General features: G+C 70.1%; 61 protein-coding genes and 1 tRNA gene (1 of these 62 cut by a window edge). 26 read left to right on the top strand and 36 right to left on the bottom strand.

Annotated features, from left to right (window positions below; all coding sequences use genetic code 11):
* Positions 1-49 precede the first annotated feature (49 nt).
* Complete coding sequence (locus ACQPZK_RS08985) at positions 50-472, top strand: winged helix-turn-helix transcriptional regulator (protein WP_433537831.1); 423 nt, start codon at positions 50-52, stop codon at positions 470-472.
* A gap of 38 nt (positions 473-510) precedes the next feature.
* Here ACQPZK_RS08985 and ACQPZK_RS08980 read toward each other — a convergent pair whose 3' ends face one another.
* The 7 genes from ACQPZK_RS08980 to ACQPZK_RS08950 form a co-directional block, all read right to left on the bottom strand.
* Positions 511-1,182 (bottom strand): hypothetical protein, encoded by a 672-nt coding sequence (locus ACQPZK_RS08980; protein ID WP_433537830.1) that lies wholly within the window; start codon positions 1,180-1,182, stop codon positions 511-513.
* A gap of 5 nt (positions 1,183-1,187) precedes the next feature.
* Complete coding sequence (locus ACQPZK_RS08975) at positions 1,188-1,409, bottom strand: hypothetical protein (RefSeq protein WP_433537829.1); 222 nt, start codon at positions 1,407-1,409, stop codon at positions 1,188-1,190.
* Between the two features lie 159 nt (positions 1,410-1,568).
* On the bottom strand, positions 1,569-2,420 hold the full coding sequence (locus tag ACQPZK_RS08970) for an ATP-grasp domain-containing protein (protein WP_433537828.1): 852 nt from the start codon (positions 2,418-2,420) through the stop codon (positions 1,569-1,571).
* Positions 2,421-2,531: 111 nt separating this feature from the next.
* A complete protein-coding gene (locus ACQPZK_RS08965; RefSeq protein WP_433537827.1) occupies positions 2,532-3,260 on the bottom strand; it encodes an anti-sigma factor in 729 nt (242 codons plus the stop codon).
* Complete coding sequence (locus ACQPZK_RS08960; RefSeq protein WP_433537826.1) at positions 3,257-3,883, bottom strand: sigma-70 family RNA polymerase sigma factor; 627 nt, start codon at positions 3,881-3,883, stop codon at positions 3,257-3,259. The genes ACQPZK_RS08965 and ACQPZK_RS08960 overlap by 4 nt, the downstream gene beginning before the upstream one ends.
* A gap of 255 nt (positions 3,884-4,138) precedes the next feature.
* Positions 4,139-5,719, bottom strand: a complete 1,581-nt coding sequence (locus tag ACQPZK_RS08955; RefSeq protein ID WP_433537825.1) for a molybdopterin-dependent oxidoreductase — start codon at positions 5,717-5,719, stop codon at positions 4,139-4,141.
* The gene (locus tag ACQPZK_RS08950) at positions 5,719-6,348 is read right to left on the bottom strand and encodes a fasciclin domain-containing protein (protein ID WP_433537824.1); all 630 of its coding nucleotides are present in this window, start codon (positions 6,346-6,348) and stop codon (positions 5,719-5,721) included. The genes ACQPZK_RS08955 and ACQPZK_RS08950 overlap by 1 nt, the downstream gene beginning before the upstream one ends.
* 174 nt (positions 6,349-6,522) lie before the next feature.
* Here ACQPZK_RS08950 and ACQPZK_RS08945 point away from each other — a divergent pair, with 174 nt between their 5' ends.
* The 4 genes from ACQPZK_RS08945 to ACQPZK_RS08930 all read left to right on the top strand — a co-directional run bounded on the left by ACQPZK_RS08945 (position 6,523) and on the right by ACQPZK_RS08930 (position 9,719).
* A complete protein-coding gene (locus tag ACQPZK_RS08945) occupies positions 6,523-6,777 on the top strand; it encodes a hypothetical protein (protein ID WP_433537823.1) in 255 nt (84 codons plus the stop codon).
* A gap of 116 nt (positions 6,778-6,893) precedes the next feature.
* A complete protein-coding gene (locus tag ACQPZK_RS08940) occupies positions 6,894-7,883 on the top strand; it encodes a hypothetical protein (RefSeq protein WP_433537822.1) in 990 nt (329 codons plus the stop codon).
* Positions 7,884-8,017: 134 nt separating this feature from the next.
* Positions 8,018-9,121, top strand: coding sequence for an FUSC family protein (locus ACQPZK_RS08935; RefSeq protein WP_433537821.1), 1,104 nt, complete (start codon positions 8,018-8,020; stop codon positions 9,119-9,121).
* A 103-nt stretch (positions 9,122-9,224) separates the two neighbouring features.
* Complete coding sequence (locus ACQPZK_RS08930; protein WP_433537820.1) at positions 9,225-9,719, top strand: SMI1/KNR4 family protein; 495 nt, start codon at positions 9,225-9,227, stop codon at positions 9,717-9,719.
* Between the two features lie 143 nt (positions 9,720-9,862).
* On the opposite strand, the gene ACQPZK_RS08925 is transcribed toward ACQPZK_RS08930, so the two are convergent.
* From ACQPZK_RS08925 to ACQPZK_RS08910, 4 genes are all read right to left on the bottom strand, one after another.
* Positions 9,863-10,363, bottom strand: coding sequence for a hypothetical protein (locus ACQPZK_RS08925; protein ID WP_433537819.1), 501 nt, complete (start codon positions 10,361-10,363; stop codon positions 9,863-9,865).
* Positions 10,364-10,395: 32 nt separating this feature from the next.
* Positions 10,396-10,863: a GNAT family N-acetyltransferase gene (locus ACQPZK_RS08920; protein ID WP_433539155.1), complete on the bottom strand. Its 468-nt coding sequence runs from the start codon at positions 10,861-10,863 to the stop codon at positions 10,396-10,398.
* 230 nt (positions 10,864-11,093) lie between these two features.
* On the bottom strand, positions 11,094-11,525 hold the full coding sequence (locus ACQPZK_RS08915) for a DUF6196 family protein (RefSeq protein WP_433537818.1): 432 nt from the start codon (positions 11,523-11,525) through the stop codon (positions 11,094-11,096).
* Between the two features lie 70 nt (positions 11,526-11,595).
* Positions 11,596-12,063 carry a nuclear transport factor 2 family protein gene (locus ACQPZK_RS08910; RefSeq protein WP_433537817.1) on the bottom strand — a complete coding sequence of 156 codons (468 nt, stop codon included), beginning with the start codon at positions 12,061-12,063 and terminating at the stop codon, positions 11,596-11,598.
* Positions 12,064-12,495: 432 nt separating this feature from the next.
* Here ACQPZK_RS08910 and ACQPZK_RS08905 point away from each other — a divergent pair, with 432 nt between their 5' ends.
* The 6 genes from ACQPZK_RS08905 (at position 12,496) to ACQPZK_RS08880 (ending at position 20,090) form a co-directional block, all read left to right on the top strand.
* A complete protein-coding gene (locus ACQPZK_RS08905) occupies positions 12,496-13,206 on the top strand; it encodes a hypothetical protein (RefSeq protein WP_433537816.1) in 711 nt (236 codons plus the stop codon).
* A gap of 141 nt (positions 13,207-13,347) precedes the next feature.
* Positions 13,348-15,444 (top strand): molybdopterin oxidoreductase family protein, encoded by a 2,097-nt coding sequence (locus tag ACQPZK_RS08900; RefSeq protein ID WP_433539154.1) that lies wholly within the window; start codon positions 13,348-13,350, stop codon positions 15,442-15,444.
* 16 nt (positions 15,445-15,460) lie between these two features.
* Positions 15,461-15,808 carry a molybdopterin oxidoreductase gene (locus tag ACQPZK_RS08895; RefSeq protein WP_433537815.1) on the top strand — a complete coding sequence of 116 codons (348 nt, stop codon included), beginning with the start codon at positions 15,461-15,463 and terminating at the stop codon, positions 15,806-15,808.
* Complete coding sequence (nirB, locus tag ACQPZK_RS08890) at positions 15,808-18,315, top strand: nitrite reductase large subunit NirB (protein ID WP_433537814.1); 2,508 nt, start codon at positions 15,808-15,810, stop codon at positions 18,313-18,315. The genes ACQPZK_RS08895 and nirB overlap by 1 nt, the downstream gene beginning before the upstream one ends.
* Positions 18,315-18,644, top strand: a complete 330-nt coding sequence (locus ACQPZK_RS08885) for a Rieske (2Fe-2S) protein (protein ID WP_433537813.1) — start codon at positions 18,315-18,317, stop codon at positions 18,642-18,644. Before nirB ends, ACQPZK_RS08885 begins: the two co-directional genes overlap by 1 nt.
* Before the next feature lie 54 nt (positions 18,645-18,698).
* Positions 18,699-20,090 (top strand): nitrate/nitrite transporter, encoded by a 1,392-nt coding sequence (locus ACQPZK_RS08880; protein WP_433537812.1) that lies wholly within the window; start codon positions 18,699-18,701, stop codon positions 20,088-20,090.
* A gap of 152 nt (positions 20,091-20,242) precedes the next feature.
* Here the strand turns inward: ACQPZK_RS08880 and ACQPZK_RS08875 are convergent, their stop codons facing one another.
* Complete coding sequence (locus ACQPZK_RS08875) at positions 20,243-21,400, bottom strand: glutathione-independent formaldehyde dehydrogenase (protein WP_433537811.1); 1,158 nt, start codon at positions 21,398-21,400, stop codon at positions 20,243-20,245.
* Positions 21,401-21,660: 260 nt separating this feature from the next.
* Positions 21,661-22,167 (bottom strand): tetratricopeptide repeat protein, encoded by a 507-nt coding sequence (locus ACQPZK_RS08870; RefSeq protein ID WP_433537810.1) that lies wholly within the window; start codon positions 22,165-22,167, stop codon positions 21,661-21,663.
* 111 nt (positions 22,168-22,278) lie between these two features.
* Here ACQPZK_RS08870 and ACQPZK_RS08865 point away from each other — a divergent pair, with 111 nt between their 5' ends.
* Complete coding sequence (locus ACQPZK_RS08865) at positions 22,279-23,247, top strand: DUF5937 family protein (RefSeq protein ID WP_433537809.1); 969 nt, start codon at positions 22,279-22,281, stop codon at positions 23,245-23,247.
* Between the two features lie 104 nt (positions 23,248-23,351).
* On the opposite strand, the gene ACQPZK_RS08860 is transcribed toward ACQPZK_RS08865, so the two are convergent.
* The 6 genes from ACQPZK_RS08860 to ACQPZK_RS08835 all read right to left on the bottom strand — a co-directional run bounded on the left by ACQPZK_RS08860 (position 23,352) and on the right by ACQPZK_RS08835 (position 27,653).
* Positions 23,352-24,137 carry a MerR family transcriptional regulator gene (locus ACQPZK_RS08860; RefSeq protein ID WP_433537808.1) on the bottom strand — a complete coding sequence of 262 codons (786 nt, stop codon included), beginning with the start codon at positions 24,135-24,137 and terminating at the stop codon, positions 23,352-23,354.
* 167 nt (positions 24,138-24,304) lie between these two features.
* Complete coding sequence (locus tag ACQPZK_RS08855) at positions 24,305-25,435, bottom strand: serine hydrolase domain-containing protein (RefSeq protein WP_433537807.1); 1,131 nt, start codon at positions 25,433-25,435, stop codon at positions 24,305-24,307.
* 240 nt (positions 25,436-25,675) lie between these two features.
* Positions 25,676-25,852, bottom strand: a complete 177-nt coding sequence (locus tag ACQPZK_RS08850) for a hypothetical protein (protein WP_433537806.1) — start codon at positions 25,850-25,852, stop codon at positions 25,676-25,678.
* A 120-nt stretch (positions 25,853-25,972) separates the two neighbouring features.
* A complete protein-coding gene (locus tag ACQPZK_RS08845; RefSeq protein WP_433537805.1) occupies positions 25,973-26,305 on the bottom strand; it encodes a DUF7668 domain-containing protein in 333 nt (110 codons plus the stop codon).
* Positions 26,306-26,312: 7 nt separating this feature from the next.
* Positions 26,313-26,705, bottom strand: coding sequence for a nuclear transport factor 2 family protein (locus ACQPZK_RS08840; RefSeq protein WP_433537804.1), 393 nt, complete (start codon positions 26,703-26,705; stop codon positions 26,313-26,315).
* Positions 26,706-26,744: 39 nt separating this feature from the next.
* Entirely contained in the window at positions 26,745-27,653 is a 909-nt protein-coding gene (locus ACQPZK_RS08835; RefSeq protein WP_433537803.1) for a L,D-transpeptidase family protein, read from the bottom strand.
* A gap of 347 nt (positions 27,654-28,000) precedes the next feature.
* Here ACQPZK_RS08835 and ACQPZK_RS08830 point away from each other — a divergent pair, with 347 nt between their 5' ends.
* Positions 28,001-28,453 carry a VOC family protein gene (locus tag ACQPZK_RS08830; protein WP_433537802.1) on the top strand — a complete coding sequence of 151 codons (453 nt, stop codon included), beginning with the start codon at positions 28,001-28,003 and terminating at the stop codon, positions 28,451-28,453.
* A 114-nt stretch (positions 28,454-28,567) separates the two neighbouring features.
* On the opposite strand, the gene ACQPZK_RS08825 is transcribed toward ACQPZK_RS08830, so the two are convergent.
* From ACQPZK_RS08825 to ACQPZK_RS08810, 4 genes are all read right to left on the bottom strand, one after another.
* The gene (locus ACQPZK_RS08825) at positions 28,568-28,786 is read right to left on the bottom strand and encodes a hypothetical protein (RefSeq protein WP_238668483.1); all 219 of its coding nucleotides are present in this window, start codon (positions 28,784-28,786) and stop codon (positions 28,568-28,570) included.
* 82 nt (positions 28,787-28,868) lie between these two features.
* Positions 28,869-29,135: a hypothetical protein gene (locus ACQPZK_RS08820; RefSeq protein WP_433537801.1), complete on the bottom strand. Its 267-nt coding sequence runs from the start codon at positions 29,133-29,135 to the stop codon at positions 28,869-28,871.
* Positions 29,132-29,302: a hypothetical protein gene (locus ACQPZK_RS08815; protein ID WP_433537800.1), complete on the bottom strand. Its 171-nt coding sequence runs from the start codon at positions 29,300-29,302 to the stop codon at positions 29,132-29,134. The genes ACQPZK_RS08820 and ACQPZK_RS08815 overlap by 4 nt, the downstream gene beginning before the upstream one ends.
* Before the next feature lie 147 nt (positions 29,303-29,449).
* Positions 29,450-30,457: a helix-turn-helix domain-containing protein gene (locus ACQPZK_RS08810; protein ID WP_433537799.1), complete on the bottom strand. Its 1,008-nt coding sequence runs from the start codon at positions 30,455-30,457 to the stop codon at positions 29,450-29,452.
* Between the two features lie 156 nt (positions 30,458-30,613).
* Here ACQPZK_RS08810 and ACQPZK_RS08805 point away from each other — a divergent pair, with 156 nt between their 5' ends.
* Positions 30,614-31,024 carry a winged helix-turn-helix domain-containing protein gene (locus ACQPZK_RS08805; protein ID WP_433537798.1) on the top strand — a complete coding sequence of 137 codons (411 nt, stop codon included), beginning with the start codon at positions 30,614-30,616 and terminating at the stop codon, positions 31,022-31,024.
* 58 nt (positions 31,025-31,082) lie between these two features.
* Here ACQPZK_RS08805 and ACQPZK_RS08800 read toward each other — a convergent pair whose 3' ends face one another.
* Entirely contained in the window at positions 31,083-31,730 is a 648-nt protein-coding gene (locus ACQPZK_RS08800; protein WP_433537797.1) for an NUDIX hydrolase, read from the bottom strand.
* A gap of 96 nt (positions 31,731-31,826) precedes the next feature.
* Positions 31,827-32,141 carry a hypothetical protein gene (locus ACQPZK_RS08795; RefSeq protein ID WP_433537796.1) on the bottom strand — a complete coding sequence of 105 codons (315 nt, stop codon included), beginning with the start codon at positions 32,139-32,141 and terminating at the stop codon, positions 31,827-31,829.
* A gap of 1,497 nt (positions 32,142-33,638) precedes the next feature.
* Between ACQPZK_RS08795 and ACQPZK_RS08790 the strand changes: the two genes are divergently transcribed.
* The 3 genes from ACQPZK_RS08790 to ACQPZK_RS08780 all read left to right on the top strand — a co-directional run bounded on the left by ACQPZK_RS08790 (position 33,639) and on the right by ACQPZK_RS08780 (position 36,825).
* A complete protein-coding gene (locus tag ACQPZK_RS08790) occupies positions 33,639-33,917 on the top strand; it encodes a hypothetical protein (RefSeq protein WP_433537795.1) in 279 nt (92 codons plus the stop codon).
* Positions 33,918-34,290: 373 nt separating this feature from the next.
* Positions 34,291-34,821 (top strand): hypothetical protein, encoded by a 531-nt coding sequence (locus ACQPZK_RS08785; RefSeq protein ID WP_433537794.1) that lies wholly within the window; start codon positions 34,291-34,293, stop codon positions 34,819-34,821.
* A gap of 744 nt (positions 34,822-35,565) precedes the next feature.
* Positions 35,566-36,825 (top strand): ricin-type beta-trefoil lectin domain protein, encoded by a 1,260-nt coding sequence (locus ACQPZK_RS08780; RefSeq protein ID WP_433537793.1) that lies wholly within the window; start codon positions 35,566-35,568, stop codon positions 36,823-36,825.
* Between the two features lie 786 nt (positions 36,826-37,611).
* Here ACQPZK_RS08780 and ACQPZK_RS08775 read toward each other — a convergent pair.
* Both ACQPZK_RS08775 and ACQPZK_RS08770 read right to left on the bottom strand, forming a co-directional pair.
* Positions 37,612-37,683: transfer RNA gene (locus tag ACQPZK_RS08775), tRNA-Val, on the bottom strand.
* Between the two features lie 50 nt (positions 37,684-37,733).
* The gene (locus ACQPZK_RS08770; RefSeq protein WP_433537792.1) at positions 37,734-38,291 is read right to left on the bottom strand and encodes a TIGR02611 family protein; all 558 of its coding nucleotides are present in this window, start codon (positions 38,289-38,291) and stop codon (positions 37,734-37,736) included.
* A 294-nt stretch (positions 38,292-38,585) separates the two neighbouring features.
* Between ACQPZK_RS08770 and ACQPZK_RS08765 the strand changes: the two genes are divergently transcribed.
* The gene (locus tag ACQPZK_RS08765) at positions 38,586-39,017 is read left to right on the top strand and encodes an SsgA family sporulation/cell division regulator (protein ID WP_007457244.1); all 432 of its coding nucleotides are present in this window, start codon (positions 38,586-38,588) and stop codon (positions 39,015-39,017) included.
* A 96-nt stretch (positions 39,018-39,113) separates the two neighbouring features.
* Here the strand turns inward: ACQPZK_RS08765 and ACQPZK_RS08760 are convergent, their stop codons facing one another.
* The gene (locus ACQPZK_RS08760) at positions 39,114-39,890 is read right to left on the bottom strand and encodes a glucose 1-dehydrogenase (RefSeq protein ID WP_433537791.1); all 777 of its coding nucleotides are present in this window, start codon (positions 39,888-39,890) and stop codon (positions 39,114-39,116) included.
* Between the two features lie 191 nt (positions 39,891-40,081).
* Between ACQPZK_RS08760 and ACQPZK_RS08755 the strand changes: the two genes are divergently transcribed.
* Both ACQPZK_RS08755 and ACQPZK_RS08750 read left to right on the top strand, forming a co-directional pair.
* Positions 40,082-41,056: a helix-turn-helix transcriptional regulator gene (locus ACQPZK_RS08755; RefSeq protein ID WP_433537790.1), complete on the top strand. Its 975-nt coding sequence runs from the start codon at positions 40,082-40,084 to the stop codon at positions 41,054-41,056.
* 7 nt (positions 41,057-41,063) lie between these two features.
* Positions 41,064-41,519 carry an RrF2 family transcriptional regulator gene (locus ACQPZK_RS08750; protein WP_425731967.1) on the top strand — a complete coding sequence of 152 codons (456 nt, stop codon included), beginning with the start codon at positions 41,064-41,066 and terminating at the stop codon, positions 41,517-41,519.
* Between the two features lie 4 nt (positions 41,520-41,523).
* On the opposite strand, the gene ACQPZK_RS08745 is transcribed toward ACQPZK_RS08750, so the two are convergent.
* Together ACQPZK_RS08745 and ACQPZK_RS08740 are read right to left on the bottom strand one after the other, a co-directional pair.
* Entirely contained in the window at positions 41,524-42,135 is a 612-nt protein-coding gene (locus tag ACQPZK_RS08745; RefSeq protein WP_433537789.1) for a malonic semialdehyde reductase, read from the bottom strand.
* Positions 42,132-42,692, bottom strand: a complete 561-nt coding sequence (locus ACQPZK_RS08740; protein WP_433537788.1) for a flavin reductase family protein — start codon at positions 42,690-42,692, stop codon at positions 42,132-42,134. The genes ACQPZK_RS08745 and ACQPZK_RS08740 overlap by 4 nt, the downstream gene beginning before the upstream one ends.
* 309 nt (positions 42,693-43,001) lie before the next feature.
* On the opposite strand from ACQPZK_RS08740, the gene ACQPZK_RS08735 reads away from it, so the two are divergent.
* On the top strand, positions 43,002-43,181 hold the full coding sequence (locus tag ACQPZK_RS08735) for a DUF4236 domain-containing protein (protein ID WP_433537787.1): 180 nt from the start codon (positions 43,002-43,004) through the stop codon (positions 43,179-43,181).
* A 181-nt stretch (positions 43,182-43,362) separates the two neighbouring features.
* Here ACQPZK_RS08735 and ACQPZK_RS08730 read toward each other — a convergent pair whose 3' ends face one another.
* Both ACQPZK_RS08730 and ACQPZK_RS08725 read right to left on the bottom strand, forming a co-directional pair.
* Positions 43,363-44,277: a hypothetical protein gene (locus ACQPZK_RS08730; protein ID WP_433537786.1), complete on the bottom strand. Its 915-nt coding sequence runs from the start codon at positions 44,275-44,277 to the stop codon at positions 43,363-43,365.
* A 24-nt stretch (positions 44,278-44,301) separates the two neighbouring features.
* Complete coding sequence (locus ACQPZK_RS08725) at positions 44,302-44,823, bottom strand: VOC family protein (protein WP_433537785.1); 522 nt, start codon at positions 44,821-44,823, stop codon at positions 44,302-44,304.
* A 49-nt stretch (positions 44,824-44,872) separates the two neighbouring features.
* Between ACQPZK_RS08725 and ACQPZK_RS08720 the strand changes: the two genes are divergently transcribed.
* Together ACQPZK_RS08720 and ACQPZK_RS08715 are read left to right on the top strand one after the other, a co-directional pair.
* Positions 44,873-45,334 carry a MarR family winged helix-turn-helix transcriptional regulator gene (locus tag ACQPZK_RS08720; protein ID WP_433539153.1) on the top strand — a complete coding sequence of 154 codons (462 nt, stop codon included), beginning with the start codon at positions 44,873-44,875 and terminating at the stop codon, positions 45,332-45,334.
* A gap of 57 nt (positions 45,335-45,391) precedes the next feature.
* Positions 45,392-47,071, top strand: a complete 1,680-nt coding sequence (locus ACQPZK_RS08715; RefSeq protein ID WP_433537784.1) for a tetratricopeptide repeat protein — start codon at positions 45,392-45,394, stop codon at positions 47,069-47,071.
* Between the two features lie 12 nt (positions 47,072-47,083).
* On the opposite strand, the gene ACQPZK_RS08710 is transcribed toward ACQPZK_RS08715, so the two are convergent.
* Together ACQPZK_RS08710 and ACQPZK_RS08705 are read right to left on the bottom strand one after the other, a co-directional pair.
* A complete protein-coding gene (locus ACQPZK_RS08710; protein WP_433539152.1) occupies positions 47,084-48,442 on the bottom strand; it encodes a sensor histidine kinase in 1,359 nt (452 codons plus the stop codon).
* Positions 48,443-48,513: 71 nt separating this feature from the next.
* Complete coding sequence (locus tag ACQPZK_RS08705) at positions 48,514-49,170, bottom strand: response regulator transcription factor (RefSeq protein WP_433537783.1); 657 nt, start codon at positions 49,168-49,170, stop codon at positions 48,514-48,516.
* Between the two features lie 97 nt (positions 49,171-49,267).
* On the opposite strand from ACQPZK_RS08705, the gene ACQPZK_RS08700 reads away from it, so the two are divergent.
* On the top strand, positions 49,268-50,392 hold the full coding sequence (locus ACQPZK_RS08700) for a LolA family protein (RefSeq protein WP_433537782.1): 1,125 nt from the start codon (positions 49,268-49,270) through the stop codon (positions 50,390-50,392).
* Between the two features lie 259 nt (positions 50,393-50,651).
* Positions 50,652-52,871, top strand: a complete 2,220-nt coding sequence (locus ACQPZK_RS08695) for a HelD family protein (RefSeq protein WP_433539151.1) — start codon at positions 50,652-50,654, stop codon at positions 52,869-52,871.
* A 60-nt stretch (positions 52,872-52,931) separates the two neighbouring features.
* Here the strand turns inward: ACQPZK_RS08695 and ACQPZK_RS08690 are convergent, their stop codons facing one another.
* On the bottom strand, positions 52,932-53,357 hold the full coding sequence (locus ACQPZK_RS08690; protein WP_433537781.1) for a hypothetical protein: 426 nt from the start codon (positions 53,355-53,357) through the stop codon (positions 52,932-52,934).
* Positions 53,358-53,734: 377 nt separating this feature from the next.
* Between ACQPZK_RS08690 and ACQPZK_RS08685 the strand changes: the two genes are divergently transcribed.
* Entirely contained in the window at positions 53,735-54,019 is a 285-nt protein-coding gene (locus tag ACQPZK_RS08685) for a hypothetical protein (protein ID WP_425731982.1), read from the top strand.
* 66 nt (positions 54,020-54,085) lie between these two features.
* Here ACQPZK_RS08685 and ACQPZK_RS08680 read toward each other — a convergent pair whose 3' ends face one another.
* Positions 54,086-54,887, bottom strand: partial view of a sporulation protein gene (locus tag ACQPZK_RS08680; RefSeq protein ID WP_433537780.1) — the 3' portion only. It continues 167 nt past the right edge of the window; 802 of the gene's 969 nt are visible here — the last part of the coding sequence; its start codon lies beyond the right edge, outside the window; its stop codon occupies positions 54,086-54,088.

Here is a 54,887-nt window from a genome sequence, read left to right as displayed (position 1 = left end):
TACCGGGGAGCCTGAACCCACGTCCGGCGGCCCACAAGGAGGCAGTCTCGTGTCACCAGCGCACACCGAAGTAACCGTGCAAGCCGCCGACCTCGAACCGTGCGGACAGCCGGACCACCCGGACTGCGGCATCCGAGACGTTCTCGACCGGGTGGGCGACAAGTGGTCGGTCCTCGTGATCGTCGAACTCGCCGCCGGCCCGCGACGCTTCCGCGAACTCCAGCGCGCCATCCACGGGATCTCCCAACGCATGCTCACCCTCACGGTGCGCCGCCTGGAACGGGACGGCCTCGTCCTCCGGACCGTGTATGCGAGCGTGCCCGCCCAGGTCGACTACCGCCTCACCGAAACCGGCACCAGCCTCACCCACCTCGTCAAAGCGCTCGCCGAGTGGTCGCTGGCACACCGCGACGTCATCGCCGAAGCCCGTCAGGCCTACGACAGCGAGCACCCCGACAACGAGATCCGGTGACGCGCGGCCCGCGGTCGTCGTTACGTCCGCGGCGGACGTCACTCGGCCGGCCGGCTGCCGGTCGGCCATATCGCCTCCAGGCCGCGGCCGGTGGCGTAGAGCAGGTACGGCCGCAACTCCGGTGCGCGTTGCAGGTCGCGGCGCAGCGCGTACAGGTGAGCTGACCTCGCCGCCAGAAACGGTTGGGTGGCGAGCAGGCCCCGGAGGTCCCCGAACCGCCAGTCCACACCCAGCAGCTTTCTTGCCCGTACCAGCAGCTCAACCCCGTCGAGCGGGATGTTGCCCACATAGACGTCGGCGGTCGGCGGCAGCTCTGGTTCCGGGCCGGCGGGCAGGGCGAACCCGGAACGCCGCCACACCTCGAAGGCGGGGGCGGCAACGTCGAGGTCGACTTCGCCCAGACCGCCCAGGTCGGCCCCGAACACCGGGCCGCCGTCGCCGTCGCCGTCGCCGTCGCACCGGAGGAAGAGTCCCCGATCGCCTTCCTGGCCAATCATGAGGTAGCCCGCGAGCCACTCCCCGATTCCATAGGTCGTGTTGCGCTCCCGCAGGGATTCCCGGCCGTAGATGAGCACGGGGCCGGCGACGACGTCCCCGGTGACCGACGCCAACCATCGCTGGTAGGCGGCATCCGCCCTTGAGACGAGCTGCTCGACCATCTCCACCGCCGACTCCTCGCTGTGCAGCCGAACCACCCCGTCACCCGGCACCGCAGCTATCCCTCTGGGCGCTGTCCGAGGTTCGACACCAGGGCTCGCTGCAACACCGCAGTGGTGGCCAGCACCGTACCCGCCGGCCCGCCACTGGTGTCCGCCACGAGGTAGCTGCGCTCACCGAGGTATTCGTACGTCTGCTCGTCGAAGATCCATTCATCGCGCCGGCTCCGCCCGGTGCAGCGTCCGCAGTCCCGCCACGACGGCAGCCACCTGGTCGGCATCGCGCATCCGGGCGACCACCTCGTCCGCGAAGTCCGGGACGGTGTCGCGTACGGGCAACCGCCGCAGCGCCTCCCGGTGCCGACCCTGCGCAGTGCCCTGATGAGCCCGGCAGAGAGCGAGCAGGGGGCAGGACGTCGTCCGGCGAACAGTGTTGCCGGTCAGCGCGCCTGGGCGAGCAGGATCTCGATCATCGTTTGCGGTGCGATGGTGGTCGGTCGGTCACTGACCTGTCCGTCGCCGAGTTCGACGACTCGCCATACGCCGTCCTCGCGCAGAGCGAGGTCCACGGTGACGAAGGGCAGGCCGAGTCCCTCGACCGACGATGCGATCGGGGTCAGGTCGACCTCTACCGGCGCCGGATCGTACGGGCTGTCGGGATGCGGTCCTGTCAGAACGCACGCGCCGTCGAGCCACCACGTGCGTACCTCGGTCGAGGCGAACCGCTCGAAACGCCGCAGCACGAGCCCACCCACGAAGTCGTCGTCACGCAGTTCCAGAAACCGCCTCGCCACGCTCCACGCGGCCGCGCCGTCGTCGAGGTCGGGGATGAACGCCGCCTCGTCCCAGTAGTGCTTCATCGACTTGCTGTAGTCACGCAGCACCGCTGGCCCCGCGCCAAGCTCGACCCGCGCGCGGTCGAAATCCGCCCGCTCACAGCCTCTGGTCCACACCGACAGCGGGGTCAGGGAAGCCAGAGCGGCATACCAGCCGGGCAGCTCATGTGCCCGCCGGTACTGCGCACCGTCAGTCCGCAACACCACACCCCGCTCAGCGAGGGCATCCGCGAGGCCGGCGTACTGCTCGCTACGCAGCATCCAGCCGCGATACATAGCCGTATCGCTGCCCGAGACCGAGGCGACCGCGCGGCGCGCATCGCCGCCCCGTACCAACGCGTCATGATCGACCACCGCCACATCCAGCCCGGCAGCACGTGCAGCGTGCGCCTCCGCGGCGAAGTGCTCATCGGGCTGGCGCGGCCGCAGCGGGTTTGCGGGAACCAACAGGATCACGCCGACATCATGCCCAAGCCGACCGTTCGACCTCGACCGGTTATCGCCGGCAGCCAGTTCCGGCACCCGTGGATGTTCCTCATCTGGTCGTGGTGCCGGCACCGCCGGTGCTCAGCTCAACTCGACCGTCCCCACGATTCGGGTGGGGACGACGGAGCCGCCCACGGGTTCGTTGGAGACGCCGAACGTTCCCGCCTCGGCAACCGGGCCGATGACCGTGGTCGACCCCCGGGCGCCCTCGGCCAGTCGTCCCACCTTGCGGGGCTCGCTGCCGCGGATGAGCCAGAGTTCGTAGATCCGCCCGGGCCCGGGCTCGGGCAGGTCACGCAGCAGCACCACCCCGCGGTCACGGCCGCGGGAGACCACCACGGTCGCGGCGCCGCCCGGCTGCAGCGACCGCTCGAACACCTGGGCGTCCGGGGCGTCCAGGACGGCGGCGATCTGCCGCGCCTGCTCGCTGCTGGCCCGCTCGTCGCTGACCCGATCGTTGGTCACGGCCCAGGTGGCCGCGCTCGCTCCGCCGGCCACGAGGACGGCCACCGCGGCGGCCGCGGTGAGGCGTCGCCACCTGCCTGCCTGCCGTGTGGCGCTGTCTCCGGCGGCGGCAGAGCGCAGCTGCGGGGTACGCGCCGCCTGGACGAGGGTGCGCTCCCGCAACCCCTGGGGCATGGCCTCGACGACGGTGTCGTCGGCGAGCCGTGCGACCGTCTCCCGTAGCTCGGTCACCTCCTGCCGGCACGACTCGCAGTCGGCCAGGTGCCGCTCGAACGCCGCCCTGTCGAGGTCGTCGACCGCGTTCAGGGCGTACGCGCCGGCGAGGGTGTGGATGTCGGCGCTCATGCCCGTCCTTCCATGTCAATGCCCAGGCAGTCGCGCATCCGGATCAGTCCGTCGCGCATCCGCGTCTTCACCGTCGGCAGCGGTGTCTTCAGCTTTTCGGCGACCTCCCGGTAGGTGTGGCCGCCGTAGTAGGCCAGGGCCACCGCCTCCCGCTGGACCGGTGTCAGCCGGCCCAGGCAGCGGCGGACCTGTTCGCGCTCCAGCCGGGCGGTGACGTCCTCGACGACCTCGTCGTAGGGGACGTGCGTCTCGGTGGCGGCGACCCGCTGGGTGCGGTCGGTGTGGGCCTGCTCGCTGCGCACGCGATCCACCGCCCGGCGGTGCGCCATCGTCAGGATCCAGGCGGAGGCCGAGCCACGACCGGCCTCGAATCGGCCGGCGGTGCGCCACACCTCGACCATCACCTCCTGCGTCACCTCCTCCGCCTGCGCCGGGTCGCGTACGACGCGGCGGGCCAGCCCGAGGACCCGGCCGGCCATGGTGTCGTACAGCGCCGCGAACGCAACCTCGTCACCCCGTGCCACCTGCGCCAGCAGCTCGTCGGGGCTCGGTGACGTCGCGGTGTCCGGCGGCACCGAACGTAACCGCCGCGCGTGTTCCGGGTCGCCGCTCATCCTCGGCATGTCCTCTCCTGTGCTGGCGGCCGTGGGTCTGCCGCCGCGTACTCGTTGCTGGGCGGAATGCGCGTGAGCGAGGCGCGCGTACACGATGACATTCTCGCGATGGCGCGCTCCACATCTCCGTTTCCGCCTGAATCCGGCGTTGACGCTCGGGTGGGGTCAGGAGGGATTCGTGGCGTGGTGGTCGCTGGACTGGTGCCGGACGACGTTCTTTTCCACGATGTCGCTGACGGTCCCCGCCGCACGGCACGCACCAGGTCAGGTGATCGTGACGGTGGTGCTGTGCCAGCCGGTCGCGCCGTCGGGGAAGGGCGCGGCCCGTTGGTCGGTCTGGGTCGCACCTGTCGCGTCGGTGGCCCGTACGCGCAGGGTGTGGCTGCCCGGGGTGGCGTCCCAGCGGTAGGTCCACTGCCGCCACAGGTCGGGCGATGGCCCATCGGCGAGGCGGGCCTGCCGCCACGGCCCGTCGTCGACCTGGATCTCGACGGCTACGATCCCGCGCCGTTGCGCCCAGGCGACACCAGCGATGATCACGGGCCCGGCGCGACGTTGCGCGAACGGTCTCGGAGTGTCGATGCGCGATGCGGTCTTGACGGGCGCGTCGGCGGCCCACCCGCGCTGCACCCAGTAGGGGTCGAACGCGTCGAAGGTGGTCACCTTCATCGAGGTGAGCCACTTGCAGGCGCCCACGTAGCCGTAGAGGCCGGGGACGAGCATGCGGACGGGGAAGCCGTGCTCCAGGGGCAGGGGTTCACCGTTCATGGCAACGGCCAGGAGCGCGTCGCGCCCGTCGAGGATCGCCGCGAGCGGAGTGCCGATGGTCATGCCCTCCACCGAGCGGCTGACGAGCTGGTTCTGCCCGGTGTGGAGGCCCGCCTCGCGGAGCAGCGGTGCGAGGGGAACGCCGGTCCAGCGGGCGGTGCCGATGTAGGGGCCACCGACCTCGTTCGAGACACAGTTCAGGGTGATGTCACGCTCGACGAGGCCACGCGCGAGAAGATCCTCGAATTTCCAGGTACGGGGACGGTCGACTGCCCCGTCCAGGGTCAACCGCCAGGTCTCCAGGTCGACCTGCGGGACGGTGAGTGCGGTGTCGACGCGGTAGAAGTCCCGGTTGCGGGTGAGGAACGCCGAAACCCCGTCGACACCGACGGAGACACCGCCGGGGAGCGGCGGCGCCGGTCGTACCGGCGGCGGGATGCGAACGGCGGCGCGGGAACGGGCGCCGACCGCGCTGCCGCGACCGACGGCCTGGCCGACGGCGGCCGTGGCACCGGCGATCAGCGCGGTCCCCGCGGTCGTGGCCAGGAACTGACGGCGGTCGAGCAGTCTCGGCCGGCTCGGCGCGGTGACCGTTACCGTTCGACCGGCGCGCGCCAACAGCACCATCGCGACCGATCCGACGCCGGCACCCGTCAGCACCGGCAGAACGCCCAGGGGCGTCGCGCCCGGGCGGGACAGGACGGCGGCGACACCGACAGCGGCGAACACGGCGAGGCCGGCCAGACCGTAGCGTCGTCGTCGAAGCGCCGCCGCGCCGAGCAGGACCGCGGCCAGGGCCAGCAGCGCGTGGACGCCGACGAGGAGCGCGATCTTGTCGTTGGCACCGAAGGTACGGATGGCGAACGCCTTGACGCCCTGCGGTGCCAGGTCGATGGCGACGCCGCCGACTGCCAGCACCGGATTGGAGGCCGGGGCAACCAGTGCCGCGAGGAGATGCGCCACGGCCAAGGTCACTCCGGCGGTCAGCAGGCCGACGACCGAGCCGCGGACGGCGGGCATGAGGGACGGCCCCGGCCGACGGGTCGCCGGCCGGGGCTCGATGTCGGTCGACGCCATCAGCTCTTGGGCATCAGAACGGTGTCGACGATGTACACGGTGGCGTTGGCCGTCGAGACGTTCCCGCAGACCACCATCGAGGTGCCGTTGACGGTGAACGACGAGCCGCTGCCGGTCACCTCGAGGTCGCCGCCCTGCAACGTCTTGTGGGTACCCGCCAGGGTGTCCGGCGACAGCTGGGTCGTCACCACGTGGTAGGTCAGGACCTTCTTCAGCAGGGCGTCGTCGGCCAGGACCTTGTCCAGGTCCGCCTTCGGGATCTTGGCGAACGCGTCGTTGGTCGGCGCGAACACCGTGACGCCCTGCGCGCCGTTGAGCGAGTCCACCAGGTTGGCCTTCTTCACGGCCGTCACCAGCGTCGACAGCAGCGGGTTGCCGGACGCGGCCGTGGCCACCGGCACCTTCGCCATCGCCTCGAAACTGCCGGGGTTGGACGCATCGGTCGGAACGGCAGCGCACCCCGAGCCGAACTGACCCGACATCATCGTCGAGGGCGAAGCCGAGGCCATCGGCGCGCTGGCCGACATGCTCGGCGCGCCGCTGGCACTGTCCCCGCTGTCGGTACCGCCGCAGGCGGACAGGGCCAGCACAGCGATCACGCCAACGGAGGCGAACAGGCGCCGCTTCATACGAACTCCTCAAATGCTTGTACTTCACTGCTGTTGTCAGAGGGCATTCGAGGCCGATCTCGAGACGGATGGGCGCAACAGGGAGCAAATTCGGCACGGCACCCGAATGAGGCCGGCCGGACGGTGTCCAACCGGCCTCTGACCTGCACATACCTAAGCCGTCCCGCTCGAAGCATGAGCGCCCAGGCACCGGGTATCCGCCCGGGCATGGGCAGCCACAAGCGCAACAAGCACGACAGCGGCGGCGAGTCGGCGCGGGGCCGCCGGCACCCGGGCAACGGCGCACGGGGCCGGCAGGGGGCGACGGTCGAGCACTCGCCTGATCAGCGGCACGAGCGCACCGCTACCGGATCAGCGGGCACCGAGCGCGACCATGGCCGGTCGAAGGCGGCCCACGAGGGCCGGGTCAACCGCCAGGGTACGGCCTGACCGAATCACCGCCGGAACATCAGCTACTCCGACAGCCGGGGCGCCATCGCAGACGCCGGCTGGTGCCGGCAATCCGGGGAATCAGGCCCGGTACGCGGGCCATAAGATCCACCGATATGGTCCGCACCACACCTCCGCGTCCTCTCGATATCGCGGCGCTCTTCCCCGAGCTGCGGGAACACTCCACGACGGCCACCCGCCTGCATCCCCGACCCGGCGCTCCGACCGTCAGGGACAGCTCGGTCGGTGGACCGCTGCGGTGGCCGGCCGACGAGGTGTGGCCGGTCTGCGACGACGTCGGGGCGCACGAGCCGTGGAATCTGACGACCCCGGCTGCCCTGCGCCGCCGGCGGGAGATCCTCGCGGCCGCGGAAGCGCGGGAACCGGTGCCGGGTGGGGACTTCCTGACCGCGCAGGAGAGGGCCGAGCTCGACGCCGCCGACGCACTGGACCTGGACGACCTGATCGAGGGTCCCATTCCGTTGGTCCCCGTCGCGCAGCTGTACCGACGAGACATCCCGGACTACGCCGGCCCGGACGGCACCGACCTGCTCCAGGTGCTGTGGTGCCCCGTCGACCACTCGGACCGGCACTACGGCCCTCGCGTCTTTCTCCACTGGCGCGACAGTTCGGCCGTCGGCCCCCTGCTCGAAGCACCTCCCGAGCCGCCGGTGATCAGCGACATGTACCTGCCGGTCCCGTGCCTGGTGCACCCCGAGCAGGTCCACGAGTACCAGTACGCCGATCTGCTCCCCGATGACCTACGCGACCGGCTCGACGAGTGGGATGACGACGAGGACGAGAGCCGTCCCCACTATCAGAGCGACCTGTCGCTGGCGCCGGGGTGGAAGGTCGGCGGGTACGCGAACTGGTCCCTGACCGATCCGTACCCGATGGACTGTGCTGTCTGCGGCACCACGATGACCTTGATCTTCACCGTGGATTCGGGCGACTGGAACGGCATGAACTGCAGCTGGCGCCCGACCGAGGAGGACCCGACCGCGTCCCCGGACATGGTCGGCGTGCAGATCGGGCGCGGCTACTCGCTGTACACCTTCCACTGCCCCGCGTCATTCGACCATCCTCCGGCCACCGCTATGCAGTAACGGTCAACCGACCTCTCGTCCCGAGTGCCGCCCGCCACCCGGCGATTATGCAGGTCACGCGCGGGGTAGTGCCCGTCTCGCAGAAGATCATTCGGCGGCCGCGTCCGGTCCGCCCGGCGAGAGGGGCATCACCGGTGCGGACCTGGGGGCGCGACGCCGTAGCGCGGTTGCGGGGCGACGGGATGACCGTGGTCGAGCTGACCGCCGCCGCGGTGGTCGCCTGGATCGTGGCGGCGGTGGTGATCCGTCACCCGGACCCGTTCTACGCACCGACCGCCGCGCTCGTCGTGCTCGGTGAGTCCCGCGGGCGACGGCTGCGGCAGACCGTCGAGATCCTGCTCGCCGTGGCCGCCGCCGTGCTCGTCGCGGAGCTGCTGGTGTACGCGCTGGGCCCCGGCACCGGCACGGTCCTGCTGGTGCTGTTGCTGACCACCACGACGCTGGTGCTGATCGGAGCCCGCCGAGCCCTGGTCGTGCAGGCCACCGTCTCGGCCATGTACCTGGTGGTGGTCGCCGCGCCGCATGGCACGCTGATGCCGTTCCGCTTCGTCGACGCGCTCATCGGCGGCGCGGTGGCGTTGGCCGCCAGCCAGCTCATGGCCGCTCGCGACCCGCTGGCGCCGCTGGTGGCGCAGGCCCGGCGCAGCTACACCGACCTGGCCGACCTGCTCGACCAGGTGAACGCGGCGTTGCAGGGCTGCGACGAGGACGCCGCCCGCGCCGCGCTGGACCAGGCTCGGCAGGTGGACGACTGCGTCGCCCACCTACAGACCGCCGTGCTCGCCACCGGTGAGACGCTGCGGCTGGGACTGCGCCGCCGGCACCTGGGCAAACTCGCCGACGTGGAGGCGACGCTGCGGCAGCTCGACTACGCCGCCCGCAACATCCGGGTGTTGGCCCGGGCCGGCGTGACCCTGACCCGCCGGCACACCGCCACACCGCCGGAGCTGGCCGCCGCGATCGGCGCGCTGACCGCCGCCGTACGCTCCGCCGGGGAGGCTCTGGCCAGCGACCTCAGCGGCGCGGATGCCGACCGGCACGCGCACCGGGCCGACGCGGCGGCCCTGGAGGCGGTCCGGATCGCCGCGGGCCTGCTGCGGTGTGACCCGCCGCTGCCGGTCACCATGATCGTCGGGCAGATCCGGGCGACCGCCATCGATCTGCTGCGGGGCGTCGGCCACGACGACGTGACGGTGCTGGACCGGGTGGACGAGGCGCTCGGTCTGAGCCGGGCGTGACGCCCGTAAGCCGACGGTTCCGACTTCGGCGGTGACCGCCGCGGCCTGGTCGCCGGCGTACAGCAGGTCCGCGGCCGTGCGGCCGAACGAGTACCGTCAGCGGGTGCTCGATCCAACGATCGTCTTCGACACCTCCGGTCCGCTGGAAAGCCCGCTCACGGACGAGGCTCTGCGTGAGGTGGAAGCGCGGCTCGGACGCAAGCTGCCCGCTGCGTACGTCGACCTGGCCCGGCGACACAACGGCGGAGTGTTGGCCCGTGACGCTCACCCCTCGCCCGGCCGAACCTCCTGGTCGGCAAACTACGTCGCGGTGTACACACTGGCGGCGATCGGCCGGACTGCCTCCTTCAGCCTGTGCGGCGAGCTCGGAAACGCGTTCTGGATAGCGGAATGGGGCTACCCCGACATCGGCATCTACATCGCCGACTGCCCCTCGGCGGGCCACGACATGATCGCCCTCGACTACCGATCCCCCGGCGAGCCGACCGTCGTGCACGTCGACCAGGAATGGAACTACCAGGTCACTGTCCTCGCCCCCGACTTCGAGACGTTCCTGGACGGCCTCGTCGACGAGACCGAGTTCGACGAGGACAGCTGACCGCCCTTCTCGCCGCAGCGCCAGGCGCAGACCCCGCAGAACCGTGGGCTCTCACCAGCGAAGAGATCGCCCAGCCGGCACGGTTCCGGATAGCGAGCACCGCGTTCGACGAAGGTCAGTACATCCAGCGCGACGGCAGAGGACTACGCATCGACGACGCGTTCGTCATCCGTTGAACCGCGGACGACCACGTGAGGGCGTACCGATGACACAGCGGCCTGTGCGCGACCGAAGTCCGACGGAGCTTGAGCTGCCTTCGCCTTGAACGCCCGTCGCACAGTCCCCTCGTCCACAAGGTCGTAGAAGTCGTCGTCGGGCGGCAGAGACTCGGGAGATTCGCCGTTCAGGCGGCGCTCCAGGACGTTCTCCAGGAAGCCGGCAGGCTCAGCCAACCCGAAGTAACGCAGGGCGCTGACCGCGTGTGTGACGCGGACCGGCTCGTTGACTTCCAGAGCGAAGCCCAGGCCGCCACCCATCGCGCAGTTGTAGAACCGCAGCATCGACGCGAGCTGCTCGATGCCCGGTGGGGTTCCGGCAGGAACTTCACCATCGGCCCCGTAGTCAGCGGCCGCATTCCAGACGAGGTCGAGGTCGTCCAACCCACCATCTCCAAGCTTGAGCAGCCGCGACAGCGCGGCGATCATGTCACATGCCTCGGCGGCGTGAATGGCTCGGCTCACGTGGCGGCAGTCGCAGGCGGTGAGTAGCTGTACACGACATAGCCTCTGTAGACCGCGATCTTGTCGTACAAAGAGCGAGCTTCGGCGTCGACCTCGGTGTTCCAGTACAGGCGCGGGGCGCCGTGCTTGTCGGCATCCTGCGCCACCCTTTCGATCATTGCCGTGGCAATACCTCGCCGTCGCACTTCCGGCACGACGAACAATTCAGCCAGATAGCATCTTCCGGCCCCCCAGACGCTGGCGTGGAACAGGTAATGCGCGATGCCCACCATTTTTCCGTCGAGCCGCGCGCAGATACCCCGGATCTGCGTACCGTCGATCAAGCGTTGCCAGGTTCGTTCGTAGCCACCGTCGTCGACCTCGGTGGCGGGCCGGCCCGGCCGGCCCGCCCAGTGCGTGTGGAAACCCCGGGTCAACGCTTCCCACTCGTCGCGGTCGGCTTGCCTCAGCGGGCCGATGCTCATCACGTTGCCATCCTCCTGCCGCTCTGCGCTCCGGGCGACAATGGTCCCGTGGTCACCTACGTCCGTTGGTACTGGTCGGATGACGACCGGTGGAACTACGAGGAGCTGGACGCCGATGGGTGGGCGAGGCCGGCCCAACGGCTTCGGTGATCCCCCGCGATCGACAGTTCATCCGACGGCCCGGCTGAGCACCACGACCTGGGCTCTCAGAAGGCCACGGCCGCGTTGGTCTACCGGCCGGCTCGCAGCTCGGTAAGAACCTGTACAACCTCGGCGCGGACCTGTGTCGGGCAACCCCAGTAGTCGTAGATGCCACCGCGGTCGCCGTTGTGACCACAGATGACGAACACCCCGGTACCGAGCCGGCGCTTCAACTCGGTGGCAAGCCATCCGACGAACCCGCTGTTGTCCAGTTCGGGTGGGAAGTGAAATGAGAACACCGTGAAGCGCTCCCCGTCGGTCGCGCCGCCCGGCGCTAGCCAGGACCACCGATCCTCGTCGCGCACCACGGCCAGCAGGTCAACCGTCAAGGCCGGTGGCTGAGTGAGCGGCGCCTCGAAGAACGACCACTCACCGTCAAGTATGACCAGTTCCGCGGCCGCGATGACTCGTCGCAGCCGCTGCGCGGTCTCGTCACGGGACTCCTGGCTGATGCTGACCACGCGATGATCTTCCCCCATGACGGCAGCCAACGCAGTCGCCCTCGACACACCGCTGCTGGCCGGGCGTGACTCAGGGTCGGGCGGCGCCCTCGACGCTGCTGCTTGTCTGCGGCCGGAGTGCGGTCAACAGGCTGTCGAGCTGACCCCACGCTCGCGCGCTGGCGACGTGGTCAATGTAGTCCCGGGACTCGATGATGAGCCCATCGCGGATGCGCATCACGAAGACGCACGGCACCCTGAATCCCTCACCTGTCTCGACGACCCGCCCCTGATAGGCAAACTCGGCGACGATCACCTCCGGGTCCGCGGTCTCATGAATCCTCACGTCGACCGGCTTACGGTTCAACGTCCGGCCGACCGGAGGTGTCGCGGTGAAGTGCTCGTGCAGTTCACTGCGGCTGTGCAGCGGTGGCGGGCTGAGGGGGTGAAACGGATGCGTGACGTGGGTCTGTTCGCCGTACAGGTCGGCCAGTTCCTCGTACGGACCGTCACAGACACCGTTCACCAGTCGGAGGAAAGTTTCGCGTGGGGTACTCATGCCGAGCTTCCTTCGAATCGGTAGATGTCACGTGTGGGCCATGCCGAGGGCCACATTCGGGGACGACCCGTACCCATCGACGGCACCCTACCGACCCCAACCCCGGTGTGACTGCCCCGAAGCCCGCCCTGCCCGGGAGCCGCCACTGCGGTGCGATGGCCATCAGTCGGGCGAAGCCGTTGCGGCACCCGAGCACCTGCACCTCGTCGAGGGTCTGCCCGTTGAACGCGGCGCCGGTGGCCTCGAGGGAACGGGCGGCCGGCAGGACGGGCTCGTGATCTCCGGCGCCGGATTGGAAAGAGGTGCCACAGATTCGTGTACGAGCTCTGCTGACCCGTCCGCGAATCGCTGATCCGACAATTGACCCCATCGCCGATAGTGGAATTCACGATATTCTGGCGACCACCGTTGAGATGGTATGGGGGATATGGGGTGAACGAGGAGAAGGCTCAGGAAAACACTCCACCTGGCAGCTCGGATGGCGTCTCTGACGAAGACGCGTCGCCCCCGACCATCGAAGGCAGCGAAGCCCCGCAACCCCGCTCTCCGTCACGTCTGTGGGAAGCCGTGGTCGCCGTCTCCACCGCCGCCGGGGTGATCGTGGCGCTCGCCGTCGGCCTGCCGAATCTCCTGTCGGACAGGTCTGCCGAGTCCGATCGCCTCTCGGCGTCCGCGCCCCCGGCGTCGTCCCCGGCGCCGTCGCCCAGCTCCGCACCGCCTGTCGTGATCCTCACGCCGACGTCAACAGATGGCGCAACCGTGAAGTGCGTGAAGGACTCCTGCGCCATCGAGGTGCGCGGCCGGACGCGCGCGGCGACCGGGCTGCATTCGTATGTGTTGATCGCACGGGAATGCTGCCCCGGAGACGCACCGCAGTACTACGTCCAGTGGGATTCCACGAAGGAGGTCCCCGGTGGGGACTGGGCCGCTCTGGCCTACGTCCAGAAGCCGCCGGTCGACGCCACGTTCCAGATCAAGGCGATTCTCACGACCTCTGTCGTGCGGCCGAAGCCCGGAGCCGATGACCTCATCGTCTGGTCCGACGACATGACGAAGTCCGTCGGACTCGTCGCGGAGACGCCGACGGTCACCGTGAAAGTCGCGCGCATCGTCCAGGCGACCGCGTTCTGCGACTGCTCATAGCCCGGTCTGCTGTGACCGGAATGATGCGCCGGATGCCACGCAGAGCGTTACGGCCTCGGCATGGATCGGAAACAGTGCCGGGCAAGCATCGGACGGGTGAGCGCATCGTCTGCGATCGATACGCACTGTCCCTACTGCGCCATGCAGTGTGGGGTATCCCTGACGATCAGCGACGGGCCGCCTCTGCTGGCGCCCACCGAGTTCCCGGTCAACAGGGGCGGTCTGTGCGCCAAGGGATGGACGGCTGCCGACCTTCTCGACCACGGTGACCGGCTGCTGAGTCCCCTCGTTCGCAAGGATCCCGGCGATCGCACCAGCCCGTTGCGACCGGCAGACTGGGACGAGGCCCTCGACCGTGTCGTCGACGCCATCCGTACCAGCCAACGCCGGTACGGCCCCGACAGCGTCGGGGCCTTCGGTGGCGGCGGACTGACCAACGAGAAGGCGTACGCGCTGGGCAAGTTCGTCCGGGTGGCGCTGCGGTCGGCGTCGATCGACTACAACGGCCGGTTCTGCATGTCGTCCGCGGCGACCGCCTCGAACCGCTCCCTCGGCATCGACCGTGGCCTGCCGTTCCCCCTTGCCGACATCGCCCAGGCGCAGGCCGTGCTGCTGGTCGGCGCGAATCCGGCCGATGCGCTGCCGCCGTCCATGCAGTACTTCGACGCCGGACGGGCCGCCGGCGCACGGCACGTCGTCGTCGACCCCCGCCGGACGACCACCGTGGGGGGAGCTCACCTCCACCTGCAGCCGCTGCCGGGCACGGACCTCGCACTGGCCAACGGGCTGCTGCACGTCGCGATTCGCGAGGGCCTGGTCGACGAGACGTACGTGCGCGACCGCACCAGCGGCTTCGACGCCGTCCGGGCCACCGTCGCGGCGTACTGGCCGGACCGGGTGGAGCGGATGACCGGCGTACCGGAACGGGACCTGCGCGAGACGGTACGGCTGCTGGCGGACGCACCGTCGGCGATGGTGCTCACCGCTCGCGGCGCCGAGCAGCACAGCAACGGCACCGACACGGCGCAGGCGTACCTCAATCTGGCCCTCGCCCTGGGCCTGCCCGGGCGGCCCTACTCCGGCTACGGCACGGTCACCGGGCAGGGCAACGGGCAGGGTGGCCGCGAGCATGGGCAGAAAGCCGACCAACTGCCCGGTTACCGGCGCCTGGACGATCCTGCGGCGCGCGCACACGTCGCGGCCGTCTGGGGCGTCGACCCGGATGAGCTGCCCCGGCCGGGCCGGTCGGCCTGGGAGATGCTCGACCGGCTCGGGACCGACGACGGCGTACGCGTGCTGCTCGTGCTCGCCAGCAACATCGCCGTGTCGGCGCCGCACGCCAACCGGGTGCGGGACCGGCTGCACGCGCTGGACCTGCTCGTCGTCTCCGACATCTTCCTCTCCGAGACCGCAGCCATGGCCGACGTGGTGCTGCCCACGGCTCAGTGGGCGGAGGAGGACGGCACGATGACGAATCTGGAGGGACGCGTCATCCGCCGTAAGCGGGCGATGTCACCGCCGCCGCAGGTCCGCACTGACCTGCGGATGCTCGCCGACCTCGCCGGCCGGCTCGGCCGCGGCCGCTACTTCGACGACGATCCGCGCCGGGTCTTCGACGAGTTGCGCCGAGCCAGCGCCGGCGGGCCAGCCGACTACGCCGGGATCACCTACGAACGTATCGAGGCTGAGCAGGGGGTCTTCTGGCCATGCCCGAGCGAGGACCACCCGGGTACGCCCCGGCTGTTCACCGACCGGTTCCCGACGGCCGACGGGCGGGCGAGGTTCTTCCGGGTGGAGCACCGCGATCCGGCGGAAGTGCCCGACGCCGACTACCCGTACGTGCTGACCACCGGCCGCAACATGCAGCAGTACCAGAGCGGCAACCAGACCCGCCGGGTCGCTGCCCTGACGATGGCGCTGCCCGACGCCCGGGCGGAGCTGCACCCGGACCTCGCCCGCCGGCACGGCATCGCCGACAACGACGTGGTGGAACTGCGCAGCCGACGCGGGCGGGCCTTCTTCCGGGCGCGCCTCACCAATGGCATCCGCCGCGACACCATTTTCGCACCGTTCCACTGGGGCGGCAGCTCCGCCGTGAACGCCCTGACCGACCCGGCGCTGGACCGCCATTCGCGGATGCCGGCCTTCAAGGCCTGCGCGGTGTCGATCGCGCGCGCGGGCGGCCCGGACGACACCGAGCTGCTGACCACTAGACCGCCCAACCCAGCGTCTCAATGATCAAGGGGGCATCGCTGTGCACACCACTCCCCGTTTCCTGCAAGGCGTCTACAGCTTCGAGGGCAAGGGCCTCGACCGGCCCGGCCTCGTCGACGGCACGCTCAGCTACGTGGTGCCGGGCGGCGTCGTGGCCCAGCCGGTCTACTTCCGCGGCGGCAATGCCAGTGCTGAGCTGATCTGTGTCCTGCTCATGCGCGACGGCCAGCCGATGCGGTACTTCCCGATCGGCGCCAGGTCCGACGTCCACGTGCCGCTGCGGGTGGTCGAGGACCTCGACGCCGGCACCGGTATCGAGCTGCACGTGGCGGCGCCCGCCGGGGTGTCCGGCACCGTGATCGTCGACCTGGGTCTGGTCGAGGTCTGATGGACGTCGTCGACCAGCGCCGACGCCTCGTCGTGGTGGGCAACGGGATGGCCGGCGCCCGCACGGTCGAGGAGATCCTCGAACGCGGCGGGGGCGAGCAGTTCGCCATCACGATGTTCGGCGAGGAGCCGTACGGCAACTACAACCGCATCATGCTCTCCAACGTGCTCTCCGGGGCCGACGACGAGGCGGGCATCTTCCTCAACGACATGTCCTGGTACGCCGAGAACGGCATCACGCTGCACGCCGGCACCCGAGTCACCCGCATCGACCGCTTCGCCCGACGGATCTACGCGGACGACGGCACCGAGACGCCGTACGACAAGCTGATCATCGCCACCGGCAGCCGGGCCTTCGTCCCGCCGATTCCCGGCATCCACCGCCCTGGACGCGGCTACCACCAGGGCGTGTTCGCGTTCCGCACCATCGACGACACCCGCAACATGGTCCGGTACGCCCGCGAGCACGAGCGCGCGGTGGTGATCGGCGGCGGCCTGCTCGGTCTGGAGGCGGCACGTGGCCTGCAGAATCACCTGCCGCACGTGACCCTGGTGCACGCCGCCGGCCATCTGATGAACGCCCAGTTGGACGCTCAGGCGGGCGCCATCCTGCGGCGCAGCATCGAGCGACTCGGTATCGAGGTCGTCCTCGGCGCGCACACCACCGAGGTGCTCGGCAAGCACGCCGTGACCGGGGTCAAACTCAAGGATGGCCGAACCATCGCCTGCGACGTCGTCGTCGTGGCCGCCGGCATCCGGGCGAACGCCGAGATGGCCGCGACCAGCGGACTGCCCGTGGAGCGGGGCATCGTCGTGGACGACCAGATGCGCGTGCAGGACGAGGTCGACATCTACTCGGTCGGCGAGTGCGCCCAGCACCGCGGCGAGACGTACGGCCTGGTGGCTCCACTGTGGGAGCAGGCTCGGGTGCTCGCCGACCACATCACCGGAACGAACCCGAACGCGGCGTACCACGGCTCCCGGCTGGCCACGAAGCTCAAGGTGGCGGGCGTGGACGTCGCGTCGATGGGCCTGAAGGAGGCGGAGCGCGACGACGACGAGACGGTCGTCTTCGCCGAGCCGCGCAAGGGCGTCTACAAGAGCGTCATCATCCGCGACGACCGGCTGGTCGGCGCGACTCTCCTCGGCGACGTTCGGAAGGTCGCCTTCCTCATGCAGGCCTTCGACCGTGGGCTCCCCCTGCCGAAGGAGCGGGTCGAGATGTTGTTCGACCTCGGCGCGCCGACGGCCGCGGTGAGTGCCGCCGAGCTCGGCGACGACGTGCAGGTGTGCAACTGCAACGGCGTCACCAAGCGGGCGCTGGTCGGCACCGTACAGGGTGGCGTGAAGACGCTCACCGGGGTCATGGACGCCACCCGCGCCGGCAAGGGCTGCGGGTCGTGCAAGGGCCTGGTCGCCCAGATCGTCGAGTGGGCCGCTGACGGCAAGGTCGAGGACGACCCGGCCGCGAGCTGGTACGTCCCCGGTGTGCCGATGCCCAAGTCGGAGCTGATGGCGGTGATCCGCGAACACGGCCTGAAGTCCGTCTCCGCGGTGTTCGCCACGCTCGTGCCGGGCGGCGCGGAGGACGCGAAGAGCAAGATGGGCCTGGCCTCGCTGTTGAAGATGATGTGGGGCGACGAGTACGTCGACGAACGCGACGCCCGCTTCATCAACGACCGGGTGCACGCCAACATCCAGCGCGACGGCACCTTCTCGGTGGTGCCACAGATCAAGGGCGGCGTGACCACACCGGCGCAGCTCAAGCGGATTGCCGAGGTGGCCGAGAAGTACTCCGTACCACTGGTGAAGATCACCGGCGGCCAGCGCCTCGACCTGCTCGGCATCCGCAAGGAGGACCTGCCGGGGGTGTGGGCGGACCTCGACATGCCGTCCGGGTACGCCTACGGCAAGAGCTTCCGTACGGTGAAGACCTGCGTCGGCTCCGACTTCTGCCGCTTCGGCGTCGGTGACTCCACCGCTCTCGGCATCGCGATCGAGGACCGGTTCAAGGGCATCGAGGGCCCCGGCAAGATGAAGCTCGCCGTCACCGGCTGCCCCCGTAACTGCGCCGAGGCGTACGTCAAAGATCTTGGTGTTGTCGCCATCGACGGTGGCAGGTGGGAGATCTACGTCGGCGGGGCGGCCGGCGCCCACGTACGCAAGGGCGACCTGCTCGCCGTCGTCGACTCGCCCGACGAGGTCATCACGCTGACCGGCCGGTTCCTGCAGTACTACCGGGAGAGCGCGAACTGGTTGGAACGCACGTACGCGTGGGTGCCCCGGCTCGGCATCGACCACATCCGGGCGGTGGTCGTCGACGACAGCGACGGCATCGCGGCGCGGCTCGACGCGGCCATGGACGCCTCCGTGGCCGCCTACCGCGACCCGTGGCTGGAACGGCGCGACCCGGCCACTCCAGGGCAGTTCCGCACCTCTCTGCCGTTGGCGGTCCTGCCCCAGGTGCCGGTTGACGGCGCTGGCCCGGCATCCGCGAGGCGGGCGTGATGGCCAAGCTCGTCGCCGTGGAACACCGGCTCGGACCGGTCGACGAGATCCCTCCCGGGGAGGGGCGCGCCTACGCCGTGGGGGCCGACATGATCGCCGTGTTCCGGCTGCGTGACGGCAGCCTGCGCGCGGTGTCGGCCGTCTGCCCGCACGCCGGCGGGCCGCTCGCGGACGGCCTGGTGGACATGACGGTCGTCGTCTGCCCTCTGCACCAGAACACCTTCGAGTTGGCGACCGGCTGTTCGACCACCGGACAGTCCCCGCTCACCGTGTACCCGGTCCGTGCCGACGCCGACGGACGCCTGGTGGTGGGCCTGCCGCCCACCTGAGGAGCGAATCGATCAAGGTTTCGAGCCGACCGACGACTTTCCCTGGGAGGAACCATGACCACGGCCGTGCCCGGCAGCATCGAACAGGACCGGCGCAGCCTCACCCTTCGTGGGCACTGGATCGACGACTGGCGGCCCGAGGACCGCGTCTTCTGGGAACGCCGCGGGTCCCGCATCGCCCGACGCAACCTGATCTTCTCGATCTACTCCGAACACATCGGCTTCTCCATCTGGACGATGTGGTCGGTACTGGTGCTGTTCCTCGGGCCGCGGTACGGCATCGACCCCGCCGGGAAGTTCCTGCTCACCGCCGTGCCCGCACTGGTCGGGTCGGTACTGCGGATCCCGTACACCCTTGCCGTGGCCCGGTTCGGCGGCCGCAACTGGACGATCATCAGCGCGGCGCTGCTGCTGATCCCGAGCCTGCTCGGCGCCTTCCTGATCCAGCCCGGCGTCTCGTACTCGACGCTGCTGCTCATCGCCGCGCTGGCCGGCGTCGGCGGTGGGAACTTCGCCTCCTCGATGGCCAACATCAACGCCTACTACCCGGACCGGCTCAAGGGCTGGGCGCTCGGCATCAACGCCGGCGGCGGCAACCTCGGCGTCGCCGCGGTCCAGCTCGTCGGCCTGTTCGTGCTGGCAGTCCTGGGGGCGGGCCATCCCGGCGTCGTCGCCGGCATCTACGTTCCGGCGATCGTGCTGGCCGCACTCGGATCCGCGCTGTTCATGGACAACCTCAGCCATGCCCGCAACGAGAAACGGGCCATGCGCGACGTCACCCGCGAACCGCACACCTGGATCATGTCTCTGCTCTACATCGGCACGTTCGGGTCGTTCATCGGCTTCGGGTTCGCCTTCGGCCAGGTGCTCCAGGTGCAGTTCGCCGACACCTTCGACACCCCGGTGAAGGCCGCATACCTGACGTTCCTCGGACCGCTGCTCGGTTCGCTCATCCGTCCCGTGGGCGGTGTCCTGGCCGACCGGCTCGGCGGGGCCCGGGTCACCTTCGTGAACTTCGTGGCGATGGCGGTCGGCGCGTCGATCGTCCTGGTCGCCGCCCAGCAACGCTCGCTGCCGTTGTACCTGGTCGGCTTCATCGCACTCTTCGTGTTCAGCGGCGTCGGCAACGGCTCGACGTACAAAATGATCCCGGCGATCTTCCGGGCCAAGTGCGGTGTGCGGTCGACCACCGCCGGCGCGGCCGACCCGCACGACCGAGCGGCGGAGCACGAGGCACGGCGCCTCTCCGGCGCGCTCATCGGAGTCGCGGGTGCCATCGGCGCGTTCGGCGGAGTCCTCGTCAATCTTGCCTTCCGGCAGTCGTTCCTGACCTACCAGACCGCGGACGCGGCCTACATCGCCTTCATCGTCTTCTACGCGATCTGCTTCGTCATCACCTGGTTCGTGTACCTGCGCCCGTCGTCCCGTCGACTCGAAGGCGTCTGACGGCGATGACCACGCCACGGCGCAGGCGGCCGGCATGATGCACGGTGGGACACACGCTCCTGTTGTAAGCCATCGTGGGTGCCCAAGGCTGGCACTCGCCGCGCGGCACCGGTCGGCCCAACTGCCCAGCCAGCAGCCGGCCGACCGCCGTACTAGCCTCGACCGTCGGGGTGCAGCAGGACCTTGGTCCAGCCGTCGTTACGGGCGTCGAAGTTCTGGTATCCCGTTGGCGCCTCGTCGAGCGTGAGTTCGTGGGACACCAGGAACGACGGGTGGGCCTTGCCTGTGGCGATGAGGTTCAACAGTTGCCGGTTGTAGGCCTTCACGTTGCACTGCCCGGTTGCCATGCTCTGCCCCTTGAACCAGAACATGCCGTAGTCGAACGGCACCTTGCCCTGTTTCTGCAGCTGGTCCGGCGACCCAGGGTCCATCGGCACGTACACGCCGACCACGCCGATCGTGCCGCCGAACCGCACGGAGTGCACGAGGTTGTTCAACGTCAGCCCCGACTTCTCCTGGCCACTCGGGTCGTGCGCCTGGTAGCCGACGGCCTCACAGCCGCGGTCCGCGCCCATCCCGCCGGTCTGCTCCAGGATCTGGTCGACCGGTGACCCCTTCGAATCGTCGATCGGGATCGCGCCGATCTGCTCGGCCAGGCGTAGCCGGTCCGGATGGCGGTCGACGACCATCACCTTGTTGGCGCCCTTGATGATCGCGGAGTACGCGGCGAGCAGGCCGACCGGTCCGCCACCGTAGACCGCCACACTGTCGCCAGGTCGCACACAGGCAAGCTCGGTGGCGTGCCAGCCGGTCGGGAAGATGTCCGACAGCATGACGTAGTCCTTCTGCCTGCTCATGTCCCGGGCGTCCGGCGGCAGGACGAGGCAGTTGAAGTCCGCCCACGGCACCCGCAACAGCTCGGCCTGACCGCCGCTGTACGGACCCATGTCGGCGTACCCGTAGGCCGCGCCCGCCATGCCCGGCGCCGGGTTGGCCACCAGGCAGAACGCGGTCAGACCCTGGTTGCAGTTCGCACAGGACCCACACGACACGTTGAACGGCAGGCACACCATGTCGCCGACCTTGACCAGATCGACCCCTTCGCCGACCTCGATCACCTCGCCCATGTTCTCGTGCCCGAGCACGCGTCCAGGCTCCATGTCCGTGCGCCCGTCGTACATGTGCAGGTCCGACCCGCAGATGTTCGTCGTCGTGATCCTGACCAGGGCATCCGTCGGTCTCTCGATTCTCGCGTCCGGAACCTCCTTGACGCTGACCGTCTTCGGCCCCTCGTACACGACAGCCTTCATCTGCGTTCCCCCGTAAGAATTTGCTCACTGCGGGGGCCCATGCCCTCGCTGGCCTTCACATCCTCGCAGACGTTTCCGAGCCTTTGACCCGTTTTGCCTGACCCTGGAGACAGGACCATCCGCCGTCGGTCCAGGAGCGGGAAACGAGGTGGTGTCGCACGAAGACCATGGATGCAGGAGGCGCGGTGACACCTGAGCCGCCGATCAGCCGGTGCCCCTTGCCGGTGGGCAGCGGGGGCACCGACGCAGCACCAGGCCGATCAGTCGGCTTCGACCAGGAGCCGGGCATAGTTCGCCATCGACCGCTGATAGCGGGGCAGGTGCCTGGCCAGCGCCCCGACGGCGACCGAGACCGCCTCCCGCTCCCGGCCGATGCTGGTCAGCGCCAGGGCCAGCGTCGCGCTGACCGCGTCGTCGAGCTCGTCGGAGCCTCGCTCGCGCTCCTCGGTCAGCAGCCGGACGCTCTCCTCAGCCTGCCCGATGTTCCGTAACGAGCTGGACATCTGGATCACCGCGCGCCGCCTGCGGATGCCGTCGAGACCCAGCTCCAGCGCCCTGCGGTAGAGCGGGACCGCCTTGTCCGAATGACCGGTCGAGTCCCAGGCGCAGGCCCGCTCGAACGCCGCCACCGGATGATCCGGCCCCAACTCGTCGGCGAGGACGCCGACCCGCGTGCGGAACTCCTCCTCGTCCGAGCCGTCTGGTGCCGCGTTGAATGCCGCCCACAGGCACGCGCTGCGCTGCTCCCAATCGGCGTTCGGGTTCATCGTCCTTCTCCTCGCGACTGTCGGTTCAATGGGAGCACTCTGCGATCACTGATATCGTCGCCGCGAGTGATTCGGCAGAGGCCGAACCTTGTGCTCCGGGAGGTGGGGCGGATGGCGGTCACGCTGCGGTTCAGCCCCGTCGACCTGCTGCGCTGCCGCTTCGCCATCTCGCCCATGCTCGAGACGCTGTCCGCGGTGCGCCTGCTTTCCCCGCGCGAAGCCGTCGGCCCACACGGCCGCTGGCTCGACACCGTCGACACACGAGACCTCGACCTACGCCCGATCGCCCTGCTCCAGCCGCGTCGCGGCTACACCCCCGACTTCCTCTCGCCGCCTCCGGTCAGCCCACACGCCCGGTTCGAGGACGAGCTCGGGGCCCTGGCAGCCACCGACCATGGCCGGGTACGCGCCGAGGTGCGCCGGTCACTGGCCGACACACCGGGGGCGGCCGAGTCGCCTATCGGACGGCTGCTGCTGGACGACCCGGCCGTCGTGCTCAAGACGCTGGCCGCACTCGTGAGGCAGGCATGGCAGGCTCTGGTCGAACCGGTCTGGCCGCACGTACGCGGGCTGCTCGACGCCGACGTGGGCTTCCAGACCCGGCGTCTCGCCGAAGGCGGCCTGGACCGGCTGTTCGCCGAGCTGCACCCGCGATTGCGGTGGACCAACGGCGTGCTGACCCGCGACCACGGCGACGACGAGCATCGGGACCTGCGCGGCGAAGGTCTCGCCCTGGTGCCCAGTGCCTTCAAGTGGGACCAGGTGGTGGTCATCGTGAATCCGCCCTGGCAGCCCACGGTGGTCTATCCGGCGCGAGGGCTCGGCACACTCTGGCAGCCCCTGTCCACCGATCGGCACACCGCTCTGGGACGGCTGATCGGCAAGACCCGGGCGGGGCTGCTGCTCAGTCTCGACGAGCCGGCCAGCACCACGACCCTGGCCCACCGCCACGCGCTGGCTGCCGGGACGGTATCCGAGCACCTGTCGGTGCTGCGCGACGCCGGCTTCGTGGCCGGGCAACGACACCGGCACGAGATCCGCTATCGGCGTACGCCCCTCGGCGATGCCGTGCTCCGTTAGTACGGTGTCCACAGACGTCGACCGGGTCGCCGGTGGTTGTTGCTGATCGGCGCCCCTTCCGGGGCCGTCGCTAGCTTGGACCGTGCCGAGTTCGGCATCTTCGGCTATCGGGAGTCTGGCCTGGGGATGTGGATGCCGGCGGAGCGGAGTTTGGCTTCGACGAGTGTGACCAGTTGGGCCGAGGCCGGTGCCTGTTCTTCGCCGTGGTGCGCGACCAGTTTGTATCGGGTCGCGGCCTCGGTGCGGGCTTGCAGGCCGGTCACGATTTTCAAGTGTGCGGGGTTGGCAAGATAGTGGTCGGCGATGGCGGTGGCGAGCTCGTCGATGCGGGCGTCATCCGGCGCCCAGGTCGCGGTTTCGGCGGCGCGCTTGCTCAAGGCGACGAACCGGGTGTCTTGCAGGGCGTGCTCGACGTGGGTGAGGTAGTCGTCGAAGCCTTCGGGGACCAGGGCCTTGGCCAGCACACAGCTTTCCCGGGCGGCCGTCACCTCGTCGGCGGTGAAGCCCAGGCCGGGCATCTGTTCCAGCAGCGCCACAGCACGGTCCGGCAGCAGCGCCCGGTTGCCGTCGGCGAGCCGGTGCAGTGTGTCACGCCGGGCGGTCAACTCCTCGATCCGTTTGGTGAGCTGCCGCTCCACGTCGGCGACAGCGTTGGCGAACAGTGCGCTGTCGGCGTCGAGCAGAGGCCCGATCTCGGCCAACGGCACGCCCGCCCCGGCAAGGGTCCGGACCTGGACCAGTCTCAACAGATCGGCCGACCCGTACCGTCGGTAGCCGGAGCTGTCGCGCTCGGGCTCCTTGACCAGGCCGAGCTTGTGGTAATGCCGCACGGTCTTGACCGTTACGCCGGCGAAGGCCGCCGCCTGCCCGATCGTGACTTCGTTCCTCATCTGCTCAGCCTGCCTTGTGCCCTACCTCGGCCACGAATTGGCACACGTACGGCCGAGCATGCGACCGGCCACGCCGAGCTCGACGAACTCGGCGTGGCCCTGGTTCGGGTCCTACCCGATGCACCGCCGGAAGCGGTCGCCCCTTGAGGCGTATGGGTCACCGGTGGTCAGTGCGTCGGCCGAGCGGGATCGGCCTGCCCATCGCAGAACACCTCATTGATGAGCCGCTGTGTCGCCTGCTGAAACGGCACAGCCAGCGACAGCGCGGCGTCGTCCACATAGTTCAGCGTGGCGGTCAGGGTCCTGCTGCCATCGGGCGTGCCGTACATCAGCGCCGCGTGACCCGCGATGCCGCCGTTGTGCGTGACAACGGTGCCGCCCACGCCGGTGTCCTGCACAAATACCCCCAGGCCATAGCCCATGTTCGGGATGGGCGTCGGGTGCGGTGTGCACATCTCGGCCAGCAGTTCAGGCGTCAGGAGCTTGCCGCCCACCAGCGCGGAGATGAACGTGTGCAGGTCCTGGGTGGTCGAGATCATGTTGCCGCCGCTGGAAATCCAGGAGGGGTTGTGGCGGGTGACGTCGACGGTCTTCTGCTCGCCATCGTCCTCATACCGGTAGTAGGCGTGAGCGTGCGGCTCGGGGACTTCGGTCTGGGTGGTCGGCGCCACGGTGCCCGTCAGTCCGAGCGGCCCCAGGATCAGTCGCTGCATCTCCTCGGCGAACGGTCGGCCGGTGACGTTCTCGATCAGCAGCCGGGCGAGCACGTAGTTGGTGTTGGAGTAGCTCCAGTCCGTACCCGGTTCGAACCGTGCCGGCTTGGACAACGCCAGCCTTACCAGGTCCTCCGGTTGGTAGGTCGCGAACCGGTTGTCCACCCAATCCTTGCCCGCAGTGGTGGCGGGGATGCCCGGCGCGAACGTGCCGTCGGCGTAGTACTCGCCGGTGAAGTTGAAGATGCCGCTGGTGTGCTGCAGCAGCATCCGCACCGTGATCCGCTCGTCGAGTCCGAGGGCGGGCAGGTAGTCGGCGGCCGGGGCATCCAGAGCGATTCTGCCCTCGGCCACCAGTTGCAGGACCAGGCTCGCGGTGAAGGTCTTGGTGTTGCTGCCGATCCGGACATGCCCGTTCGTCGGCGGCTTCGCGGTCCCGCCCAACTCGGCAACCCCAGCGCTGCCGACCCACTCGCCCCGCTCGTCGTGCACGCGCAGCGTGATCCCGGCGATACCGGAGTCGACGATCTCTTCGATGACCTTCTGCAACTCCGGGCGGTCCTGCTCGGCCAGGGTGATGGACATGTTCGTTCGCTCCCTTGAACCTGTCGTTCGGCGCGCCGTGCGGCGTGCCGATGCAGGGAGCGTGCACCCTGACCCAAGGTCAACCTCAACCATGACCTGCGTCACTGCTCGCGGGCCTTCCGCTTGATGACCGGCGAGATCCACGACATAGCTGCTCAGAGCGCGGCTCCCCGACATCTCGAGAGCCATCAGCGCCGGCATCGGCGGTCGAACTGTTGTCGAGCTCGACCGCCGACGGATCTATGCCGGCTCGCGCACGCCGCCGGCGTTGCCACCATCGTCCGGCATCGGTTCGGTCGGGGCTTCGGGCAACTCGTCAGGCGTGTCGGGTAGCAGGATGCCTGGATCGTCGGGCACCGGCTCACCTGGGTCGATGGGCGGATACTGTTCGGGGTCGAGGTCCGGTTCGGTCATCATGCGAGTATCCGTCGTCTTCGGCACTGCCGCTCGTCGGCGGCCGCGAGCCGGACGGTCTCCCCCCTCACCTCAGCAGCTCGCGCAATCACCCGAGCCGAACGTTCAACTCCCGCCGGGATTTCACAAGGTACGAATGTCGTCCAGCCGGACGCTCCACAAACCTGTCCCGACCTCGGTCAGGAGGAGCTCGAGCGACAGGTCCGAACGTCCCTCCTCCACCGTCCAGAGCGACATGACAGCGGCGACCCGGCAAGGTCCGTCCCCCTCGACGGCAATGAGGTCGAGATCTGGAGGCAGCTCACCACCGGGGGGCAGGGTGACGGTTCGACCATAGGTTTCCACCGCGTTCCTGATTTCTTCAGCAGACAAGAGGTCTCCCTCGGTCACGTTTTCGAGGGTGACGTACTCTCTGTCCGCCCGCAGGCCGAGCACCACCCGGATGGCGGCACCCACAGCAGGCTCAACGACCCATCGCCTCGCGCCGAATCTGCTCGAATTCGGCAGCCATCGCGGTGGCCAGGGCCTGCGCGGCGGACAGCGGACGAACCATGACCGTGAACTCATCGATCAGACCGCTCTCATCCAGATGCAGGAAGTCACAGCCCTCGACAGCGACCTCACCCATCCGCGCCTCGAAGACCAGCGCGTGATCGCGAGCGCCCTCGCCGCTCAACTCGCGGACGTACCGGAAGTCCTCGAACACCCGCAACACACCCCGCAGGATCGCAGCGGTGATCGCCTTGCCCACATAGGGCTTGAACGCCACCGGGCTGCGAAACACCACGTCGTCGGCCAGGGCCGCCTCAACGGCATCGAGGTCACGCGCTTCAACCGCCACCCGAAAGTCGATCACCACCCCAGCGTACGGGCACTGCCAGGGCCCTCGCGGCGGTCAGTAACGGCCGAGGTTCTGGCTGGGTGCCATCACGATGCGTGGAGAGGCGTCCGGAGCCAGCCACTCCAGTACCCGGAGCAGGTCGGACTGCGTCAACGAGACACAACCGGCGGTACCGCCGCTCCCCATGACGTGCAGGAAGATGCCGCTACCGCGGGCCGGGGTGGCTGCCCTCACCGGGATGTTGTAGTTGATGACCGCGAAGTAGTTGTACTGCGGCACGGTCTGCCACAGAGCCTCGCTGTACCCGCCCGGGTTCGTGCCGTGGACAAAGCTGTTGTACGTGGGCGAGCTCGGATTCTCATCCCAGTAGTCGTCCGCCACCAGCCGGTGGTAGCTGTACTTGACGCCAGGGTTGGCGTGCACGCCGTACATGGTGGAGCCGATGCCATAGACGCCAGTGGGCGTCGTGGGGACGCCCTCCACATGGCTGTCGCTGAATCCCTTGGTGCCGATCCGCGCGCTCATCACCCCGAACTTCGACCGCCACACGCCGTTGGCCTTCTCGAACGTCTCGAGGGACGCGACGCTCGTACCGTAGCCGTTGCTGTGGACGACGATGAGCTGGCGGGTGCTGGCCGGAATCGTGTGTAGCCGGGAGGCGATGTTGCTCTGCGCGGCCGGCGTCGCCGCCTTGCTCGTCGAAGCGCGCGACGGCGACCGGCTGGGAGACGGCTTCGTGGACCGGCTCGCCGAAGGCGACGGGGACCGGCTGGCCGAAGGGGATGAGGAAGGACTTGCGGGGTCAGTCGGTCCGGGAGCGCCGGTCACCGAGGTATCGACCGGAGCCGACCCGGCGTCCACGGTGCCGTTCCGGCCCGGATGTGCGCAGGACGTGAGTCCGAGCCCGCCGAGCAGCGCCAGCGCAATGGCACCGAACACAGCCCGCCTGAACGGCCTTCGCATTCCTACTCCCTCAATGGTTCTTGATGTCAGCCAGCCGTGCAGCCGGAAGGCGACCGCGAGTCCGGGGACTCCTGCCGCGTCGTTGGTCTGGGTTCGCAGGTGCGACCCTCGCACACGGCGAGGGGCCGCGCTGGAGATCAACTGACGCCTCTCCTACGGCGTCGTCGGTCTGGCCGGCGTTACATTCCAGGACGGCGCTCGCCGAATCGAGAGCATCGTCGGCGACCGGGACGACTCGGGCAGCTTCGGCCGCATCCCGCGTATGGCCCTGCGGTCGTACCGGATGAGTTGCGGGCATTGCGAGTGAGTGGGGAGACGCTGCTGGCGATGTCCGGCATGCTGTGGGCATGACCGAGGAACCGCAAGGTCGTTCCACCCGTCCCAGCGACACGGCGCTCGCTGCATCGCCAGTGATCTCTGTGATGTTGATCGTCTCCGACGCAGACGCCGCGGTCGCCTGGTACAGGACTGCGCTTGGCGCAACCGAGTTGTGGAACCTTGGTGGCGTGGCCGGCCTTGAGATCGGCGGCGCCCCCTTCTTCCTCCACCAGGTCGATCCCGAGAACCCCACAGAGACCAGTCCCGGCCAGTTGGGAATCACGAGCACCCGCATCGAGGTGTTCGTCGATGACCCAGACACCTTCATCGAGCGCGCCGTCGCGGCTGGCGCAGTCGCCGGAGCGGCAATCGAGGAGCACCGCGTGCCCTGGGGGACGCATCGTCAAGGTGGCTTCACGGACCCGTTCGGTCACAACTGGTCCGTGGGCGACAAGTCACCCCTGGGCCCGTTCCCCCGTTGATCGGGCGAGCCTGCTCGTTCGTTCCAAACCTGGTGGTCGTAGTCCGGGTCCGGCGGGATCCACTTGTAGGAGCCCTTGTTGTGGTGGAGTTCCCGTCGCCGGGCCGCAGGAGGCTCACCGAAGCCAGCCGAGGAAGCGTCTGTGCAGCGCACCCGCCGGCACCCAGGTCAGGTCCTCCGAGGCCCGCACCAGCTGGGCACCCAGGTAGATTGCCAGGGAGATCGGAGCGTCGTCGAACTCGGCGCGTAGCTCGCGCTGTCGGGTGCGGCAGGGCCAGGGCGCATCGCAGCCACCGCAGCTCCAGATCGGCAGCACCGGGCCGTGCGTGGTCATGCGCGACCTCCGAGCAGCGCCGCCGCCATCGACCGCGCCCGCCGACTGGTCGCCCAGTCCACCCGCCAGCATGGGTACGTCGTCACGGCCGCTGCCCCGTGACGGCAGCGGCCAGGACGTCGACGCTGACCAGCACTTCGAAGCACCACGGGACGGCGCAGTCCGCCGTGGGCCAACTGCAGTCCGGGCCGTGGCCGTACACCCAAGCGAACCGCGGGTCGTGGGACTCGTGGACCTTGACGATGACGATGTCGTGGCCGGTCTGGCCCTCGATGCCGGGGCTGGGCTGCCACTGGCCGGGCCGCACCGACACCCGTGCGCCGGGCTCGGGCAGCTGCCGGCCGCTCACCGCGCCGGCCCGTCGGGGCGGTGCCCCTGCGTCATGGTCCGGGCGCTGGCCAGAACCCGCCGCTTGGCCGCTTCCTGCTCGGCGGCCTGGATGCGCTGGCCAGTGCCGGGCGGTACGGGCGGCGGGGCGGGCGTGAGCAGTTGCCGCAACCTCTGGACGATGTGCACGGTGTCGCCTCCCTCGCTCTGAGGGGCGCGGCCTCACCGCTCATGGCTCGTAGTTACCGCGCCCTGACCTCAGAGTGAGGGCGAGCTAGTCAGCTATCTAGCGTCGGAGTGTCCGCCACTCCGGTTCCGGACAGCTCCCGGACACGATCAGGCGGTCGCCGCCGCCAGAGCTTGTCGATACTCGACTGTCCACTCGGCGCCGCGCTGGTCCTCCGGCAACGCGCCCAACCCAGTCCGCAGGTTGTCCACCGCCGAACCCCTGTCACCGAGGGCCAGATAGGCCAGGCCGAGTCCCATCCGACTGAACGTCGGCGTCAGCCAGTACGCCGTCGCCGGCGGCGGCTCCGACTCGGCGGCGGTCGTCAGGTCGCTGGCCTCACCGAGCAGCCGCACCGCCGCAGGCCGGTCGCCGAGCAACGCGTACCCGTGAGCGGCCTGAACCGCGTCACCAACGCGCTGCGACGGCGACGCCCCGGGCGTGTGATACGCCGCAAGGAAGTGGCGCACGATCCCCCGCGCGTTACCGCGCTGGCGCTCGATGTAGCCGCGAAAGTTCTCCGCCTGCGCGGCGAGCGGCCCGCTGTTGACCGCGTCGGCTTCCCGCGACGCCTCGATGAGGACCCGCACGGCCTGGCTGTCGTTGCGGGTCTCGGCGTACAGCCACCCGACGAACTGCGTCCACTCGGCGGCAACGGCGTGAAGCTCGCCGGCGTGAGGGCCTCGGACGTGCGCGGCGAGGTCGCGGACGGCATGCCACTGCGGCAGGCACATAGGCAGCATCATCGGCGCGGGCAGCGCGTCGTCGAGCCGCCGCTGGGTAGCCAGGATCGTGGCGAGCAGGTGCACGCCGGCGGCGTCGAGCCGGGTGGGATTGGCGGCCAGGTACGCGAGGCGGTCGCTGTCGTCGGGGGTGGTGACGGAGGGCGGGTCGACGACCATGACGGCGAGCTCCCCACCGGCATCCAGGGCGGTGTCCAGCTCGCGGGCCACTGCGCACGTGGGCCGAGCGCGGCCGCTTTCAAGGTCGTGCAGGAAGCTTTTGCTGTAGTGGGCGACGTGGGCCAGGTCGCGCAGGGACAGGCCGCGTTCAAGGCGGCGGCGCGTCAGCTCGGCGGCGAAGCGCGGGTCGACGATGGTGCGGATGGCGGCGGGCATGTGGCGCTCCCAGGTAGAGGACTGGGCGGCGCCCCGCCGGCCTCTACACCGGCGGGCCGCCGTCTCGCAGAGTACGCCCGGCATGCCCGTAAGTCACGAGCACAGGTAGTTGACTAGTCCACGTGCGGAGTATCGGTGTCTGTCTAACCTGCGGCGGTGATCTATCCCGGACAGGACCCGGTCGGCTATCAGGAGCTGGCCGAGATCCTGCGCGCTCGGATCACGTCCGGGCAGCTCAGCCCCGGTGATCGCCTACCGTCCGAACGGGACCTGTCGCAGACCTACGACGTCGCGCCGATGACCGCTCGGGCGGCGGTGCGGCAGCTACGCAACGAGGGCTTGGCCGAGGCGGTACGGGGTCGTGGCGTAGTGGTCCGCATGCCGGTCGAGGTGGAGCAGGTGATGGTGGAGCCGGGGGCGTCGGTGTCGGCTCGGAACCCGACTCCGGGTGAGCGGCGGACGTACGGAGTGCCGGATGGTGTGCCGCTGCTGGTGGTAGACCACCCGGACGGTTTGCAGGACCTGTACGCCGCGCATCGGTACCGGTTGGTCTTCAGGGCTGATTGAGTCGTCGCCCTTCGGGCCGCCGATCGGCCACCGGCAGCTCGGTCGGCGGCGCTGACCATCAGAGCTCTCCCCGGCCCTTACGGGCGACCAGCTCCAGCACCGCGATCACAGTGCCGGCACCGGCGATCTCACCCCGGGACACCAGCCCGTACGCCTCGTCGAGCGGAATCCAGGCGACCTGCTCGGCCTCGTTCACGTCCACGGGCGCACCGATGTGCTCAGCCTGCCGAGCCAGGAACAGCAGATTCTCGGCGTCCGCAGTGCCAACCCACGGTTGGAAGGACAGCAACGGCTCCACCTCATGGGGCCGCCAGCCGGTCTCCTCCTCGACCTCCCGCACCGCACACTGCGCCGGGTGCTCCTCGTCGTCAACGTAGCCACCGGGCAACTCCCACACCCACCGGTCGAACACGAAGCGGTGCCGCCGCATCAACAGCAGGCGCCCCCGATCATCGAGCACGGCGACCATGGCCGACCGGGGAGCCCGGATCACGTACTGCTCGAAACGAACCCCGTCCGGCAACTCCACCTCGGCAATGCTCAGCCGCGCCCGGCGGGAGTCGTCGACCACCCGCTCGCCGTGCACGGTCCAGCGGGTCAACTCCGTCGGCTGCTCCTGCTCCTCCACCCCGCCAGTATCCGCGCCGAACTCTCGCGACGCTTCGCATCCCGGCTGAGGCAAAGAGCCGTACAGCGCCGTCCGCATCAATGTCTAGCGATGCCTACCCTGCGCCCTTTGGGGAGGTGGCTGGTAGCCACCCGCTCGGGACGGGCATCCTTCCTGCCGGTAGTGCTAGGGCGTTCACGCGTGCTGCTTGAGGAACTCCCGGAAGAGTTGGCAGAGCTTCGAGACGGCCAGCGAGTGGTCAGCATCGCTTGCTAAGCACTCTTCGGTAGCACCATTACCGAAGGTCTCCGCCAGCACTAGGGATGAGAAGATGAGGCTACTGCTGCCGGGATGGCGAGCGGAGATCCACTCTTGGAACGCCGTCAGCTCGCCCTGACCGCGTGCCAGGGCGAACCCCGTCAGCATGGACCACGCGCGGTCGTACCTTAGCTTCCCGACGTACATGCCCAGTCGGTGATCCACGTGCCACAAGAACTCTTCCCAGCTCACGCCGGGATTCTCTCTGACGACCGCTTCGGTGTGAAGGAACCATGGTGGTGGGCTGACCTGCTTAGACGCCGGGGTGAGCGGCTGCGACAGTCCACTTACGTGCAGGGCTGTCCGTGCTTGGACGTCGTGGTTGTCACTTAACTAGTCACTTCACCGCACTCGTTCAGGGGCTGTCGCTGCCCTGCGTAGAGCAAGCTGGCTGTGTAGCCCCTCGATGAAGTCGGTGACGATCGCTGAAACTCCAGGCTGAAGGTGACCACCTTGCCGCCGAAGCTCTTCTTCCCGCAGACGCTTCGGCTTGCGCCGTCAAGGGTCATGCGCCAGCCGTTGGCACTGCCCAATGAGGCGTAGAAGCCTTCGACGGCAGCGTCCCCTGACGGGGGCGTCTTCGTATAGGAGCGAGTAACGAACGCCCCGCCCCAGTAGTTGCTACCCAACCCCCTGCAGGGTTCGAAACTGTCCGCCGTCTGCAGCTTCGAATCTGGGAAGGCTTGAACCAGCATGGGGTCGGACCTGAGCTCAGCCGTCAGCTGTGCTTCTGTGTCTGAGCAAGGGCCACCGGGATAGACAAAGGCATCGACGTAGCTTGTCACGGCCCACCAGCCGGTCGCAGCGATGAGCCCCAACGTGGCAACAGCGGTCAGCGCGATAGTGAGAACTCGACCGGGACGCTGCACGAACGCTCTCCTTGCCGAGCTGCCTGCCTTGCTCCTCGATCGTTGGACCACATCCTCAAGGACGCTCGAATCCGCCGGGCCTCGACGCCTCGACCACGGCGGACCCTTCCATCCCGAGGCTCCTATGGACGTCAACCCCGACCGCTTGACCCTCAGGCAACCAACACACCCTAGCCACCTGCGGCTTCGCCCATTCCTAGCTGCTGCAACGGTCCCCTGTAGTGCAGGGTTGTCCAGCAGCGTCCGTCGTGATCGTCACTCAGTTAGTCACTTACCTCCTCGGCGTTCGCCCCATCCTGGTCTTCGACCAAGCGGCGGAGGAGAAAACGCGCTCCATCATCTCCGGACCGCGCCCGCTGCCGTAGGTCCTCGTACCGGCCCTCCTGGTACAGCAGCCGGTTCAGCCGCCTTCGAGCGTGCACATCGCGTTGGCCGAGTGCCGCCAGCTCGACGTGACGCCCGGCGCGGGCGAGCAGATCCATGTGCCACAGGTGTGCGTTATGGCGCTCGTAGTCGCTGCTGTAGCACTCCGCAGCAGCACGGACCACCGCGATTGCTTGGTCCCAATCGCCCAGTTCCTCAGCAACGCGCGCAGTCTCAGACCAGTGGGGCACGGACATCATCGTAGGCGGCGCGGACCCTCAGCATGGGAATCGGATTGATCTACACGTTGGGTAGCCGCATCGCCCGATAGAGGAACGCGGAGCGTTCGGGTTGTGGCCGGCACGATCGCGGCGTTGGCTCGTGTTCGCCTTTGCGTCGGGCACGGGTCGGGCACATGATCGAGGGCGGCCGACGTCCCCGGTGAGAGGCTGAGCGCGTGGGACTGAACAAGAAGATAGCCGCGCAGCTTGCCGATGCACGTCTCGCTGAATGGCGACGCGTCGGCTATGGCGAGTGGCGCGCGATGCTCGACGACAAGGACGTACGCCAGGTCGTCGGCGAAGATGGCACGCGGTACAGCGTGGTCAGCTACGCCCTTGATGATGGCAAAGGGTGTGTTCGCATGTCGGTGGCCGTGGACGACGAAGGCTGGTCGGCGATCGTGCCGCTGGTGCGCGACGAGATCATGAAGCCTGATGGCATGTTCGTCGAGTGACCTCTTCGGTGCGAGGAACGACCAGCCGGCCACGAGCTGCGCCAGTAGCAGCGCCGAGGTACCCGACGGTCCCACGGAAGTCCAGGGACGTCCACCGTTGCTCGCGCCCCTTGTCACCCAGTTGGTCACCCATCTAGCCACGCCACCTGCTCTATCGGCGCACCCGGCGGAAGGCGAGATGCGTTCGGTCGAGGATCTCCGGTGACAGGAACGCTTTGTGCCCCGCCTACCGCTCGGGCAGTGGATTTACACCGAGGTGAACGGGCCGCTATCAACATCCGACACTCCAACAACGCATCAGTATGCGTCTATTATTAAGGCTCGCTTCGGGCATCGTTGCCCGCCCCTTCCGTACCACCAGCGGAGGTGAGCCGTGTCCCGCAACGTCCGTCCTCGTCCGTCCACTCTGCTCCTGCTGCTCGGCCTGATGCTGGGCCTGACCGCCCCCGTGGCGCTGCCCAGCCCCGCATCGGCTCGATCGGCCGCATTGGACGAGGATCCGCTCTGCTACACCTCCGGCTGGAGCGTCCCACCGGGCATCAACAACCCGCTGCCCGTGACCTGGTCGCACATCGGCACCCGATCCAACGGCGGCTTCGCCTACCGCTACTGGATGAAGACGGAGAACGGCTACTACGTGTCGAGCCTCGTGGCGAAGTGCTCCGGCCGCTCGCTGGTCTCCACCACCGCGATCACGCCGACCAGCGGCTCGGGCACCCCAGCCTGCACCAGTAGCGCCGACCGCTATCCGACGGGGTCCGACGCCGAGCGGTACGTCGGGCAGGCCGCGGCCTGGGAGCGGGGATACGTCTACCGGCCCACGTTCCGCTACTGGCACCGGGAGTGGCTGTTGGTGGCGACCCCGGGGTGGTCGTACCGCTCCAGCTTCGTCGTGCGCTGCTGAGGGTAAGAGGAGGGCCCCTTGAGTCCGTGAGCCTCCGCCAGAGACGCCCTCAAACGCCTCAGCGACTTATTCGGCCACCTCCGGAACTGCCGAATCACAGCAGAGAGGCCACTTCCCGAACCCGGGAAGTGGCCTCTGATCTGCAAGAACTGAGAGTGGGCGATGCTGGTATCGAACCAGCGACCCCTTCGGTGTGAAACAGGGCGCCGCACCGGCTCTGACCTGCGGCAACGTGAAGCCGCAGGCAGGGGTGGGTGCAGTTGAGCGCCGATCGTTGCCGTTGGACGCCGTTCGAGGCCGTTCAGGGCACCCCACTGCTGACGGCAGTCGCGCTTTGTCAGCGGCATGAGATTGTGCGCGGCCCCTGCCGGATGACTCGCCCAAGATCGCGAAAGCTGGACGTTCGCACCAGTTGTCGTGCGTAGGCGCAGCCCGACGAACGAACCCCAGCGGCGGAGCGGTCACACGCCATGGCGTCCTCCTCACAAGGCGCAGATGCGATAAAACGCAACTAACCACCACGTACTTACCCAGGCTCGGTCGGCAAGTACCACCCCGTCGCATCGACAGTTAACAATGTTTACGTAATACTCGTGTAACCCCCCTGAAAGCAGATCGACCACTCCGCACGAGAGGACGTTCTCCGTGACAATGCATGCAGCTTCCCCGGACCGAGCGCTGTCCCGCAGCTCCCGGCGCCTCCTGGCCCTCGTCATCACGGCTGTCACCGCACTCGTCGGCAACGTGGTCGTCCAGCAGCAGCCCGCACACGCCGCAACCTGGAACCTCGTATGGGCCGACGAGTTCAACGGGTCCGGCGCGCCCAGCAGCGCCAACTGGAACTACAACGTCGGCAACGGCCTCAACCCCGGCCTCAATACTTTCGACGGCTGGGGCAACGGCGAGTGGGAGTGGTACCGCCCCGAAAACTGCACGCAGTCGGGCGGCAACCTCGTGATGCGCGCCAACTGGCTCACGACGCCCATCACGGTGAACGGCCGCAACTTCTACCAGACGTCGTGCCGCATGACGACGGACACGAAGAGGTCCTTCCAGTACGGACGCATCGAGGCGCGCATGGCGCTTCCGACCGCCACCGGTTCGTGGCCGGCCTTCTGGATGCTCGGTGACGCGTGCGACGAGACGTCCACGAGCGCCTACAACCCGGCGCAGACCTACTACGACCGTCTGCCCACCAACTGGGCCAGCTGCGGCGAGGTCGACATCATGGAACACGCGAACGCGAACGCGACCGTGACGAACAACATCTTCTGGGATCTCCGCACCGGCGTCTTCCCATGGACAGCGGGTCAGAACGCCAACTACGTCGCGAACCCCGCCATCAACAACGCCGCGGCCTTCCACGTCTACGCGATCGAGTGGACGGCCGCGCAGATCCGCTGGTACATCGATGGTGTGCAGACGCACGTGATCGACACGACGCCGGCAACCTTGGAGGAGTTCCGCAAGCCGTTCCACATCATCTTCAACCTGGCGCTGGGTGGCACGTACCCCGGACAGAACCCCGTGCAGAGCCAGTTCCCGCTCACCGCATCGATCGACTACGTGCGCTACTACCAGGACGGCGGGGGTACGACGCCGCCTCCCACCGGGGGGTCCGCCACGCAGATCAACGGGCCCGGCGGCAAGTGCGTCGACGTGTCGGGCGACAACACGGGTGGCAACGGCGCGGCTGTGCAGTTGTGGGACTGCCAGGGCACGGCGGCGATCGACCAGCAGTGGACGTGGAACGGGCAAACGCTCCGCACCCTCGGCCGCTGCCTCGACGTCCAGAACGGCAGCACAGCCAGCGGCGCCAAGCTTCAACTTTGGGACTGCAACGGCAGCGGGGCGCAGAACTGGGTGCAGGAAGGCAATCGGATGCGCAATCCCCAGAGCAACAGGTGCATCGACTCGCCATCAGGCGCCACAACGAACGGAACCCGAGCGCAGATCTGGGACTGCAACGGATCGGCCGCACAGTACTTCGTGAAGGCCGCCTGACGGCCGGCCGAGGGACACGCTGACGGTCAGGTCGCGGGAGCGGACAGGCTCCCGCGACCCCAGCAACGGACTGCTCAGCCTCGTAGGAGGAACCGTGCCGACCCGTCCCAGACCGCCGGGTTGATGGCGTTCGATGCCAACGAAGACGGCCTCGCCCAACGCTGCCTCGCCCTCGGCCGCCTACCCGCCGTCCGCTCCGTGCGCAGCGTCGCACTGCTACATCGACTTCACGACGAACTCGCCCCGGCCGCACCGCGCTCACCAGAGGTCCGCGACATCGTCCGCGAACTTCGTGAGTTGCCGCGGACATCACTCGTACGATGATCACTTCGAAAGGCCAAGCGATTCCCTGGGCATGACGGCGGCCCACGGCCCAGCTTACGATCGCGGCTGCGTTGCGGCGGCCGCTGGGACCGCCGTTGTCCAATCGTCGATGTCGGCTTACCGCCCAGCATCGAGGGGTCGTACCGCGAGCGCCCAGTCAGGCCAGCAGACCGACGCTGGCGAACACGGCCGACACGATCTACGCCCGCCGCCCGGACCGCCAACTTCCGTCTAATGGCCGTACCTGATGGCTCACCTTCGTTCTCAGACACGATGGACGGTTCACGCTGTGGCGCTCACACTCTGGACCCGATCGGGGCATCGGACTGCCCTCTGTGCCACCCGCAGGACTACCTGAACCAGAGCCGCTGCTCCCCATCTGCTCCCAATGTAAGCAGCACATACGGCGAAGCCCGTTACCGACTCATTCGGTAACGGGCTCTGACCTGCAAAAACTGAGAGTGGGCGATGCTGGTATCGAACCAGCGACCTCTTCGGTGTGAACGAAGCGCTCTCCCACTGAGCTAATCGCCCTCAGCGCCGTTGACTCTACCCGATCGTGGAACCAGACCAAAAATCCGGGGTCAGCGCGCCGCGAGGTACTGCCTCGCCTCGGCCACCACGTCGATGCCGAGGCTGAGCTTGAGGGAGAGCCAGACCACCGCGCCGACGAAGACCAGGCCGACGGCGCCGAGGACGAAGCGCAGCGGCAGTGACTGCCTTCTCACCCATCGTGTCCAGCCGTGGACGTGTCGCCGGGTGAAGCCGAGCAGTCGGCGGGCCCAGTGGAATTCGACGGCCCAGATGCCGAGGCCGGCGATGACCAGCAGCCAGCCGGGCCCGGGTAGCGGGATGAGGGCGATGCCGATGGTGACGACCAGCGCGCCGGCGATCGCGATGAAGATCTTGAGGGCGATCCGGCCGGTGGGGTTGGCCCGGATCAGGTCGAGGGTGGTCGAGATCCGCTGTCGCCAGTGCGGGCGGCGCGGCGGCTCTCCGACGACGAGGACGCCACCGGGACGGCCCGCGTCGGGCGTCGACCGTCCGGGTCGCTCGGGCTGCTCCATCGGCACGTCGTACCCCCGCTTTTCGGTTGCTCGGACCGCGCCGTTCGGCGGGCCCGGCGCGGTCAGCGGATCCACTGAGGATCGGTTCGTGACCATTTCACCCCCCAGTGTCGCTCGGGCCCGTCACTGCAACGGCCGACTGGACGTTACCGGAGTAAGTCGACGACTGAGCCACCCGACGCCGGGCGGCATCACGCACTGGGCAGAACCGGAAATCCTACATGAATGTTCACATTCACGAGGCGCTTCCGTCCCCCTTCCCACCACTGGGTGAAGTCAGCGTATGGCGGAGCGTAGCCAGGAGTAGCACCTGAGTATGGGAAAAGCGGGACACGCGCGTTCCGCAGCGGTGCCGGGGGGAGAACGTTCATGAGTGTCATCCGACCGACGACCGTAGAGGTCGAGACGTCGCTAAGGCTCGTCGCGCCTGACGCCACCGCCTTGCCGGTGCGTGCCAGTCTGCGTTACGACCCTGCTGACCCGTATGCGGTCCATGTCCTGTTCCACGCCGAATCGGCCGGCGGCGAGGCGGTGAGCTGGTCGTTCGCCCGCGAGCTGCTGGTCACCGGCCTGGACGAACCGGCCGGCATCGGGGACGTGCGGGTCTGGCCCTGGGCCACACCGCGCGGCGACTTCGTCGCGCTGGCCCTCTCGTCACCGGACGGCAACGCCCTCTTCGAGGTGCCGCGCAGCGTCCTGGTGCGATTCCTTCGACGGACGTACGTCGTCGTCCCGCGCGGCCGCGAGGCCGAGCACCTGGACGTCGACACTGCGGTGAACCGGCTGCTCGCCGGCCGCTGAAAAAAGCAACAGCGGGGCCGCGCGGATCTGCCGAGTCCGCGCGGCCCCGGCACATCCAGGGGGTACGACCACAGCCCGACCCGGGCCGGGCGGTGCTCAGCCGTGCGTGGTGATGCCGCCGTCGACGGGGATGACCGCGCCGGTCAGGTACGCGCCGGCCCGCGACGACAGGTAGATGGCGGTGCCGGCCATGTCCTCGGGGCGGCCGATGCGACCCAGCGGCACCTGCTGCTCGATGGCGGAGCGGCTGGCCGGGTCGTCGAGCGCGAACGCCATCATCTTGCTCTCGAACGGGCCGGGCGCGATCGCGTTGACGGTGATCTGCTCGTCGGCGAGCTGGTGGGCGAGGCTGCGGGTGAGCATGTGCACGGCGGCCTTGGTGGCCGAGTACGCGTACACCTCCATGAACGGCACCCGGATGCCGTCGATGGACCCGATGTTGATGACGCGGGCCGGGTCGTCGGCGCTGGCGGCGGCGCGCAGCGCCGGCAGCAGCGCGGTGGTGAGCCGGAAGACGGCCTTGACGTTGACCGCCCAGAGCTTGTCGAACGCGGCCTCCGGGTAGCTCTCCAGAGGCGCGCCCCAGGTGGCGCCCGCGTTGTTGACGAGCACGTCGAGGCGGTCGACGCGCTCGCGCACGGCGGCGGCGAGGGCCTGCGCGCCGTCGTCCGCGCTCAGGTCGGCGGGGATGGCCTCGCACCGGCCCTCGGCGGACAGTTCGGCAGCGACCTGCTCGCAGACGTCCGCCTTCCGGGACGAGATGATCACGCGGGCGCCGGCGCGCACGAAGCCCTGGGCGATCATCAGCCCGATTCCCCGGGACCCGCCGGTGACCAGGACCGTCTTGCCTTCGACCGAGAACAGCTCCGTCATGTGAATCCCATCGCGAGTCGGCGTGGTCCGCCGGGCCGGCGAGCGGCCGACGGGGCGCCGGGCGGACCGGGACCGGACGGCGCTACCGCCGGGTAACGTAGCCCGGCCGTGGGGACCCCGACAAGCCTCGACGTCGTGGCGTACGACGGTCGGGATGCGGTGACCTGCGGTTCGGGCTACCGTCGCAGGCGATGGTCTCCACCGATCCCTCCCCCGCGCCATCGATCGGAACGGCATCACCCGTACCCGACGAGATCTCCACGTTCGCGCTTGCCGACCTGGCCGGTGACCCCGGCTGGCGTCGGCCGGTGTTCGTCGAACGGGAGCTGCTGATCCTCACCACCCGCGGCCACGGCGACGCCGAGCTGGATTTCCACCTCCTGCCGTGCCGACCCGGCACGCTGCTGCGGGTCCGCGCCGGTCAGGTGCTGCGCTGCGCCGGCCCCCAGTTCGACGCCACGGTGGTCGGCTGGACCACCGACGCGCTGCACGGTCTGGCCGTCGACGAGGACGCGGCCCCGACCTGGCGGCAGTTGGCCGGCGAGGACGAGGACGCCGTGATCAACGAGGTGAGCCAGTTGGCGGTGGACTGCCAACGGCACGGCGACGGCCCGGCCGGCCGCATGCTGCTGCGTCACCAACTCGCCGTGCTGTTGCTGCGGTTGGCGCTGCCCGACGCGAACCCGGCCGCGCAGCGCAACGAGGCCGAGACGTTCCAGCGGTTCACCCGGGAGGTGGAGCACGGCTACCAGGTGTCCCGGCGAGTCGAGGACTACGCCGCCGCGCTCGGCTGCTCGGTGCGTACGCTGACCCGGGCCTGCCTGGCCGTCACCGGCCGCAGCGCCAAGCAGGTCATCGACGAGCGGGTGGCGTTGCAGGCCGCCCGGCTGCTCGCGGCGAGCGACGAGCCGATCGCGCAGATCGGCCGGCGGCTCGGCTTCTCCGAGCCGACCAACTTCGGCCGGTTCTTCACCCGCGAGATCGGGGTCAGCCCCGGCGCGTTCCGGGCCGCCCGCGACCAGCCGGCCGGTGGCCGGATCGTCCGCCCCCGACCGTCGGTCGAGCCGACGGCCGCCAACGGCGGACGGTTCCGCTCCGGCTCACCCGTCGAACCCCGCAACTCGGGCCGGCCCGGTGGTCCGGGCATCCCGAGTGGGCGGGCATGATGACGGGGTGCAGATCTCCGCGCGCGGCGACTACGCGGTACGGGCGGCGCTGAGCCTCGCGACCGCGTACCCCTCGCTGCTGTCCACCCAGGCCATCGCGGCGGAGCAGGACATGCCCCGCAAGTTCCTGGAGGCGGTCCTCGCGGATCTGCGCCGCGCCGGCATCGTCCGCGCCCAGCGTGGCGCCGAGGGCGGTTACACCCTGGCCCGTCCGCCTCGCGAGGTGACCGTCGGCGCGGTGCTGCGCGCGGTCGAGGGCCCGCTCGCGGGCGTACGGGGCCTGCGCCCCGAGGAGACCCGCTACGAGGGCTCGGCGGAGAACCTGCCCGGCCTGTGGGTGGCGGTACGGGCCGCTGTGCGGCGGGTGGTCGACGAGGTGAGCCTCGCCGAGATAATCAGTGGTCGGCTGCCCGCGCACGTCCGCAAGCTCACCGCGCTGCCCGACGCGTGGGAGCCGCGCTGACGCCTCACAGGGTGCGCACCACGTCCTCCGTGGTGAGCCGGGGCAGCCGGTCCTGCCAGGCGTCCGGGCCGGGGTGGCCGACGTTCACCAGCAGCAGTGCCTCGTGCCGGCCGTCGGGAAAGAACTCGCGGGTCACCCCGGCGGCGTCGAACCCGGCCATCGGGCCGGCGGCCAGCCCCGCCGCGCGTATCCCCACCAGCAGGTAGCCGATCTGGAGGGTGGCGCTGAACCGGGCCTGCTCCGCGCGGGCCGTCCGATCGCCGAGCCACTCCCGGGCCTGCGGTCGGTGCGGGTACAGCTCGGGCAACCGCTCGTGGAAGTCCACGTCGGCGGCGAGCACCGCCGCCAGCGGCGCGCCGGCCGTCTTCGCGCGATTGCTCGACGACACGTACGGCAGCAGCCGGGCCCGAGCCTCCGGCGAGCGCAGCAGCAGCACCCGCAGCGGCTGACCGTTGTACGCGGTCGGCCCATACCGGATCAGGTCGTGGATCGCGGCCACCTGGACGTCGGTGACCGGCTCGTCGGTGAACGTGTTGGCGGTGCGGGCCGCCCGGAACAGCAGGTCCTGGGCGGCACGGTCCAACGCGAGCAGGTCGGCCGCGACGGGCGCGCTCACGGCCAGGCCGGGGTGGTGTAGCCACCCCGGTGATGGACCAGCGGTGAACCGTCGCCGCCGTCGCTCAGGGCGAGCGGTTCGGCGATCACCAGGGTGTGGTCGCCGGCCGGGACGCGGTGCACCACCCGGCAGAGCAGTCGGGCCAGCACTCCGGTCAGCAGTGGCACCCCGAACGGACCGGCCGTCCAGTCCGGGTAGGCGGCGAACCGGTCGATGCCGCTGGTGGCGAAGACCGCGGCCGCCTCCCGCTGCCCGGCGGCCAGCAGGTGGACCGCGACGTGCTCGGCACGGGCCAGCACCGGCCAGCTCGACGACGCCGTGCCGAGGCAGAACGAGACGAGCGGCGGATCGAGTGAGACGGACGTGAACGAGGTGGCGGTGAATCCGGCCCGGATCGGTTGCCCGATCCGGCCCAGCCGGCCCGGGTTGGTGGACCGGGCCACCGCGGTGACCACGGTGACGCTGGTTGCCTGCCGGCGCAGCAGCGCACGGAACAGGTCCCGGTCCACCGGTCGCAGCTCGGTCGCGTCCGTCGTCGGACGCTCCACGGTGGTCACACCGACACCAGGGCCGGCGCGGCGTGAGCGATGAGGAAATTCTCGTCCCGCGGCAACATGAACCCATGCTGCCGACGGCGCGAGCGGCCGGTCAACGGTCTTCCAGAAGGTGAGACTTCTATCGCTGACGATGTTACGGAGCACCTGTAGCAGCGTTTACCGCAGCGCAACACCTATCTGGTGGATAGGAATTTCCGTGTCGTGGCGGCACACCGTCCACCGGGGACGGCGAGGGGGTTTCGGAATTCGTCAGTCCGGGAATGTTCGATGCCAAGACGGCAGGGAACGGTTGATGAGGGGAGTGCTCCGATGGGCCTCATGTTTCGCAAGCGCAAGAAGATCGGTCCGCTGATCCTGAACTTCACCGAGAACGGGTTCTCCTCGTGGAGCATCAAGATCGGCCGCTGGTCCTGGAACTCGAAGGCCAAGGCACACCGCGTCGACCTGCCGGGACCGCTGTCCTGGAAGCAGGACAAGGCCCGGTCGTAACGACCGGGAGTCGAGCGGGGCGCCGGTGATTCACCGGCGCCCCGCTCGGCGTCCGCGCCCCTGTGCCCCGCGCCCCGCGCCCCCATCGCGCGTCGATCTTGCACTTTCGGTTGACGTTTTGCACGGGAACACCCCTTGCGTCGCCACAGAAAGTGCAAGATCGCGGAGAAGGGGGCTGTGCTCAGGGCGTGGGGGTTATGAGCTCGTCGCCGGCTAGGCGGCCGGACTCGCGTTCCCTTGTTGCCTTGTTCTCGTTCAGCAGGGTTGCTAGGGCCTGGTTGGCGTCAGCGGCGCGGTAGACGGTCGCGGTGAGGGTGTGTCGGCGCAGCTCGGTGACCGGGCGCGGCCCACCCCGGCGCAGCTCGGCCAGCAGCTCGCGGGCCAGCGGTTCCAGGTCCGGCTCTCCGGCCACCTTCACGGGTGCGCCCGCCGGTTCGGCGGGGTCGCGGTAGCGCACACCGAAGTCCGCGCCGACCGTCCAGAGCGCGTCCCGCACCGCCTCCAGGCTCCGGTCCGACCGGCTCCCGAACGCGATCACGCCGGCCGGCGCGTCGGCTGGAGCGTTCACTCCCCCGTCCGCCTCCAGCACCGGCGCCACCTCGGCGACCAGCGGGAAACCGGCGAGGGCGAGAGCCGGGCGGGCGCTGGTGGCGGCGTGCAGCAGCACTTCGCCGTTGCGGCCGTTGGCGCAGGCGCGCAGCACCTCGGCGTGCGCCGGCCCGGACAGGTCGAGGAAGCAGAACAGCGGCGCCCCGGCCGCGGAGGCCGCCTTCAGCGCCACCGGCAGTCGGGCGGGACCACCGGGCAGCACGTGCACCGTCACCTCGGGAGGCAACTCCGCCTCGACCGGCCCGAGCCGGGCCGGCAGGTCGGTGACCTCGTCCGCCAGGACCAGGACCGTCACCTGCCGGCCGCGTATCTGCGCGGCGTGACCGGCGACCGCCCGCAGCGCCGCATCCGCGCCGCCGCCGTCGGCGCCGGCCCAGGCCAGCGCGACGGTCACGCGGCGGGAGCGGTGCAGGGCGGCGGGCAGCCAGGTCGCCACGTGGCGGACCAGCAGTTCGCGGAGGACGTCGGCGGTCCGGTTCGTTGGCACCGGTCCGTTCTACCCCATGGCCGCTCAGGCCGGTACGGAGATCCCCACGCCGCCGCGCGTCTGGCCGCCGTACCGCTGCCGCTCGGCGTCCAGGTCGAGCCGGCCGATGCGCTTGCGGGCGGCCACCGTGGCGTCGTCGAGCAGGTCGGCCGGGACCAACCACACCACCTCGAACTCCAGGCCGTCCGGGTCCTGCCCGTAGAGGCTCTTGGTCGTGCCGTGGTCGGACGTGCCCACCAGCGCCCCGGCGGCGGCGAGCCGTTCGGCGGTGACGGCCAGCTCGTCGAGGGTGTCGACCTCCCACGCCAGGTGGTAGAGCCCGACGGTGGCCCGGCCGGCGGTCGAGCGCCCGGCGGCCGCTCCGATCTCGAACAGGCCGAGGTCGTGGTCGTTGGTGGAGTCGGGGGCCTGGAGGAAGGTCGCGCCCCGGAAACCGTCCGGGGTCATCGGGACCGGGGTGAAGCCCAGCACGTCCCGGTAGAAGGCGACGCTGCGGGCGAGATCACTGACGTAGAGAACCGCGTGGTTGAGCCGGTGAATACCCATGACCCCACACTAGCGCCAATTTGTTGAGCGTTCAACTATCGAGAGTATGATGGTCGTCATGACCCGCTGGCTTGACCCCGACGAGCAGCGCACCTGGCGGGCGTTCCTCGCCTCCTCCCGAGCGCTGATGGACACGCTCGACCGTGAGCTGCAACGCGATGCCGGCATGCCGCACGCGTACTACGAGATCCTGGTGCGACTCTCCGAGGCGCCCGGTCGGCAACTGCGGATGAGCGAGCTGGCCGAGGCCGCCGGGTCGTCGCGCAGCCGGCTCTCGCACGCGGTGGCCCGCCTGGAGGAGGCCGGCTGGGTGCGCCGCGAGGACTGCCCCACCGACCGGCGCGGGCAGATCGCCGTGCTCACCGACGACGGTTTCGCCACCCTCGCCGCCGCCGCGCCCGGCCACGTCGAGGGGGTACGCCGGCACCTGTTCGACGCCTTGAGCCCCGCCCAGGTCGACCAGTTACGCCGGATCAGCGAGACGTTGGCCGAGCACCTGAGCAGATCCTGACCGATCGACACCGGCGCGGGTCTTGTACTTACCGTCGTCGGATGAGCACGATGGGGCGTGTCCTCCGGCTTCGACGAGTTGACTGACCAGGCGCACCACCTCGTGTCCGCTGGCGACATCGCCGGTGCGCAACGGCTGCTGTCCGACGCGCTCACCGACGCCGACCCCCGCCCGGCCAACGCCACACCGGAGTTGGCGGAGGCGGCCAGCCTCCAGGCGCGGGTGCTCGTCGCCCTCGGCGAGCCGCACTCCGCCCGTGGCTGGGCCGCCTTCGCGTACGCGGCCACGACCCGGCTGCACGGCCGCTCCGACCCCCGCACGGTGGCCGCCGCCGCGACCCTGGCCGCCGTGCTGCACCGGGTGGGCAGTCACTCCCGGGCCGCGCGGCTGTACCAGGACGTGATCATCGAGCTGACCGCGCAGGACGGTCCCGAGTCGCTGCGGGTGCTGGCCGCACACGCCGACCTCGCCACCGTCGAGTACGCCCGGGGCCAGTGCACGGTGGCCCGCGACCGTCTCCAGGACGCCTGGGAGCTGCACCGCGAGGTGTACGGCGACGGCCACCCCAGCGGCATCAAGATGTTGGCCCGGCTCGGCTCGATGCAGCGCGACTGCGGGCAGTTCGCCGAGGCGCACGACAACCTCGCGCTGGCCCGCGAGCTGTGCCGGCAGCATCTGAGCGCCGACGATCCGCTGGCCCTCCAGGTGGCGGCCCTGGCTCGGGCAGCGGCCAACCCCGATCACGTCTGCGCCGACGACCCGTCCGCCGTCCGGGACGCGCCGGTGGTGCCGGCCGCACGCACCCCGCCGCCGTCCGACCCGCCGCTCCAGGCCGCCTACCACCCGCCGGCCCCCGCGGACCCGGAGACGGGTCCCGCCGGCCGTACCGACGAAGGCCCGGCCGGCGCTGGAACCGCCAGCGGCGGCCCCGTGCCGAATCCCCGGGTGCCGGCCGACGAGCCGGACGGCTCCCCCGACTTCCGCTGGCCACCGGCCGACGAAGCGGAGGGGTCGTCGGACGTCCGCTGGCCGCCGGCCGACGAACCGGACTTCCGCTGGCCGCCGGACCCGGCGGACGACCCCGTCCCGCACCCCACCACCGCGCCGGTGCCCCCGTCGGTGGCCGGGTTCACGGGCGGCACCGAAGAGTCGTCCGGTGTGTACCGGCTGTACCGCCCCGGCGCGTCGTCCGAACCGGATCGACCGTCCGCGCCGCTGACGCCGTACACGCCGTCGCGGCTGCTGCCGGTGCCCGTGCACCGGGCGCCGACGCCGGCCCGCAACAGGCTGGTGCCGGTGCTGGTGGCCGGCGTGGTCGTGGTGCTGCTGGGCACGGCGGCGGTGATCGCCGGAGTGGCGCGCGTCGGCGACGGGGACGACCCCAAGTCGGCGCCGCCCCCGACCGTCGGTCCGAGCGACACGGCCTCCTCCCCCGCCGCCGGCGCCGCCCCACCGGTTGCCGCGCCGGGCACCCCTCCCGGCGCGGTGTCGCTGCGCGACAACCGGGACAACATCGCCCTGGGCTGGACGTACCCGGCCGGCGGCGAGGGCCCGGTCGTCGTCTCCGCCGGCCGCGCCGGGCAGGAGAAGACCGCCATCGCCACGCTGCCCGCCGGCACCGACAGCTACATCGTGTACGCGCTGAACCGCGCCAACGACTACTGCTTCACCGTCGCCGTCGTGTGGTCCACCGACACCGTCGCGAGCGCCAACCAGGTCTGCACCCGCCGCCGCTGACGTCCGCCGCGTTCACGGTCGGGCAACCGCCGGTGGCGGCTCGGACCCGGTCGGCGTCGCCGGGAGCAGCAGGCGTACCCGCAGGCCGTGCCCGCCGTCGCCGTCGGCGAGGGTGATGGCACCGCCGGCGCGGCGGACCAGCTCCCACACGATGGCGAGGCCGAGGCCCGCGCCGCCGTGGTCGCGGCCCCGACCGTCGTCCAACCTCGTGAACCGGTCGAAGACGCGGCCCCGGTCGGCCGCCGGAATCCCCGGGCCGTCGTCGGTCACCGTCACCAGGTGGTACGCGCTCTCGTGCGGCTCGGCCGCGAGGACGACGCTGCCCCGCGCGTGCCGGACCGCGTTGTCGACGAGGTTGGCCAGCACCCGCCGCAGCTCGGCCTCGTTCCCGGCCGTCCACAGCGGCCCCGGCGACGACGCCACGCGTACCGGCGGCGACGGATACCGGGCGGCGACCTCGGTCACCAGCGCCGCCAGGTCGACCGGGCCGGTGCCCCGCGCCGCCGGCATCTCGTCCAGGCGGGCCAGCAGCAGCAGGTCGTCGACCAGCCGGCTCAACCGCTCGGTGTCGGCGAGCAGGTTGGCCGTCACCGCCGTCCAGTCCGTCCGGTCGGCAAGCCGCTGGGCCACCTCCAACTCGGTACGGATGTTGGCCAACGGGCTCCGCAGCTCGTGCGCGGCATCGGAGACGAAGGCCCGCTGCCGGGCCCGGGCCGACTCCAGCCGGTCCAGCATGCCGTTGAGGGTCACCGCCAGCCGGTGGATCTCGTCGGCGGAGGCGGGCACCGGAAGTCGGCCGGCGCCGGCCCGACCGGTGATCTCCTCGGCGCCCCGGCGCAGCGCCTCCACGGGACGCAACGTCGCGCCCACCACCCGCCACGCCACCCCGGCCAGGACCACCACCAGCAGCGGGAACGCCACCAGCAGGATGGTCCGCACCACGTGCGTGCTCTGCCGTACGTCGGCCATCGAGCGCGCGACCAGCACGGTGAGCGGCTCGGCCGCCGTGCCGGCGGGTACGGCGACCACCCGGACCGGCCCGCGGAGCCCGACCCGCTCGGCGGGAACGTCCAGGCGTTGACGCTGGCCGGCGTGCAGCCACTCGGGGCGGGCCATCGGGACGAGCCGGTCCGCGTCGATCGAGGCGGCCCGGACCCGCCCCTGCGCATCGATCACCTGGACCCGAACCTGCCCGCCGGCCACCGGCAGCGGGTCGGGCAGCGCGTCCTCGGCGGCGAGCAGGGCGACCGCGTCGGCGGTCCGGAACGCCTCGGTGTCCACGTTGCGCTGGAGCACGAAGCGGAGCGCGCCGAGCAGCACCACCCCGCCGAGGGCGAGACCGACGGTGAGCCCGAACACGCCGAGCGCCAGGAGGCGGCCCCGCAGGCCCAGGCCGTGCAGGCCCCGGCGGGGCGACCAGCCCCGCGGCGGGTCGGTGGATGTCACGTCGCCAGCCGGTAACCGGCGCCCCGGATGGTCTCCAGTCGATCCCGGCCGAGCTTGCGCCGCAGGTAGCCGACGTACACCTCGACCACGTTGGGCGCCGTCTCCAGGCTGGCGTCCCACACGTGGTCCAGCAGCTCGATCTTGGAGATCACCTGGCCGGGTCGGCGCATCAGATAGTCCAGCAGGGCGTACTCGCGCCCGGTCAACGTCACCTCGGCGTCGGCCCGGGTCACCCGCCGACGGGCCGGATCGAGCCGCAGGTCGCCGACCGCGAGCACGGTGGGACGTTCCGGCGTCCCCCGGCGCAGCAGCGCCCGCAGGCGGGCCAGCAGCACCACGTACGAGAAGGGCTTGGTCAGGTAGTCGTCCGCGCCGCAGTCCAGGCCGTCGGCCTGGTCGTACTCGCCGTCCTTGGCCGACAGCATCAGCACCGGCAGCCAGTGCTGCTCGGCCCGCAGCCGACGCACCACCTCGTAGCCGGAGAGCCCGGGCAGCATGACGTCGAGGATCATCGCGTCGTACCCGCCGTGGCGTGCCGCGTCCAGGCCGGCGGGGCCGGTCGCCGCCACGTCGACCACGAAACCCTCCGCCTGCAGGCCACGTTGCAGGGCAGCCGCCAGCCGGGACTCGTCCTCCACCACCAACAACCGCACCACTCAAGGGTGCCACCCGGGTCACAGCCCGCGGTTCGGCGTCCTCAGCGCCCTCACAGCGCCGAACGGGCAGGATGTCAGGCAGGAGGTGTGCACCATGTCGATCCTGAGAAGCCGTCCCGTCCTGCGGTGGCTGGTTCCGGTGGCCGCCGGCGTCGCCGTCATCGGTGGAGGCGCCGCCGTCGGCACGTTCGCCGCCGAGGCCGAGCCGAGCCTGCCGCCGCGTACCGCCGCCCAGCTTCTGGTGGACCTCCAGACGTCCTCCCTGGAGGGGTTGTCCGGGACGGTCGTGCAGCGGGCCGACCTCGGCCTCCCGCCGCTCGTCGGGCTGGTCCCCGGCAACGACCTGACGACCCTGCTGACCGGCACACACACCCTCCGGGTCTGGTACTCCGGGCCGGACCGTCAGCGCGTCGCGCTGGTCGACACCCTCGGCCAGCGGGACATCATCCGCGACGGTCGGGACGTGTGGACCTGGGAGAGCCGCGGCAACACCGCCCGCCACCGCGCCCTGGGCGACTCGAAGGGCGCCGCGAAGCCCGAGGCGACGCCGAGCCTGCCGGCCACTCCCCGCGAGGCCGCCGACCTGGCGTTGGGCGCGATCGATCCGAGCACCGAGGTCAGCGTCGGCCGCTCGGCCACCGTCGCCGGTCGGGACGCCTACGAGCTGGTGCTCGCGCCACGTGACCGTGACTCGCTGGTGCACCAGCTCCGGATCGCGATCGACGCGAAGCAGCACGTGCCGCTGCGCTTCGAGGTGCTCGCCCGGGGCAGCGACCAGCCGGCCTTCGAGATGGCCTTCACCCAGATCGACTACCGCCGTCCCGACGCCGACCAGTTCTCCTTCAACCCGCCTCCCGGCGTGACCGTCACCGAGGAGACCACCGAACGGCCGGACGCCGGCAAGCCGGGTCACGTCGCACCGGGCCGGGACCCCCAGGTGCGGACGGTCGGCGACGGCTGGACCACGGTCCTGGTCGCACGCCTCGACGCCGCCTCGGCCCAGAAGCCGGCCGCCGCTCCGGGCCAGAAGCCGGCCGCCGCCGCCGCTCCGGACGCCGACATGTCGAAGCTGCTCGGTGGCCTGCCGACGGTCAGCGGCGACTGGGGCAGCGGGCGGCTGCTGACCGGCAAGCTGTTCAGCGTGCTGCTCACCGACGACGGGCGGGTGCTCGCCGGGGCGGTCACGCCACAGCGGCTCTACCAGGTGGCTCGCGGCTAACTCCGCACGTGCGTACGCCGGGTCGACCAGATGGGTCGGCCCGGCGTACCTGTGTGACCTGGATCGGCCCGGTCGGCTTGGTGACAGCGGGCCGGCCGCGCTATCTTCGACAATTCGAGGGCACAAAAAAGAACGGCATTTAAATGCCGTTCTAGCATTGGATTCTAACGTTTAGGGAGACGGCTTGTCAAGGCACTCCGGCGGTACCGGTGAATTGCCGGTCGACGACGAGATCGGCCGCGAGCAGGAGTACGTCTCGATGCTCTACGGCCGCCTGGACGGGTTGCGTGAGCAGGCCGCCCACCGACTCACCGCCGAGCTGCGCAACACCGGCGGCACCCTCCAGGACCGCTCCCAGCGGGACAGCTCCGTGGCCATGTACGCCGACCAGGTCGAGCAGTTCTCCGCCGTGGAAAATGGCCTCTGCTTCGGGCGGCTCGACGGCGACGACGACTCCCGCCGCTACATCGGCCGGATCGGGATCTTCGACACCAGTGGCGACTACGACCCGCTGCTGATGGACTGGCGTGCCCCGGCCGCGCGGCCGTTCTACCTCGCCACCGCCGCCAACCCGCAGGGCGTACGTCGCCGCCGGCACCTGCGCACCCGCCAGCGCAAGGTGACCGGGCTCAACGACGAGGTCCTCGACATCGACAGCGCCTCCCCCGGCGGGCACGAGGAGCTGACCGGTGAGGCGTCCCTGCTGGCCGCGCTCAACGCCGGCCGTACGGGCCGGATGCGCGACATCGTGGAGACCATCCAGGCCGAGCAGGACCAGATCATCCGCGCCGACCTGCCCGGCGTGCTGGTGGTCCAGGGTGGCCCCGGCACCGGCAAGACCGCCGTCGCGCTGCACCGAGCGGCGTATCTGCTCTACACACACCGGCGGGAGCTGTCCAGCCGAGGCGTGCTGCTCGTCGGGCCGAACGCGACGTTCCTGCGCTACATCTCCCAGGTGCTGCCCACCCTGGCCGAGACGGGCGTGCTGCTGCGTACCCAGGGTGATCTGTTCCCTGGGGTGAGCGCCCAGCGCGCCGAGCCGGCCCAGGCCGCGGCGCTCAAGGGCCGCGCCGTGCTCGCCGAGGTGCTGGCCCTCGCCGTGCGGGACCGGCAGTGGGTGCCGGACGAGCCGCTGGAGATCGAGATCGAGCGCGAGGTGCTCACCCTCGACCCGGAGACCGTGCGCGCCGCGCGGGACCGGGTACGCCGCACCGACCGTCCGCACAACCTGGCCCGGGCACTGTTCGACGTGGAGATCGTGCACGCGCTCGCCGACCAGGTGGCCGAACGGATCGGCGCCGACCCGCTGGGCGGCGACAACCTGCTCGACGAGGCCGACCGCGCCGAGATCCGTCGGGAGCTGCGCGAGGAGACGGAGATCCAGGCCGTACTCGACCGGTTGTGGCCGGTGCTCACCCCGCAGCGCCTGCTCGCGGACCTGTACGCGGACCCGGACCGGATCGCCGCCGCCGCGCCGATGCTCACCGACGACGAGCGGGCGCTGTTGCGCCGCGAGCCGGGCGGCTGGACGCCCGCCGACGTGCCGCTGCTGGACGAGGCGGCCGAGCTGCTCGGTGAGGACGAGCGGGCCGCCGCCGCCCGGCGCGAGCGCATCCGCCTCATGGAGCGGGAGTACGCCGAGGGTGTGCTGGAGATCGCCCGTGGCTCCCGCTCGATCGACGTGGAGGACGAGGCCGAGGGTGGTGAGATCCTCGGCGTGACCGACCTCATCGACGCGGACCGCCTGCTGGAACGGCAGGAGGAGGCCGACCGGCTGACCACCGCGCAGCGCGCCGCCGCCGACCGTACGTGGGCCTTCGGCCACGTCATCGTGGACGAGGCGCAGGAGTTGTCGCCGATGGCGTGGCGGCTGCTGATGCGCCGCTGCCCGAGCCGCTCGATGACCATCGTCGGGGACGTGGCGCAGACCGGCGCGCTCGCCGGCACGCCTTCCTGGGCCGATGCCCTCGCCCCGTACGTGGCGCAGCGGTGGCGACTGACCGAGCTGACGGTCAGCTACCGCACGCCGGCCGAGATCATGGCGGTCGCCGCCGAGGTGCTCACCGAGATCGATCCCGCGCTGCGGCCACCGCGCTCGGTGCGGGAGAGCGGCGTACCCCCGTGGGACCGGGCGGTGCCCGATGAGCAGCTACCCGCCGAGCTGGTGTCGGCGGTGGCCCGCGAGGCCGCCGGGCTCACCGAGGGCCGGGTCGGCGTCATCGTGCCGGCCAGCCGGGTCGACGCGCTCGGCGCGGCGCTGACCGCCGCGCTGCCCGAGGCCACGGTGGGCGAGAACCCGGAGCTGGAGAGCCGCGTGGTGGTGCTGACCGTCGCGCAGGCCAAGGGGTTGGAGTTCGACTCGGTGCTGGTGGTCGACCCGGACCGGATGGTGGCCGAGTCGCCGCGCGGGCGCAGCGACCTGTACGTGGCGCTCACCCGGGCCACCCAGCGCCTGGGCATCCTGCGCCCCTGCCGCTGACCGGCCCTCCGACGCGACGCGCCCCCGCCGACCGACCGGTCGGCGGGGGCGCGGGTGGACTCAGCGCCGGTCGGTCGAACGGTCCCGGATGGACTTTGCCGGTCCGATCGCGGACGTGGACTGGTCGCTGGTATCGCCGCCCGTCGGGGTGCTCATGCCCCCGGTGGTGGCGTCGCCGGTGGTCGTCGGCGCCACCTTGCCGGGGTGTCGCTCCGGCTGGCGGGCCACCCGACGAACGCTCGCCGGCCCGGCGGTGCCACCGGTGGTCGTCACCGCACCCTGCCCGCCGACCGGGCCGCCGTCGTGCAGCACCCGCGGGTCGACCCGCTCGTGCGCCGGGTCGAGCGGGTCCTCTCGTTGGATCTGACTCTCGATGTCGGTGGGAGGCACCGTCACCTCGTCGAGGGCGCCCTCGCCGTACACGCCGCCGACGATCTGGTTCTCGGCCCGGCGGGCGGCCTCCTGCCGCATGTCGTCCTCACGCACGTCCATCACCTCGCAGAAGCTGGTGGAACCGACTGCGTGCCCGGCCACCCGTCGGCCAAACCCGGAGCGCCCGCGCGACAACCCGGAAACGGACACCCCCGCCGTCCGGTCGTGATCCGGGCACGGCCACGCCTCGTCGATCCATTTTCCGAGGTGGGGGTGTTACCTGCTCCCGGGCCTCGGGTAGTCGGGGGGCGTCCCCGCCGTGCAAGCGAACCGTGCCGTGGCCGAAACGCGGTAGCGGGGCGAGGGAAGGCAGGTACGACTCATCGCATCCTGAGGAGGACCAGATGAGCACGCAGGCTGCTTCCACCAGGCCGATGAACCGGCCCATGAACGACCCGCAGAACCCCGCCATGATGCGGGACACGCAGCAGATGCCGGTCATGCACGACGGGCATCGGAACGACATGCAGGCTCCCGGTACGGAGACCAAGCAGGCGTTCAAGACCACCGAGTTCTGGATCTACCTGATCGCGGTGGCCGCCGTACTGGGCGCGTCGCAGGTCGTCGGTCGGAACTCGGCCGGGGTGGACATCTTCCGGGCCGACAACGCCTGGTTCCTGATCACCCTGCTGACGCTGGGCTACCTCGGTAGCCGCGGCCTGGCCAAGGCCGGCAGCAACTTCCGCAGCGGTGCGGAGCGCAAGGCCCGGCACTGACCGGGTGACAGCGCACGGTGGCCTCCGGGAGAGTTCTCCCGGAGGCCACCGTCGTACGTGGAGGTGTTACTCGTCGCCGCCGAAGTCGCCGAAGTCACCCTCGAAGGCGTCCTCGATCATCTCACCGGCGATCATGCCGCCGGCGACGCCGAGCGCCGCGCCGGCGACCATGCCGCCCACACCCATACCGCCCCGGCCGTGACCGTGGCCGTGACCCGGCCCGTAGCCGTGACCATGGCCGTACTGGGACCGCAGGCTGCCGTAGCGGGACGTCGTCTCGCGCAGCCAACCGTCGACGACCTGCGCCCAGTCGACCCGGTCGACGTCGGCGTGCGACACCTGGTAGCGGCCGAACGCGTCGTGCCCGGCGCTGAGGAAGCCGCCGCGCTTGTCGCACTCCAGGATCACCTCGACGCCGCGCTGGCTGGTCACGAAGGTCAGCTCGACCTCGTTGATCGTCCTCGCGTACTGCGGGGACGCGAAGAACTCGATCTCCTGGTAGAACGGCAGCGTCTGCTGCACGCCCCGGATGTGGCCGCGCTCCAGGTCAGCGCTCTTGAACCGGAAGCCGAGCCGCTGGAACGCCTCCAGGATCCGCTCGTGCACCGGCAGCGGGTGCACCGCCACGTGGTCCAGGTCGCCCTTGTCCACCGCGCGGGCCACCGACAGCTCGGTCCGCAGGCCCATCGTCATGCCGTGCAGGCGCTGGCCGTACACGTCGGTGATCGGCGTCTCCCACGGCACCGGGAGCTGGAACGGGATCGAGAGCTCCTGCTTCGGCGCGAGCTGGAACGCGCCGCTCACGGCCATCCGGTGGAACTCCATGGTGCCGGCGTACTCCGTGTCGTGGCCCTCGACCTCGACGCGG

The organism is Micromonospora sp. CA-249363 (assembly GCF_050950185.1).
Taxonomy (GTDB): Bacteria; Actinomycetota; Actinomycetes; order Mycobacteriales; family Micromonosporaceae; genus Micromonospora.
Note: the sequence above shows the minus strand (reverse complement) of the source record. Positions and strands in the feature narration are given on the sequence as shown.

Bases quoted from the DNA above. Each gene is read 5' to 3' on its own strand.
- ACQPZK_RS08835 (WP_433537803.1), bottom strand. From the start codon at position 27,653: ATGCGAAGGCCGTTCAGGCGGGCTGTGTTCGGTGCCATTGCGCTGGCG.
- ACQPZK_RS08960 (WP_433537826.1), bottom strand. From the start codon at position 3,883: ATGCCGAGGATGAGCGGCGACCCGGAACACGCGCGGCGGTTACGTTCG.
- ACQPZK_RS08810 (WP_433537799.1), bottom strand. From the start codon at position 30,457: ATGCCCGCCGCCATCCGCACCATCGTCGACCCGCGCTTCGCCGCCGAG.
- ACQPZK_RS08720 (WP_433539153.1), top strand. From the start codon at position 44,873: ATGGTCGTCATGACCCGCTGGCTTGACCCCGACGAGCAGCGCACCTGG.
- ACQPZK_RS08875 (WP_433537811.1), bottom strand. From the start codon at position 21,400: ATGAAGGCTGTCGTGTACGAGGGGCCGAAGACGGTCAGCGTCAAGGAG.
- ACQPZK_RS08950 (WP_433537824.1), bottom strand. From the start codon at position 6,348: ATGAAGCGGCGCCTGTTCGCCTCCGTTGGCGTGATCGCTGTGCTGGCC.
- ACQPZK_RS08700 (WP_433537782.1), top strand. From the start codon at position 49,268: ATGTCGATCCTGAGAAGCCGTCCCGTCCTGCGGTGGCTGGTTCCGGTG.
- ACQPZK_RS08870 (WP_433537810.1), bottom strand. From the start codon at position 22,167: ATGAACCCGAACGCCGATTGGGAGCAGCGCAGCGCGTGCCTGTGGGCG.
- ACQPZK_RS08760 (WP_433537791.1), bottom strand. From the start codon at position 39,890: ATGACGGAGCTGTTCTCGGTCGAAGGCAAGACGGTCCTGGTCACCGGC.
- ACQPZK_RS08910 (WP_433537817.1), bottom strand. From the start codon at position 12,063: ATGAGTACCCCACGCGAAACTTTCCTCCGACTGGTGAACGGTGTCTGT.
- ACQPZK_RS08855 (WP_433537807.1), bottom strand. From the start codon at position 25,435: ATGTCCATCACCCTGGCCGAGCAGGACCGCCCGGAGTTGCAGAAGGTC.
- ACQPZK_RS08800 (WP_433537797.1), bottom strand. From the start codon at position 31,730: ATGCGGACGGCGCTGTACGGCTCTTTGCCTCAGCCGGGATGCGAAGCG.
- ACQPZK_RS08695 (WP_433539151.1), top strand. From the start codon at position 50,652: ATGCTCTACGGCCGCCTGGACGGGTTGCGTGAGCAGGCCGCCCACCGA.
- ACQPZK_RS08735 (WP_433537787.1), top strand. From the start codon at position 43,002: ATGGGCCTCATGTTTCGCAAGCGCAAGAAGATCGGTCCGCTGATCCTG.
- ACQPZK_RS08725 (WP_433537785.1), bottom strand. From the start codon at position 44,823: ATGGGTATTCACCGGCTCAACCACGCGGTTCTCTACGTCAGTGATCTC.
- ACQPZK_RS08955 (WP_433537825.1), bottom strand. From the start codon at position 5,719: ATGGCGTCGACCGACATCGAGCCCCGGCCGGCGACCCGTCGGCCGGGG.
- ACQPZK_RS08940 (WP_433537822.1), top strand. From the start codon at position 6,894: ATGGTCCGCACCACACCTCCGCGTCCTCTCGATATCGCGGCGCTCTTC.
- ACQPZK_RS08830 (WP_433537802.1), top strand. From the start codon at position 28,001: ATGACCGAGGAACCGCAAGGTCGTTCCACCCGTCCCAGCGACACGGCG.
- ACQPZK_RS08860 (WP_433537808.1), bottom strand. From the start codon at position 24,137: ATGAGGAACGAAGTCACGATCGGGCAGGCGGCGGCCTTCGCCGGCGTA.
- ACQPZK_RS08825 (WP_238668483.1), bottom strand. From the start codon at position 28,786: ATGACCACGCACGGCCCGGTGCTGCCGATCTGGAGCTGCGGTGGCTGC.
- ACQPZK_RS08880 (WP_433537812.1), top strand. From the start codon at position 18,699: ATGACCACGGCCGTGCCCGGCAGCATCGAACAGGACCGGCGCAGCCTC.
- ACQPZK_RS08945 (WP_433537823.1), top strand. From the start codon at position 6,523: ATGAGCGCCCAGGCACCGGGTATCCGCCCGGGCATGGGCAGCCACAAG.
- ACQPZK_RS08685 (WP_425731982.1), top strand. From the start codon at position 53,735: ATGCCGGTCATGCACGACGGGCATCGGAACGACATGCAGGCTCCCGGT.
- ACQPZK_RS08925 (WP_433537819.1), bottom strand. From the start codon at position 10,363: ATGATCGCCGCGCTGTCGCGGCTGCTCAAGCTTGGAGATGGTGGGTTG.
- ACQPZK_RS08885 (WP_433537813.1), top strand. From the start codon at position 18,315: ATGGCCAAGCTCGTCGCCGTGGAACACCGGCTCGGACCGGTCGACGAG.
- ACQPZK_RS08850 (WP_433537806.1), bottom strand. From the start codon at position 25,852: ATGATGACCGAACCGGACCTCGACCCCGAACAGTATCCGCCCATCGAC.
- ACQPZK_RS08765 (WP_007457244.1), top strand. From the start codon at position 38,586: ATGAGTGTCATCCGACCGACGACCGTAGAGGTCGAGACGTCGCTAAGG.
- ACQPZK_RS08900 (WP_433539154.1), top strand. From the start codon at position 13,348: ATGCAGTGTGGGGTATCCCTGACGATCAGCGACGGGCCGCCTCTGCTG.
- ACQPZK_RS08865 (WP_433537809.1), top strand. From the start codon at position 22,279: ATGGCGGTCACGCTGCGGTTCAGCCCCGTCGACCTGCTGCGCTGCCGC.
- ACQPZK_RS08920 (WP_433539155.1), bottom strand. From the start codon at position 10,863: ATGAGCATCGGCCCGCTGAGGCAAGCCGACCGCGACGAGTGGGAAGCG.
- ACQPZK_RS08965 (WP_433537827.1), bottom strand. From the start codon at position 3,260: ATGAGCGCCGACATCCACACCCTCGCCGGCGCGTACGCCCTGAACGCG.
- ACQPZK_RS08755 (WP_433537790.1), top strand. From the start codon at position 40,082: ATGGTCTCCACCGATCCCTCCCCCGCGCCATCGATCGGAACGGCATCA.
- ACQPZK_RS08975 (WP_433537829.1), bottom strand. From the start codon at position 1,409: ATGCCGACCAGGTGGCTGCCGTCGTGGCGGGACTGCGGACGCTGCACC.
- nirB (WP_433537814.1), top strand. From the start codon at position 15,808: ATGGACGTCGTCGACCAGCGCCGACGCCTCGTCGTGGTGGGCAACGGG.